Origin of the sequence: Phyllobacterium sp. CCNWLW109 (genome assembly GCF_037203905.1) — a bacterium.
Taxonomy (GTDB): domain Bacteria; phylum Pseudomonadota; class Alphaproteobacteria; order Rhizobiales; family Rhizobiaceae; genus Phyllobacterium; species Phyllobacterium ifriqiyense.
The window spans coordinates 229,217-286,887 of sequence record NZ_JBBCBK010000003.1 but is presented as its reverse complement, the minus strand read 5'-3'; the positions used below and the strand labels follow the sequence as shown (position 1 = coordinate 286,887).

At 54.4% G+C, this 57,671-nt stretch carries 44 protein-coding genes (2 of these 44 running past the window's edge); 27 read left to right on the top strand and 17 right to left on the bottom strand.

Annotated features, from left to right (window positions below):
* Both V9K92_RS11880 and V9K92_RS11875 read left to right on the top strand, forming a co-directional pair.
* Window positions 1–832: the 3' portion of an NAD(P)/FAD-dependent oxidoreductase gene (locus V9K92_RS11880; protein ID WP_307281838.1), read on the top strand. It extends 197 nt beyond the left edge of the window; only the last 832 of its 1,029 coding nucleotides appear in the window; its start codon lies beyond the left edge, outside the window; it ends in the stop codon at window positions 830–832.
* Complete coding sequence (locus V9K92_RS11875) at window positions 833–1,177, top strand: 2Fe-2S iron-sulfur cluster-binding protein (protein WP_307281840.1); 345 nt, start codon at window positions 833–835, stop codon at window positions 1,175–1,177.
* A 1-nt stretch (window position 1,178) separates the two neighbouring features.
* Here the strand turns inward: V9K92_RS11875 and V9K92_RS11870 are convergent, their stop codons facing one another.
* Window positions 1,179–2,117 (bottom strand): nucleoside hydrolase, encoded by a 939-nt coding sequence (locus V9K92_RS11870; RefSeq protein ID WP_337354071.1) that lies wholly within the window; start codon window positions 2,115–2,117, stop codon window positions 1,179–1,181.
* Window positions 2,118–2,250: 133 nt separating this feature from the next.
* Here V9K92_RS11870 and V9K92_RS11865 point away from each other — a divergent pair, with 133 nt between their 5' ends.
* Window positions 2,251–2,673, top strand: coding sequence for an Hsp20 family protein (locus V9K92_RS11865; RefSeq protein WP_115054633.1), 423 nt, complete (start codon window positions 2,251–2,253; stop codon window positions 2,671–2,673).
* 55 nt (window positions 2,674–2,728) lie between these two features.
* Complete coding sequence (locus tag V9K92_RS11860) at window positions 2,729–2,974, top strand: DUF1150 family protein (RefSeq protein WP_115054634.1); 246 nt, start codon at window positions 2,729–2,731, stop codon at window positions 2,972–2,974.
* Window positions 2,975–3,047: 73 nt separating this feature from the next.
* Here the strand turns inward: V9K92_RS11860 and pncB are convergent, their stop codons facing one another.
* Complete coding sequence (gene pncB, locus V9K92_RS11855) at window positions 3,048–4,355, bottom strand: nicotinate phosphoribosyltransferase (RefSeq protein WP_115054635.1); 1,308 nt, start codon at window positions 4,353–4,355, stop codon at window positions 3,048–3,050.
* 265 nt (window positions 4,356–4,620) lie between these two features.
* Between pncB and V9K92_RS11850 the strand changes: the two genes are divergently transcribed.
* The 4 genes from V9K92_RS11850 to preA all read left to right on the top strand — a co-directional run bounded on the left by V9K92_RS11850 (window position 4,621) and on the right by preA (window position 12,073).
* The gene (locus tag V9K92_RS11850) at window positions 4,621–5,790 is read left to right on the top strand and encodes an efflux RND transporter periplasmic adaptor subunit (protein ID WP_337354070.1); all 1,170 of its coding nucleotides are present in this window, start codon (window positions 4,621–4,623) and stop codon (window positions 5,788–5,790) included.
* A gap of 7 nt (window positions 5,791–5,797) precedes the next feature.
* Window positions 5,798–8,935, top strand: a complete 3,138-nt coding sequence (locus tag V9K92_RS11845; protein ID WP_115054637.1) for an efflux RND transporter permease subunit — start codon at window positions 5,798–5,800, stop codon at window positions 8,933–8,935.
* Between the two features lie 358 nt (window positions 8,936–9,293).
* Window positions 9,294–10,751: an NAD(P)-dependent oxidoreductase gene (locus tag V9K92_RS11840; protein WP_337354069.1), complete on the top strand. Its 1,458-nt coding sequence runs from the start codon at window positions 9,294–9,296 to the stop codon at window positions 10,749–10,751.
* An 11-nt stretch (window positions 10,752–10,762) separates the two neighbouring features.
* The gene (preA, locus tag V9K92_RS11835; RefSeq protein ID WP_115054639.1) at window positions 10,763–12,073 is read left to right on the top strand and encodes an NAD-dependent dihydropyrimidine dehydrogenase subunit PreA; all 1,311 of its coding nucleotides are present in this window, start codon (window positions 10,763–10,765) and stop codon (window positions 12,071–12,073) included.
* Between the two features lie 205 nt (window positions 12,074–12,278).
* Here the strand turns inward: preA and rutR are convergent, their stop codons facing one another.
* Window positions 12,279–12,932 (bottom strand): HTH-type transcriptional regulator RutR, encoded by a 654-nt coding sequence (gene rutR, locus V9K92_RS11830; protein WP_115054640.1) that lies wholly within the window; start codon window positions 12,930–12,932, stop codon window positions 12,279–12,281.
* 223 nt (window positions 12,933–13,155) lie between these two features.
* Between rutR and V9K92_RS11825 the strand changes: the two genes are divergently transcribed.
* From V9K92_RS11825 to V9K92_RS11795, 7 genes are read left to right on the top strand one after another with little or no spacing between them, the layout of a single operon-like run.
* Window positions 13,156–14,481, top strand: a complete 1,326-nt coding sequence (locus V9K92_RS11825; protein ID WP_115054641.1) for an aminotransferase class III-fold pyridoxal phosphate-dependent enzyme — start codon at window positions 13,156–13,158, stop codon at window positions 14,479–14,481.
* A 10-nt stretch (window positions 14,482–14,491) separates the two neighbouring features.
* Window positions 14,492–15,739, top strand: coding sequence for a Zn-dependent hydrolase (locus V9K92_RS11820; RefSeq protein WP_336440233.1), 1,248 nt, complete (start codon window positions 14,492–14,494; stop codon window positions 15,737–15,739).
* 57 nt (window positions 15,740–15,796) lie between these two features.
* Complete coding sequence (hydA, locus tag V9K92_RS11815) at window positions 15,797–17,263, top strand: dihydropyrimidinase (protein ID WP_307281862.1); 1,467 nt, start codon at window positions 15,797–15,799, stop codon at window positions 17,261–17,263.
* Window positions 17,263–18,102 (top strand): ABC transporter ATP-binding protein, encoded by an 840-nt coding sequence (locus V9K92_RS11810; protein ID WP_115054811.1) that lies wholly within the window; start codon window positions 17,263–17,265, stop codon window positions 18,100–18,102. Before hydA ends, V9K92_RS11810 begins: the two co-directional genes overlap by 1 nt.
* Complete coding sequence (locus V9K92_RS11805; protein WP_337354068.1) at window positions 18,102–18,998, top strand: ABC transporter permease; 897 nt, start codon at window positions 18,102–18,104, stop codon at window positions 18,996–18,998. Before V9K92_RS11810 ends, V9K92_RS11805 begins: the two co-directional genes overlap by 1 nt.
* Window positions 18,995–20,101 carry an ABC transporter permease gene (locus V9K92_RS11800; RefSeq protein ID WP_337354067.1) on the top strand — a complete coding sequence of 369 codons (1,107 nt, stop codon included), beginning with the start codon at window positions 18,995–18,997 and terminating at the stop codon, window positions 20,099–20,101. Before V9K92_RS11805 ends, V9K92_RS11800 begins: the two co-directional genes overlap by 4 nt.
* 34 nt (window positions 20,102–20,135) lie before the next feature.
* Window positions 20,136–21,125 (top strand): ABC transporter substrate-binding protein, encoded by a 990-nt coding sequence (locus V9K92_RS11795; RefSeq protein ID WP_115054644.1) that lies wholly within the window; start codon window positions 20,136–20,138, stop codon window positions 21,123–21,125.
* An 84-nt stretch (window positions 21,126–21,209) separates the two neighbouring features.
* On the opposite strand, the gene ilvD is transcribed toward V9K92_RS11795, so the two are convergent.
* Window positions 21,210–23,063: a dihydroxy-acid dehydratase gene (gene ilvD / locus V9K92_RS11790; protein ID WP_115054645.1), complete on the bottom strand. Its 1,854-nt coding sequence runs from the start codon at window positions 23,061–23,063 to the stop codon at window positions 21,210–21,212.
* A 186-nt stretch (window positions 23,064–23,249) separates the two neighbouring features.
* Window positions 23,250–23,486, bottom strand: a complete 237-nt coding sequence (locus tag V9K92_RS11785; RefSeq protein WP_008127661.1) for an Lrp/AsnC ligand binding domain-containing protein — start codon at window positions 23,484–23,486, stop codon at window positions 23,250–23,252.
* Window positions 23,487–23,832: 346 nt separating this feature from the next.
* On the opposite strand from V9K92_RS11785, the gene V9K92_RS11780 reads away from it, so the two are divergent.
* Both V9K92_RS11780 and V9K92_RS11775 read left to right on the top strand, forming a co-directional pair.
* Window positions 23,833–25,761 (top strand): autotransporter assembly complex protein TamA, encoded by a 1,929-nt coding sequence (locus tag V9K92_RS11780; RefSeq protein ID WP_337354066.1) that lies wholly within the window; start codon window positions 23,833–23,835, stop codon window positions 25,759–25,761.
* Window positions 25,758–30,377, top strand: a complete 4,620-nt coding sequence (locus V9K92_RS11775) for a translocation/assembly module TamB domain-containing protein (RefSeq protein WP_337354065.1) — start codon at window positions 25,758–25,760, stop codon at window positions 30,375–30,377. The genes V9K92_RS11780 and V9K92_RS11775 overlap by 4 nt, the downstream gene beginning before the upstream one ends.
* 95 nt (window positions 30,378–30,472) lie before the next feature.
* Here the strand turns inward: V9K92_RS11775 and V9K92_RS11770 are convergent, their stop codons facing one another.
* From V9K92_RS11770 to denD, 10 genes are all read right to left on the bottom strand, one after another.
* Window positions 30,473–31,810, bottom strand: coding sequence for an MFS transporter (locus V9K92_RS11770; RefSeq protein WP_115054648.1), 1,338 nt, complete (start codon window positions 31,808–31,810; stop codon window positions 30,473–30,475).
* Between the two features lie 176 nt (window positions 31,811–31,986).
* On the bottom strand, window positions 31,987–32,826 hold the full coding sequence (locus V9K92_RS11765; RefSeq protein ID WP_115054649.1) for a fumarylacetoacetate hydrolase family protein: 840 nt from the start codon (window positions 32,824–32,826) through the stop codon (window positions 31,987–31,989).
* Window positions 32,827–32,859: 33 nt separating this feature from the next.
* Complete coding sequence (locus V9K92_RS11760; RefSeq protein ID WP_337354064.1) at window positions 32,860–33,612, bottom strand: SDR family NAD(P)-dependent oxidoreductase; 753 nt, start codon at window positions 33,610–33,612, stop codon at window positions 32,860–32,862.
* Window positions 33,613–33,660: 48 nt separating this feature from the next.
* The gene (locus tag V9K92_RS11755; protein WP_337354063.1) at window positions 33,661–35,463 is read right to left on the bottom strand and encodes an IlvD/Edd family dehydratase; all 1,803 of its coding nucleotides are present in this window, start codon (window positions 35,461–35,463) and stop codon (window positions 33,661–33,663) included.
* A 20-nt stretch (window positions 35,464–35,483) separates the two neighbouring features.
* Window positions 35,484–36,383: a carbohydrate ABC transporter permease gene (locus V9K92_RS11750; RefSeq protein WP_115054652.1), complete on the bottom strand. Its 900-nt coding sequence runs from the start codon at window positions 36,381–36,383 to the stop codon at window positions 35,484–35,486.
* Between the two features lie 17 nt (window positions 36,384–36,400).
* A complete protein-coding gene (locus V9K92_RS11745) occupies window positions 36,401–37,288 on the bottom strand; it encodes a carbohydrate ABC transporter permease (RefSeq protein WP_435530120.1) in 888 nt (295 codons plus the stop codon).
* Window positions 37,289–37,459: 171 nt separating this feature from the next.
* Window positions 37,460–38,776 carry an ABC transporter substrate-binding protein gene (locus V9K92_RS11740; protein ID WP_337354061.1) on the bottom strand — a complete coding sequence of 439 codons (1,317 nt, stop codon included), beginning with the start codon at window positions 38,774–38,776 and terminating at the stop codon, window positions 37,460–37,462.
* Between the two features lie 122 nt (window positions 38,777–38,898).
* The gene (locus V9K92_RS11735) at window positions 38,899–39,963 is read right to left on the bottom strand and encodes an ABC transporter ATP-binding protein (RefSeq protein ID WP_307281900.1); all 1,065 of its coding nucleotides are present in this window, start codon (window positions 39,961–39,963) and stop codon (window positions 38,899–38,901) included.
* A 60-nt stretch (window positions 39,964–40,023) separates the two neighbouring features.
* Entirely contained in the window at window positions 40,024–40,797 is a 774-nt protein-coding gene (locus V9K92_RS11730) for an SDR family oxidoreductase (RefSeq protein WP_115054656.1), read from the bottom strand.
* On the bottom strand, window positions 40,794–41,783 hold the full coding sequence (denD, locus tag V9K92_RS11725) for a D-erythronate dehydrogenase (protein WP_115054657.1): 990 nt from the start codon (window positions 41,781–41,783) through the stop codon (window positions 40,794–40,796). The genes V9K92_RS11730 and denD overlap by 4 nt, the downstream gene beginning before the upstream one ends.
* A 208-nt stretch (window positions 41,784–41,991) precedes the next feature.
* Here denD and V9K92_RS11720 point away from each other — a divergent pair, with 208 nt between their 5' ends.
* The 9 genes from V9K92_RS11720 to V9K92_RS11680 all read left to right on the top strand — a co-directional run bounded on the left by V9K92_RS11720 (window position 41,992) and on the right by V9K92_RS11680 (window position 51,989).
* A complete protein-coding gene (locus V9K92_RS11720; protein WP_337354060.1) occupies window positions 41,992–43,017 on the top strand; it encodes a LacI family DNA-binding transcriptional regulator in 1,026 nt (341 codons plus the stop codon).
* 260 nt (window positions 43,018–43,277) lie between these two features.
* Entirely contained in the window at window positions 43,278–44,042 is a 765-nt protein-coding gene (locus V9K92_RS11715; protein WP_115054813.1) for a DeoR/GlpR family DNA-binding transcription regulator, read from the top strand.
* Between the two features lie 113 nt (window positions 44,043–44,155).
* Window positions 44,156–45,697, top strand: a complete 1,542-nt coding sequence (gene glpD / locus V9K92_RS11710; RefSeq protein WP_337354059.1) for a glycerol-3-phosphate dehydrogenase — start codon at window positions 44,156–44,158, stop codon at window positions 45,695–45,697.
* Window positions 45,698–45,846: 149 nt separating this feature from the next.
* Complete coding sequence (locus V9K92_RS11705; protein WP_115054659.1) at window positions 45,847–46,929, top strand: ABC transporter ATP-binding protein; 1,083 nt, start codon at window positions 45,847–45,849, stop codon at window positions 46,927–46,929.
* 3 nt (window positions 46,930–46,932) lie between these two features.
* On the top strand, window positions 46,933–48,000 hold the full coding sequence (locus tag V9K92_RS11700; protein WP_307281913.1) for an ABC transporter ATP-binding protein: 1,068 nt from the start codon (window positions 46,933–46,935) through the stop codon (window positions 47,998–48,000).
* Between the two features lie 2 nt (window positions 48,001–48,002).
* Window positions 48,003–48,869, top strand: a complete 867-nt coding sequence (locus tag V9K92_RS11695) for a carbohydrate ABC transporter permease (RefSeq protein WP_115054661.1) — start codon at window positions 48,003–48,005, stop codon at window positions 48,867–48,869.
* A gap of 79 nt (window positions 48,870–48,948) precedes the next feature.
* A complete protein-coding gene (locus tag V9K92_RS11690) occupies window positions 48,949–49,767 on the top strand; it encodes a carbohydrate ABC transporter permease (protein WP_115054815.1) in 819 nt (272 codons plus the stop codon).
* The gene (locus V9K92_RS11685; protein WP_115054662.1) at window positions 49,767–50,174 is read left to right on the top strand and encodes a DUF2160 family membrane protein; all 408 of its coding nucleotides are present in this window, start codon (window positions 49,767–49,769) and stop codon (window positions 50,172–50,174) included. The genes V9K92_RS11690 and V9K92_RS11685 overlap by 1 nt, the downstream gene beginning before the upstream one ends.
* Before the next feature lie 90 nt (window positions 50,175–50,264).
* Complete coding sequence (locus tag V9K92_RS11680; protein WP_115054663.1) at window positions 50,265–51,989, top strand: ABC transporter substrate-binding protein; 1,725 nt, start codon at window positions 50,265–50,267, stop codon at window positions 51,987–51,989.
* A 122-nt stretch (window positions 51,990–52,111) separates the two neighbouring features.
* On the opposite strand, the gene V9K92_RS11675 is transcribed toward V9K92_RS11680, so the two are convergent.
* Both V9K92_RS11675 and V9K92_RS11670 read right to left on the bottom strand, forming a co-directional pair.
* Complete coding sequence (locus tag V9K92_RS11675) at window positions 52,112–55,858, bottom strand: autotransporter outer membrane beta-barrel domain-containing protein (protein WP_337354058.1); 3,747 nt, start codon at window positions 55,856–55,858, stop codon at window positions 52,112–52,114.
* 247 nt (window positions 55,859–56,105) lie between these two features.
* Window positions 56,106–57,269, bottom strand: coding sequence for a dihydrodipicolinate synthase family protein (locus tag V9K92_RS11670; RefSeq protein WP_337354057.1), 1,164 nt, complete (start codon window positions 57,267–57,269; stop codon window positions 56,106–56,108).
* Window positions 57,270–57,527: 258 nt separating this feature from the next.
* Here V9K92_RS11670 and V9K92_RS11665 point away from each other — a divergent pair, with 258 nt between their 5' ends.
* Window positions 57,528–57,671, top strand: the start of a protein-coding gene (locus V9K92_RS11665; protein WP_337354056.1) for a LacI family DNA-binding transcriptional regulator. The gene runs 894 nt beyond the window's last position; the window shows 144 of its 1,038 coding nt (coding positions 1–144); its start codon is at window positions 57,528–57,530; the stop codon falls past the right edge of the window.

Sequence of the window (57,671 nt, the reverse complement as noted above, 5' to 3'; positions counted from 1 at the left end):
GGATCTGACCGATAATCTGCTGAAGCAAATTGCGCCGTTCGATCCGCAGTTCCATTTTTCGACGATGGTGACCGCGCTCACACGTTTGGAGGATGGCCGGTTCCGTGTGGAAACCGATGCGGATGAAGTTTTCCTGACCAAGGTCATTGTCATCGCAGCCGGTGGCGGTTCGTTCCAGCCCAAGCGTCCTCCTGTGCCAGAAATCGAACATTATGAAGGCGTCAGCGTTCACTATGCCGTTCGCAAGATCGAGGCTTTCCGCGGCCATGACGTTGTCATTGTTGGCGGTGGCGATTCTGCGCTTGATTGGACATTAAATCTTGAGCCCGTTGCCAAGTCCGTCACGCTGGTGCATCGCCGCCCGGAATTCCGTGCCGCTCCCGACAGTGTCAACAAGATGTGGGCGCTTGAAAAAGAAGGCCGTGTAAAATTCCGCATGGGGCAACTTGGTAGCCTTGAGGGCGCGGATGGCCAGATATCAAAGGTGCTGCTGAAGGGCGGCGAAGCCGGCGAAGAAATTATCGAGGCCAGCCGTTTGCTGCCATTTTTTGGCCTGACAATGAAGCTAGGTCCAATCGCAGATTGGGGTTTGAACCTCGACCAAAACCTGATTGCGGTCGATACGGAGAAGTTCGAGACATCGGAGCCCGGTATTTTCGCGATTGGCGACATCAATACCTATCCGGGAAAGCTGAAGCTTATCCTGTCAGGTTTCCATGAGGCGGCTTTGATGTCCCATGCAGCAAAACGGATCGTGGCCCCTGGCGAACGTATCGTTTTCCAGTATACGACGTCCTCAACATCCCTCCAGAAGAAACTGAAAGCAGCTTGAGTGTCTGATTCTCTTTACATCCACGTCACCGATCAGAAGGGCGAACGTCATACGCTGGAGGCCTTGGAGGGCTTCCGTGTCATGGAAGTCATTCGGGATTGGGGCCTCGACATCAAGGCGGAATGCGGCGGCGCTGCTGCTTGCGGCACCTGCCATTGCTATGTCGAGGAGGAATGGACTGAGAAGCTTTTTGCCCCGCTGGATGAAGAAATCGATCAGCTCGACGTGACATTTCACGTCGAGGAGAACTCCCGCCTCTCATGCCAGCTGATCATGACGGAAGAACTGAATGGCCTGGAGATTACTCTCGCTCCAGGCACTCAGAAGGACAGCGTTGCAGCCTGATTTATGGCAGCGTTGCTATGCGGGTGGTCAAAAGCTCGAAGAAGCCATCAGAATCCACCTTCCGAATGTAAAAAGCATTCTTCGGGCGGTCAGTAATCCCCCACCAGTCAACCACCGTCATGCCGAACGTCAATTCGTTAGCTGCATCCACTTCGACATTGCAGTGACGCCCCGTATAGAGCTCCGGCTTGAGCAAATAGGCGATCACATTGGGATCATGCAAAGGTCCGCCATCGCTGCCATATTTTTCTTCGTCGAAACGTTCAAAAAACTCAAGCAGGGCGACTGATGCGTCGCCGCATCTGGTGCCCAAAGCGCGGAACCGATCGATGCGTTTGGCAGTGGTCAGGGCCTGGTGTGTCACATCCAACGGCAGAATTACAATTGGAACGCCTGACTGCAACACGATTTGCGCAGCCTGTGGGTCGACATAGATATTGAACTCGGCAGTCGGCGTTATGTTGCCACCCTCAAAAAAGCCACCGCCCATCAGGACGATTTCCTTGATCCTCGGTGCAAGTTCTGGCGCGCGCAACAGAACATGGGCGATATTGGTAAGTGGTCCAAGCACGCAAAGCGTGACAGTTCCCGCCGGTTCACTGAGTAAAGTCTCGATAATGAAATCGACCGCATGCTGATCCTGCAAAGGCATGGACGGTTCAGGCAGGTCGGGACCATCGAGGCCGGTCTTGCCGTGAACATGTTCGGCCGTGATCAAGGGGCGCATCAACGGACGATCCGCACCGGCAAAGACACGCGTATCGGAGCGCCCGGCCAATTCGGAGATTTTACGCGCATTCACTTCGGTCAAGGCAAGCGGCACATTGCCGGCAACGGCTGTAATACCCAGCACATCCAGTTCCGGGCTGGCAAAAGCCAAAAGAATCGCGAGAGCGTCGTCCTGCCCCGGATCTGTATCGATTATGATTTTACGTGCCATTTGTCGGTTTCTCTCATCTATATGCCGCACTCTCTTGAAGTCTCAAGGTCGATAGACCATATCTGAGTACAGGAGCGAAATGCTGTTGAATTACGGGTTTTGCTTTAGGTCGCTTTACTAAAGGACTGCTTGGATGACACGAATGACACCTTTTTCAAGCCCATTGCTGCTTGGATTCGATTCGATGGAAAAGACGTTGGAGCGTATCGCCAAATCCGGCGACGGCTACCCGCCATATAATATCGAGCGTATCCGTTGCAATAACGATCGTGAGCAGTTGCGTATTATTCTCGCCGTGGCGGGATTTTCCAGCGACGATCTCGAAGTTACCACTGAAGATAACCAGCTGATTATTCGCGGTCGCCAGACCGATGAAGAAACGCGCGAATATTTGCATCGCGGCATCGCGGCCCGCCAGTTCCAGCGCATATTTGTTCTTGCCGATGGAATGCGGGTCAGCAATGCCACTTTGAAGAATGGGCTACTGTCGATCGACCTCGACCGGCCGGAACCTGAACGATTGGTCAAGCGCATCAATATTGCGGTCGAAGACTGATCAGGGCTCTAACAGGACAGGGCTCACCAGAGACTGTCCAAATAAGGAGGCTATAATGCAAACGAATCCTTTTACCGAACTTGAATTCTCCCGTCTCGGCGCCGGTCAGGTAGCTTATCTGCGCAAGGTAAAGACCGATGATCTCGCCACCAGCTTTCCGGCTCTTCCGCCGATGGCGCCTGGTGTTGAGCTTTGGGCGCTCTTTGCAGCCAATGGAGATCCTATTGTGCTTTCCGATGAACGCGAAAACGTTCTTGTCGGCGCGCAGGAGCATGAATTGCGCACGGTGATGCTGCAGTAATTGTAAAAGCAAGCTCAGGAAAAGTGGGCGCCGGTTTCCTAGCCCAGCTTGCAAAGCCAATCGATCGCGTGGGTCAGACTTTTACGGTCTGCTCCACGCGATCTTCCGCGCCAAAAATCTCCAGATATCGTTTTATTTCCGCAGGCTCGCCAGTGGCTTTCTTGGGATTATCCGAAAGCTTTACAGCCGGGCGGCCATTGGCGTAGCTGACTTTGCACACCAGCGAAATCGCATTTAACTGGTCGTTGAACCGTGGCGCACAATCTTCGAAATCATTGGTGAGATTGGTGCCCCAGCCGAAGCTCATACGCACTTTCCCATCGAAGTGGCGATAGGTTTCCTCAATCGTATCGACGTCAAGCCCATCGGAAAACACCAGCAATTTTTCGCGCGGGTCCTTACCCTTGGCTTTCCACCAAGCAAGGATTTTCTCGCCGCCTTCAATGGGCGGCGCGCTATCGGGTCGAAAGCCCGTCCAGTCTGCAACCCAATCCGGCGCATCGCGCAGAAACGCCGCTGTACCGAAGGCGTCGGGAAGTACTATCAAAAGATTACCGCCATAATAGCGGTTCCAGTCCTGAAGCACCTTATAGGGCGATGCCAGGAGTTCTTCTTTGGTTTTACTCAGTGCTGCCAGAACCATCGGTAGTTCGTGAGCGTTTGTTCCAAGCGCTTCCAGATCATTATCCATCGCCATCAACACATTACTCGTGCCGGTAAATGAAGCGCCAATGCCTTCCTTCAATGCTTCAACACACCAGCGCTGCCACAGAAATGAGTGGCGGCGTCGGGTGCCGAAATCGGAAATTCTGATGTCGGGGAGAGCTTGCAAGCGCTCGACCTTAGTCCACATTTTGGCCTTCGCACGGGCATAAAGCACATCAAGCTCAAACCGCCCCAAACGCTTCATCGCTGCGCGGGAGCGCAATTCGTTGATGATTGTAAGCGCGGGAATTTCCCACATGGTGGTGTACATCCACGGCCCGTGAAAATTGAGTTCATATTGGCCATCGCGCTTGATCAGCTCATATTCGGGTAGTTGGAAATTTGCCAGCCAACTTAGGAAATCCGGCTCGAATATCTGGCGCTTGCCGTAGAACGTGTTACCGCCGAGCCAGATCATCTCTTTCTTTGTGAAACGCACTTCCCGCGCGTGATCAAGCTGTTCGCGTAATTCCTGCTCGTCAATCTCGTCACTCAGCCGCACTTTAGTGGTGCGGTTGATGAGCGTGAAGGTGGCATCCACTTTGGGATAAACGCCCCAAATCATCTGAAGCATCAGGAGTTTGTAAAAATCCGTGTCGAGCAGGCTGCGGACGATGGGGTCCAATTTCCACGTATGGTTGAAAACACGCCGCGCTATATCGGTTTTGGTCGCCATCGAATGCTATCCTTACGAATATGTCGCCCGCCATGTTGCACGGCAGACCCCACTCATCAAGAAGAGCGACGGAGAAACTTCATTTCACGGGCAAAGTTGATTTGGACCGTTCAATTAAATCTTTGTAATCTCACCGATTTGTCATTAACGGCGACATCAAAGCGCTTTATTCTCTGCAACAGATAGAGTTGCTCTCTGCGGATCGCAGACGCACTTGACGAAAGTATTCGCTGGCTCCTTACCGGAACCGGCCTTGGAGTGTTGGATGAAGGCCTGGAAACAAATTCTGATTGCCATATTGGTTCTGGTTGGTGCTGGAGCTGGCTGGTTGTATTTTTCCCCAGGTTCCAATGAGCTGTTAAAGAAGGCCGGAGTTGTTCCGCCCTCCAATGTAACCGCCGAAACCGCAGCAGGCTCCGGCAGGCGGGGTGGCGGACAGAGTTTGCCGCTTGTCGTTGTGAAAACGGCAACTGAAGCCAAGATCAATGACCGGCTTTCAGCAATCGGTACCGGAAAAGCCAAAAGCTCCGTTTCAGTTACACCATTTGCAGCCGGCAGAATGACGGAATTGCTTGTCCAGTCCGGGTCAAAAGTCATGGCCGGTGACGTCATCGCCAAGCTTGATTCAGAAGCTGAGACGATTATTGCGGAAAAGGCTAGAAGTGCGCTCAAAGATGCGCAAAACAAGCTGAAGCGCGCTGAAAACCTCAGTACAACCAATACGGTGTCAGCCGTTCAGGTCTCTGATGCCGAACTTGCGGTGGAGAACGCGGCATTGGATTTGCGCGAGGCAGAACTGGCCTTGGACCGGCGCGATATCAAGGCGCCCATCAGCGGCATAATCGGTATTCTACCTGTCAATGCGGGCAATTATATTACCGTTTCTACGCAGGTCGCTACGATTGACGACCGCTCAGAAGTTCTTGTCGACTTCTGGGTTCCGGAGCGTTTTGCGCCGTTGATTGCCGTTGGCGCTCCCGTATCTGCGAACTCAATTGCGCGCACCGGCGAAACATTTCAAGGCTCGGTAAGCGCGATCGACAGCAGGGTTGATCCCGCCAGCCGTACTCTGCACGTGCAGGCACGCATCACCAATCCGAAAGATACGCTACGCGAAGGCATGGCTTTCCAGATATCCATTGCATTCCCGGGCGACATTTATGCTGCGGTGGACCCACTCTCGATCCAGTGGGGCACTGACGGTGCCTATGTCTGGAAGATTGCAGACGACAAAGCTAGCCGCGTTCCGGTTCGTATTGTCCAGCGCAATGCCGCCAATGTTCTGGTTGATGCGAATATTAAGCTGGGCGACGCGATTGTTACCGAAGGTGTCCAGTCGGTCCGCGAAGGTGGCACCGTTCACATTAAAGGGCAACCTGCGCCCAAACAAAACAGCGAAGAAGGTCCTCTCGCCTCCGCCGGCAAAGCTGGCTGAGGATGTCATGACAAAACAGAACGACAATCTCGATACAAGTTTTACCGCCCTTTTCATCCGCCGTCCCGTCATGGCGCTGGTGCTCAATGCCTTGATCGTGGTGGCTGGTTTGGCCGCCTATTATGGCGTTGACGTCCGCGAGCTTCCCGATGTGGACAGGCCGGTGGTCACCGTCTCCACAATATTTGAATCGGCTGCCGCCGAAACAGTTGACCGGGAACTGACCTCTGCAATCGAAGGCGCCGTGTCACGTGTCTCCGGTGTTAAATCCATCTCCTCGAGTTCTTCGTTTGGTAGCAGCCGCGTCACCGTCGAATTCAATGATGGCGTTGATCTGAACGTTGCCGCTGCCGACATGCGCGACGCCATCAGCCGTATCACCAACACGCTGCCCGAACAGGCCGATCCTCCGCAGATCGTCAAGGCGGATGCGAATTCCGATGCAGTTATGCGGCTTGCTGTTACGTCCGATACGATGGCGGTTGAGGATATGACAGTGCTGGTCGAAGATCAGATCGAAGATGTACTGGCCTCTGTCCCCGGCGTTGCCGATGTGCAAATCAACGGCGATCGCAACAAGATTTTCCGGATCGATATCGATCAGGGCAAGCTTGCAAGCCTTGGCATGAACGTCGCCGACATCCGCAATGCGCTGACGACCATGGCGTTTGATACTCCGGCAGGCCAGCTGAACAGCAATGACCAAAGCATTGTTGTGCGGGCGACCGCACCCGTTACCACGCCTGAAGAGTTCGAAAACATCATCATCAAAGGCCGCACGAAAATACGTGACGTTGCCACGGTGACACTTGGCCCCGACATTGGCACGTCAAGTTTGCGTGCCAATGGCAAGACCGGTATCGGCCTTGGTATTATCCGCCAGGCACAGTCCAATACGCTGGATATTTCGACAGGTGTCCGCGCTGCAGTCGCTCAGCTTCAGCAGACCTTGCCGGAAGGTGTTGATATTCGCGTTACCAGCGATGATGCAGATTTCATCAACGGCGCTGTCCATGAGGTGGAAATAGCGCTGGGCGTTTCGGTTATCATCATTATCGCCATCATCTACCTGTTCCTGTGGGACATCAGGGCGACTTTGATTCCGGCGGTCAGCATGCCGGTTGCACTGATCGGCACAATATCGGCGATCTATCTGGCAGGTTTTTCCATCAATATTCTTACGCTTTTGGCTCTGGTTCTGGCGACAGGTCTTGTGGTGGATGATGCGATTGTCGTGCTGGAAAATATTGTCCGCCGCCGTAATCAGGGCATGGGCCCACGCGCCGCTGCTGTTCTTGGCACGCAGGAAGTGTTCTTCGCGGTCATCGCGACAACGGTCACATTGGCGGCGGTGTTTGTGCCATTGTCGTTCCTTCCCGGCCAGACAGGCGGTCTGTTTCGCGAATTCGGCTTTGTTCTGGCCATCTGCGTGCTTCTCTCGGCGGTCGTGGCGCTTACGCTGTGTCCCATGCTCGCATCCCGTCTGCTGAGCGCGAGCGAGGCAAGTCATCATGAAGTTGCCCATGCACCGGGTGTGGTTGGCCGTATGGGCAATCGCTTTGGCGGCTGGTACAAATGGTTGCTGCATGCCTGTCTTGCTGCGCCCTGGATCGTGGTCATCGTGTCGATCCTTTTTGCCGGTGCCGCCTTTGGTGCATTCTCCCTGCTCAAACAGGAGCTGACGCCGACAGAAGATCGTGCGGCGACCTTCCTGCGCATAACGGCGCCCCAAGGTGTCAGTCTCGAATATCTCAATGATGAGATGCGCCAGATCGAAACATTGATCCAGCCTTTGCGTGATTCGGGAGAAATCGAGAATACGTTCTCCATTGCCGGGCAGAATGGCAACACCAATCGCGGCTTCATGGTGCTCAGCCTTGCCAAATGGAATGAGCGTACAAGGACGCAGCAAGAGATCGTGGCCGATGTTTCCAAGCGTGTGCGCGCAGTGCCGGGCATTCAGGTTTTTGCCTCGCAACCCAATTCGCTCGGTATTCGCGGCGCAGGCAACGGTCTCCAGTTTGCTGTCGTGGGCACCAGCTACGCCGAATTGGGCACGACTGCCGCCAAGATCGTTTCCGAACTGGAAAAAGATCCAAGATTTGACAGGCCGCGTCTGACTAATGAACCAACCCAGCCGCAATTGGCTGTTACGATAGACCGCGAACGGGCCTCGGATCTGGGCATAGACATCACAGGTCTGGCACAAGCATTGCAGTCGGTACTGGACGGCTACAAGATCGGTTCCGTATACATCGAGGATCGCAGCTTCGACGTCAAACTCGTCTCCACCACTGATCCGATCAATGATCCAACCGATCTGGAAAATGTGTTCTTGCGAACCCAGGATGGCCGCTTTGTACCGATGTCGACGATTGCGCGACTGACGGAAGTCGCTGTGCCGCCCGCACTGACCCGTGAACAGCAAATGCGATCCGTAGCCATCACGGCAAGTCTGTCGCCTTCTTTCGCCCTTGGCGATGCCTATGCGCAGGCGCAGGCAATTGCCGAGCCATTGCTGCCAGCTGGATATCGTCTCATTCCTCTGGCCGAAGCTGCCACACTTGGCGAAAATTCCTCAAGCATGATCATCACATTTGGCTTCGCCATCCTGATCATCCTTCTGGTGCTCGCCGCCCAGTTCGAAAGCTTCATCAGCGCTGTGATCGTTATGGCCACAGTTCCGCTTGGGCTTGCCTGCGCGGTGTTTGCCATGGTGATCACCGGGACCAGCATGAACGTCTATAGTCAGATCGGCCTGGTGCTGCTTGTCGGTATCATGGCAAAGAATGGTATTCTTATCGTCGAGTTTGCCAACCATCTGCGTGATCAGGGCCGCAATGTCCGGCAAGCCATTGAGGAAGCGGCAACGATCCGCCTTCGCCCCGTTGTCATGACAATGCTCTGCGCGATTCTTGGCGGTGTCCCGCTGGTTCTCGCCAGTGGTGCCGGCGCGGAAGCCCGTATTGCGCTCGGTTGGGTCATCGTCGGTGGTCTTGGTCTGGCTACAGCCTCAACGCTGTTTCTCACACCAGTCGCTTATCTTCTTCTGGCGGGATTCTCCAAGCCAAAGGCCGAGGAAGAGGCAAGGCTCCAGCGTGAATTGCTGCAGGTCAGTACAAAAGCACAACTCCCTGCCGAGTAAATATTTCGTCCAGTGCCCACAAACTTTAACTCTGACTGCAGGATGGCGTTGTGCGTGGTTCGACGGGCTCACCATGAGGAATGTGTTGCTCGCAAGATAGTCGCTAGCTCGCCGAGCCTGGCTCCTTAACATATATTATCTTCCTCATGGTGAGCTTGTCGAACCACGCACAGTAGGAGTGTAGTGAGACCGACAACACCCTCATAAGAATATGATTCTTGACCATTTGATAAAAAATTTGACCTTTTGTAAAAATATGCCATTCTTTCCATAACGGAGCCGGACGAACCGGCTCATCTGCAAATGGCTGTGATCCACGGGAACCGGACGCTGCCACAGATATGGGAGATGCCATTTCATGGGATCGATGGATTCAGGAATCCGTGACGTCAGGGCTGGCCGGCTCGCGGGCAGTGAGTATAGCGAGGTCTTTTCCGATCTGCATCCGCCGCTTTCGCGGCATGAGGCTTTCGTTGAGTCTGACCGTTGCTACTTCTGCTACGATGCGCCTTGCATGAATGCCTGTCCTACGGGGATAGACATTCCGCTTTTCATTCGCGAGATCGCCGCGGGAAATCCCACCGGATCGGCCAAGACCATCCTGAGCGAGAATATTCTTGGTGGTATGTGCGCCCGCGTATGTCCGACAGAGACCCTTTGCGAGCAGGCCTGTGTGCGTGAAGCGGCCGAAGGAAAGCCTGTAAAGATCGGCCTGCTGCAGCGTTACGCAACAGACTACCTGATGGAAAACGGCCAGCACCCTTTCACCCGCGCGGCTCCTACCGGCAAGTCTGTGGCAGTGGTCGGCGCAGGTCCGGCAGGGCTTTCTGCCGCTCATCGTCTGGCCATGCATGGCCATGATGTGACGATTTTCGAGGCCCGCTCAAAGGCTGGCGGCCTCAATGAATATGGTATCGCCGCCTATAAGAGCGTCGATGATTTCGCCCAGAAAGAACTGGATTTTATTCTGGAGATTGGCGGTATCACCATTCAGAACGACAAGGCACTTGGCAGGGATATCAGCCTTGATGCGTTGCGTGCCGGTTTTGATGCTGTTTTCCTTGGAGTGGGTTTGCCGGGTGTCAATGAGCTTGGCCTTGATGGCGAGGATGCGGCAGGCTGCATCGACGCTGTGGACTACATTTCCGTTCTGCGTCAGAGCAACGACCTTTCGGAAATCGCCGTTGGACGGGATGTCGTCGTCATCGGTGGTGGCATGACTGCTATCGATGTTGCAGTCCAGACGAAGCTGCTCGGCGCGGAGAACGTCATCATTGCCTACAGACGCGGTCCGGAAAGCATGAATGCCAGCGAGTTCGAACAGGAACTTGCATTGAAGAATGGCGTGATTATCCGCCATTGGCTGCAGCCGCGCGCATTGACACGCAATGAACGTGGCGAGGTTTGCGGCATCACCCTCGACTACACAACCATGAATGATGGCAGGCTGGAAACAACCGGCGAAAGCGTCACATTGGCCAGCGATCAGATTTTCAAGGCGATCGGCCAAATGCCCGCGGAAAAAATTCTTGCCGAAGCAGGTATGGCGCTTTCACGTGGCCGTATCAGTGTCGATGAGGAGCGCCGTACATCAATTCCAGGAATTTGGGCGGGCGGCGACTGTATTGCCGGCGGTCAGGATCTGACTGTAGCGGGCGTGCAGGATGGCAAGCTTGCAGCTGAGTCGATTCATCGCGCTTTATCGATGCAGCCGGAAAAAGTCAGTGGGTTTGCCGAGGCAGTCATTGCCGGTAATTCCGAACCCGCGACCGCATCTGCGCAACACACTGCCAATCCAGGCCACATTAGCGGCTAAAGGAAACCATCATGGCTGATCTTTCATCGAATTTCCTTGGTATCAAATCTCCAAATCCATTCTGGCTGGCCTCTGCGCCACCGACGGACAAAGCATATAATGTCGAGCGCGCCTTTAAAGCAGGATGGGGCGGCGTTGTCTGGAAAACCCTTGGAGAAGAGGGACCTCCCGTCGTTAACGTCAATGGCCCCCGCTATGGTGCGATCCATGGGCCGGACCGGCGCTTGCTTGGCCTCAACAATATCGAGCTCATCACGGATCGCCCGCTTGAGGTCAATTTGCGTGAGATGACCGAGGTCAAGAAAAAGTGGCCGGATCGTGCATTGATTGCATCGATCATGGTGCCTTGTGAGGAAGAGGCTTGGAAGGCCATCCTTCCACGTGTCGAAGAAACCGGATGCGATGGGATTGAGTTGAATTTCGGCTGTCCGCACGGCATGTCCGAGCGTGGCATGGGCGCTGCGGTTGGGCAGGTACCGGAATATATCGAGATGGTGGTGCGCTGGTGCAAGCAATATACGCGCATGCCCGTCATCACCAAGCTTACGCCAAATATCACCGACGTGCGTAAGCCAGCCCGTGCTGCCAAATCCGGCGGAACGGATGCCGTCTCGCTGATCAACACGATCAACTCCATTGTTTCAGTTGACCTTGATACGTTTGCGCCCAACCCTTCCATTGATGGACGCGGTTCGCATGGAGGCTATTGCGGCCCGGCGGTCAAGCCGATAGCGCTCAACATGGTTGCGGAAATTGCCCGTGATGCGGAGACGCGTGGCCTGCCTATTTCGGGGATTGGCGGCATCACCACATGGCGCGATGCGGCAGAATTCATCGCGCTCGGTTGTGGCAATGTGCAGGTCTGTACCGCTGCCATGACCTATGGCTTCAAGGTTGTGCAGGAGATGATTTCGGGCCTGTCCGATTGGATGGATTCACGCGGCTTCCGCTCCATCGAAGATTTCCGCGGTATGGCTGTGCCCAATGTCACCGATTGGCAATATCTGAATCTGAACTACATCACCAAGGCGCAGATCGATCAGGATCTGTGCATCAAATGCGGACGCTGCCACATTGCCTGCGAAGACACATCGCATCAGGCGATTACATCCATGGTCGATGGTGTGAGGCACTTCGAAGTCATTGATGAAGAGTGTGTTGGATGTAATCTGTGTGTGAATGTCTGCCCTGTAGAGAACTGCATCGATATGGTGCCTATGCTCTCGGGAGTCGATCCGCGCACCAAAACACCGGTTCAGCCAGACTATGCCAACTGGACGACGCACCCTAACAATCCAATGGCAAAGGTTGCGGCGGAGTGATGGGTTAGCCGTAGTTCTATTTAAACTTATGGCAACCCAGTTTGTGCGTGGTTCGACAAGCTCACCACGAAGAAAGTCGTAATTGACAAGGGAGCCCAGCTCTGTTGCGATGAAGGCTGGCTTTGCAGCACCTACAACTTTCCTCATGGTAAGCTTGTCGAACCACGCAGGAGAGCAATGCAATCGAACGCGGCACCATCTTATTTCAATCGCGCGGGCGGATGCCGTTGAGAATTATGCTCAGAACTGCCTGCGCGGTTTGTTCGCGAAAGCCTGGACGGCCAACTTGGCTACCCATAATAGCGCGAACCTGTACGTCAAAATCCGCATAATGCTGGGTGGTTGCCCAAATCATGAAAATCAGATGATAGGGGTCAACCGGAGCAAGTTTGCCTTCGCCAACCCAGCGCCGAATGACGACGGCCTTTTCGTCAACCAGCGGTTTCAAATGCTTGGCCAGAAAGTCACTGATCGCCGGTGCGCCATGCAGCACTTCATTGGCGAACAGACGCGATGCTTCCGGATGGCTTTCGGACATTTTGATTTTGAGCGTGATGTATTTGCGCAATTGCTCGATCGGGTCGCCCGCCGGATCAATATCAGCGAGCGGGGCAAGCCACTCCGTCAGCGTTTCTTCCAGCAGCGTCACATAGATATTTTGCTTGCGTGGAAAATAATAAAGCAGATTGGGTTTTGACATGCCGGCCTTGTCGGCAATCTGGTCGATAGTCGTGCCGCGGAACCCATAAGTGGAAAAAACATCAAGCGCCGCATCAAGGATCAAACGGCGGTTTATTTCCTGGATACGGGTTGTTCGTTCCGGGCCGCCATTCGTTTTCTGCTTCGCAGCTTTCGCCATTTGCTGATTGCTCCACCCACCCGCGACAAAATGGCAATTCCGCTTGTCCCGGCAACGGGTTGAAATGCCTATAAAGCGCTTGACCACCTAACTATGCTCTTCTAGCCTGCATTTTGACCAACTAGTCAAGTTTTTGGCAATTGGTTTTTGAATCCCCTTAAAGGTTCAATCATTCGGGAACACAAAACAAGCGGTAATATCCGCAATCAGGAGGCTTCGTCACATGTCTAAAACGGCAATGGGGACAAACAATCTCGACGCGTTCTGGATGCCTTTTACGGCAAACAAGCAGTTCAAGCAAAATCCCCGCCTTCTCGTCAGTGCTAAAGACATGCACTATAAGTCTCATGATGGACGCGAGATCCTCGATGGAACTGCCGGTCTCTGGTGCTGCAATGCGGGCCATGGCCGCCCCAAGATCGTCGAAGCCGTTCAAAAGCAAGTTGCAGAGCTTGATTATGCGCCTGCATTCCAGATGGGGCATCCCAAGGCCTTTGAACTAGCCGCGCGCCTGGCTGCCATGCTGCCATCGCCGCTTGACCATGTGTTTTTCACCAATTCCGGTTCTGAATCGGTTGATACGGCGCTGAAGATCGCGCTAGCCTATCATCGCGCTAAAGGCAATGGCACCAAGGTCAAGCTGATTGGCCGCGAGCGCGGCTATCATGGCGTTGGCTTTGGCGGTATTTCCGTTGGTGGTATCTCCGGAAACCGTAAGACTTTCGGCAATGCGCTGAGCGGCATTGACCATATTCGCCATACGCATGATCTGGCGCGAAATGCCTATACGCGCGGCGAGCCTGAATATGGCGTTGAATTTGCCGATGATCTGGAAAAGGTCATTGCGCTGCACGACGCGTCAAATATTGCGGCCGTCATTGTAGAGCCGGTGGCGGGTTCGACTGGCGTTCTCATTCCGCCAAAGGGCTATCTCAAGCGCCTGCGCGAGATTTGCACCAAGCACGATATTCTCCTGATTTTCGATGAAGTAATCACCGGCTTCGGCCGTCTTGGTGCACCATTTGCGGTAGATTATTTCGGCGTGGTGCCTGATTTGGTGACAACCGCCAAGGGTATCACCAGTGGCGTTATTCCGATGGGCGCGGTTTTCGCTTCGTCGGACATCTACCAGGCCTTCATGAATGGTCCGGAAAATCTGATAGAGCTTTTCCATGGCTACACCTATTCCGGCCATCCGGTCGCCTGCGCAGCGGCTCTAGCAACGCTCGACACCTATGAGGAAGAAGGCTTGTTGACCCGCGCATCGGAACTGTCCGATTATTGGGAAAATGCTCTGCATGCGCTGAAGGGACTGCCGAATGTCATAGACATTCGCAATCTCGGGTTGATCGGCGCCATCGAACTTCAACCCATCGACGGCGCCCCGACAAAACGGGCATTCCAGGCTTTCCTCAATGCATACGAAAAGGGCGTGCTGATCCGCACGACTGGCGACATCATCGCCTTGTCTCCGCCTCTGACAATCAGCAAAGGACAGATCGATCATCTGTTCGATACGCTCGCCGATGTGTTGAAAAACTTGGCATAGGAGCGGGCAAATGTCGCTGACGGGAAATCTTCGGATCAATGGCGACCGCCTTTGGGATAGCCTGATGGAGATGGCGAAAATCGGGCCGGGCCTGCGCGGTGGCAATAATCGCCAGACCCTGACCGATGAGGATGGCGAGGGTCGCAGGCTGTTTCAATCCTGGTGTGAGAAAGCCGGCATGACCATGGGCGTAGACACCATGGGCAACATGTTTTTCACGCGTGAAGGAACTGACCCGGATGCGCTGCCGGTCTATGTCGGCAGCCACCTCGATACACAGCCGACGGGCGGAAAATATGATGGTGTGTTGGGGGTTCTTGGCGGACTGGAACTGATCCGCACGCTCAACGATCTTAATATCAAGACCAAGCATCCTATTGTTGTTGTCAACTGGACCAATGAGGAAGGTACGCGCTTTGCCCCGGCCATGCTGGCTTCCGGTGTATTCGCCGGTATTCATGATGAGCAATGGGCCTATGTTCGCGAAGATGCCAAGGGCAAGAAGTTTGGCGACGAACTGGAGCGAATCGGCTGGAAGGGTGACGAGAAAGTCGGCGCCCGTAAGATCCATGCGCTGTTCGAACTGCATATTGAGCAGGGACCCATTCTGGAAGCTGAGGGCAAGGATATCGGCGTTGTCACCCATGGTCAGGGCCTGTGGTGGTTGCAGATCACATTGACGGGCAAGGAAAGCCACACAGGCTCAACCCCAATGCCTATGCGCAAAAATGCGGGCCTCGGCATGGCGCGCATTACCGAACTGGTTCACGCCGTCGCTATGGCCCACCAGCCAAATGCGGTTGGGGCAATCGGCCATGTCGATGTTTATCCCAATTCCCGCAATGTCATTCCGGGCAAAGTCGTGTTCACGGTTGATATCCGCTCGCCAGACCTTTCGACGCTTTCCGCAATGAAAGCGGAAATTGAGGCGAAGGCACCAAAGATTGCCAAGGAGCTTGGCCTCGGCATCGAGATTGAAGAAGCCGGGCATTTTGATCCCGTTACCTTCGACGAAGGCTGCGTCACTGCCGTGCGCAATGCTGCGGAGCGGCTTGGCTACAGTCACCGCAATATTGTTTCCGGCGCCGGACATGATGCCTGCTGGATCAACCGCGTTGCGCCGACGGCGATGGTAATGTGCCCTTGCGTGGATGGCCTCAGCCACAATGAGGATGAAGAGATTTCGAAAGAATGGGCTGCTGCCGGTACGGATGTCCTGTTGCATGCGGTTCTGGAGACGGCGGAGATTCAAGCCTGACCTAGCAACCACATATGCAACATGTTCGGCAAAAGACCAAAAAGGGGAACGAACACAATGCTTGCGAAACTGATCAAAGGCGGAACAATTATTGCCGCTGACCGCACTTATAAAGCGGATGTGCTGATTGATGGCGACAAGATCGCTGCCATCGGCTCAGATCTTTCCGGCCAGGACGCCAATTGCGAAATTATTGATGCAACCGGTTGCTTTCTCATGCCCGGCGGTATCGACCCGCATACGCATCTTGAAATGCCTTTCATGGGCACCCACTCCAGCGATGATTTTGACACCGGCACCGCCGCGGCGCTGGCAGGTGGAACAACGATGGTTGTCGATTTTGTGCTCCCCGGCGAAGACGGGTTGCTTGCCGCCTTGCAGGACTGGTTCCAGAAGGCTGGCAAAGCGCGCACCGACTATTCCTTCCACATGGCGATAACCGGATGGAACAAGCAGATCTTCGACGAAATGCCCAAAGTCGTTGAACGCGGCATCAATACGTTCAAGCACTTCATGGCCTATAAGGGCGCATTGATGGTGGACGACGATGAAATGTTCGCCTCCTTTCTGCGCTGTGCCGAGATCGGCGCCATGCCGCTTGTCCACGCGGAAAATGGCGATGTGGTTGCCCATCTCCAGCAGAAGCTCCTCGCCGAAGGCAATACCGGACCGGAGGCTCACGGCTATTCGCGCCCGCCCGAAATAGAAGGTGAGGCGGCTAACCGCGCCATCATGATCGCCGATCAGGCAGGCGTGCCGCTCTATATCGTGCATGTTTCCTGCGAACAGTCCCATGAAGCCATTCGCCGCGCGCGTGCCAAGGGTATGCGCGTCTATGGCGAACCTCTGATTCAACACCTTGTTCTGGATGAGAGTGAATATAAAAATGAGGACTGGGACTATGCCGCGCGCCGGGTCATGTCGCCGCCTTTCCGTGACAAGATCAACCAAAATGGATTGTGGGCTGGCCTTGCATCGGGAAGTCTTCAGGTCGTGGCGACAGACCATTGCGCCTTTACCACCGAGCAGAAGCGTTTTGGTGTCGGCGACTTTACCAAAATCCCAAATGGCACTGGTGGTCTGGAAGATCGCATGCCCGTGCTTTGGACCAAAGGCGTGCGTACCGGCCGCCTGACGCCAAATGAGTTTGTCGCGGTAACGTCGACCAATATCGCCCAAATTCTTAATATCTACCCGCGCAAGGGAGCGATCTTGCCGGGTTCTGATGCGGATATTGTTATCTGGGACCCCAATGCAACCAAGGTCATTTCTGCAAAGTCGCAGAAGTCGGCCATCGACTATAATGTCTTTGAGGGCATTGAAGTGACGGGCCTGCCGCGCATCACTATTTCGCGTGGAGAGATTGCCTATAGGGATGGCGAAGTGCTTGCGCCGACGGGCAGCGGACGCTTTGTCGAGCGTGAGGCCAACCCCTCTGCCAGCCGCGCACTTTCCACTTGGAAGGAACTAACCGCACCGCGTAGAGTGGATCGCGATCCGAAGAACATTCCGGCAGGCGTATGATGACAGTCGTCGCGCTCCGACCCAAGGCGAAAATAATGGCTGATGCGGCGCCAAAAAATGTAATTGATGTCAAAGACCTTTCGCTGGTCTTCCAGACCAATGATGGCCCCGTCAATGCTTTGTCGAACATCGACCTTGCAGTTAACAGCGGCGAGTTCGTTTCCTTTATCGGGCCTTCCGGTTGCGGAAAGACCACCTTGTTGCGCGTGATTGCCGATCTGGAGCAGCCTACCTCGGGTAGCATATCGGTCAATGGAATGACGCCATCGCAGGCGCGCGAAAAACGTGCCTATGGATATGTTTTTCAAGCGGCCGCGCTTTATCCATGGCGCACCATTGGCGGCAATATTTCCCTGCCACTGGAAGTGATGGGCATACCCAAGGAGGAGCGCAAGGCGCGGATCGCCAAGAATCTCGAGCTGGTTAATCTGGCAGGTTTTGACAAGAAGTTTCCATGGCAATTATCAGGCGGTATGCAGCAACGCGCATCCATTGCCCGCGCCCTGTCTTTTGATCCCGATATGCTTTTAATGGATGAGCCCTTCGGTGCGCTGGATGAAATTGTCCGCGATCACCTCAACGAACAATTACTGAAGCTTTGGGCCAAAACGCAAAAGACAGTCATCTTTGTAACCCACTCGATTCCCGAGGCAGTTTTTCTCTCGACAAAGATCGTTGTGATGAGTCCGCGTCCGGGCCGGATACACGAAATCATCGATTGCAATCTCGGCTCTGAGCGGACGTTGGATATTCGCGAAACACCGGAATTTCTGGAAATCGCTCACCGCGTACGTGAAGGCTTGCGGCACGGTCATTCCTATGATGAGGCTCATCTGTGATGAAGGAGCGTCAAGGCCTTGCAGCCGTGCTCCACGACAGGGTGATCCCGGTCGGAACCATCCTTTTGGTTATCATCGCACTCTGGTATGTTTTTGCCATCATTCTCAACGCGCCATTCGAACGCGACCAGGCAGCGCGTGCCAATACCACCATTTCCACGAGCCAGTTAGTTGCCAATACGATGGCGCAGGAGCGGCCGGTTTTGCCTGCGCCGCATCAGGTCGCTGCTGAAATTCGCAAGACAGTTTTCGATATTGCACCAACGTCAAAGCGTAGCCTGATCTATCATGGCGGTGTCACTCTATCGTCCACGCTGCTCGGTTTCGCATTCGGCACTTTGCTTGGTATTCTTCTGGCGATCGCTATTGTGCATTCGCGCACGCTCGACAAAAGCCTGATGCCTTGGATCATCACCTCGCAAACCGTGCCGATCCTCGCCATTGCCCCGATGATTATTGTTGTCCTCAACGCGGTCAATATTACCGGGCTTTTGCCCAAAGCGATGATCTCAACCTATCTTTCATTCTTCCCCGTGGCTGTCGGTATGGTCAAAGGTCTTCGCTCACCCGAAATCATGCACCTTGATTTGATGCGCACCTATAACGCGTCAAAGGCTCAGATATTTTGGAAACTGCGCTGGCCCGCCTCCATGCCTTATCTTTTTACCTCAATGAAAATTGCCGTTGCCATCAGTCTGGTTGGTGCCATTGTCGGTGAATTGCCCACTGGAGCTGTGGCAGGTATCGGGGCACGCCTGCTTGCTGGCTCCTATTACGGTCAGACCGTGCAAATTTGGGCTGCCCTTATCGCTGCCGCACTAATGGCGGCCGTTCTTGTCAGCCTCATAGGGATTATCTCGACGCTTGTTAACCGGCGAATGGGAGTGCGCCCATGAGGTTTTCGCGCTCTCCTTTGGCCATTGCTGCCTTTGTTTTGTCCGCTGCGGCTCTTGTGGTCTCGACGGGCGCGGGTGTTCAAAATACCCTGTCCTATGCGACGCCGATAATCCTCTTTGTCGCTGCCGCGGTGGCGCTGTTCGCTTCTGCATCCACCTCGTCTACCATTGCGCTGCTGCTATTGGTGCATGTCTCGGCCTATTGTCTGATATCGTTGCTCAGCTTGATGGGTCCGGCAGGGGCGCTGCTTGGTTATTGGTGCATGGTTGTGGCGGCATGGCTGTTGGCTTGGCTGACAGTGCAGCGGCTTGCAAGCTGGCGTGCTGCTTCACCGGATATGCAGCGTCTGATCAATCTGGCATTGCCGGTGCTGTTCGGTGCTTGGCTGCTTATCCTTTGGGAAGTCGTGGTGCGCGGCTTCGGTGTTCCTGCAATCCTTCTGCCGCCACCATCAATGATTGCCGCGCGTATCGCGGCTTCCGTGCCGACGCTCTGGGCGGACTTCCAACAAACCTATCTGAAGGCCGCGGTTGCCGGTTATGTCATGGGCTGCGGCTCGGGTTTCCTGGCCGCGATTGTCGTTGATCGCGTGCCCTTTCTGCGCAAGGGGCTTTTACCCATTGGCAATCTGGTGGCAGCACTGCCCGTCGTTGGCATTGCTCCGATCATGGTCATGTGGTTCGGTTCCTACTGGCAGTCCAAAGCCGCTGTTGTTGTTATCATGACGTTCTTCCCGATGCTGGTGAACACAGTTGCCGGGCTTGCTGCCTCGGGCGCCATGGAACGTGATCTCATGCGCACCTATGGTTCAACCTATGGTCAGACATTGCTCAAGCTGCGTCTACCCGCTGCCATGCCGTTCATCTTCAATGCACTTAAAATCAACTCGACTTTGGCGCTCATCGGCGCAATTGTTGCCGAGTTTTTCGGCTCCCCCATTGTCGGCATGGGTTTTCGCATTTCCGCAGAAGTTGGCCGCATGAATGTCGATATGGTCTGGGCGGAAATCTTCGTTGCCGCCCTTGCTGGTTCACTTTCCTATGGACTGATTACCCTTATCGAAAGGGCTGTCACTTTCTGGCATCCTTCCTACCGATCCTGAACATTTAAAAACAAGAACAGAGGAGAACTGAAACATGAAGAAGACCATTGCACTCTCGTTGGGACTCGCCATCAGCACCCTGATGGCCGGCTCGGCGCTGGCCGCCGATAAACTGACGCTTCAGCTCAAATGGGTCACGCAAGGGCAGTTTGCTGGCTATTATGTGGCTAAAGATAAGGGCTTCTATAAAGAGGCCAATCTGGATGTCGAGATCAAGCCAGGCGGCCCAGATGTTGCGCCGCCGCAGGTCATTGCTGGTGGTGGCGCAGATGTCGTGGTGGACTGGATGCCTTCCGCGCTTGCCACGCGTGAAAAGGGTCTTCCTCTTGTCAATATTGCCCAGCCGTTCAAGCGCTCCGGCATGATGCTGACCTGCCGCAAGGAAACGGGCATTACCAAGCCTGAAGACTTCAAGGGCAAGACGCTGGGTGTCTGGTTCGGCGGAAATGAATATCCGTTCCTGTCATGGATGAACCATCTTGGCCTGAAGACCGATGGCGGGCCGGAAGGCGTCACAGTTCTCAAACAAGGCTTCAATGTTGATCCCCTGATCCAGAAACAGGCCGATTGCATTTCCACTATGACCTATAATGAATATTGGCAGGTAATTGATGCGGGCATTCCGGAAGATCAGCTCGTCACTTTCAAGTACGAGGATGAAAAAGTAGCAACGCTGGAAGACGGTCTTTATGTGCTCCAGAAGAGTCTCGACGATCCGGCAATGGTCGAAAAGCTGGCCCGCTTCGTCAAGGCTTCAATGAAGGGCTGGGAATATGCACGGGCCAATCCGGATGAAGCTGCTGAAATTGTGCTTGAGAATGATGCCAGCGGGGCCCAGACAGAGAAGCACCAGAAGCGCATGGTTGCTGAAATCAATAAGCTGACGGAAGGTTCAGACGGCGTGCTTGATACGGCAGCTGCCGACCGGACTGTGGAAACCTTGCTTGGTGGTGGTTCAGACCCGGTTATTACCAAGAAGCCGGAAGGTGCCTGGACAACAAAAGTTACTGATGCAGCGAAGTAAAAGTCAAAAATGCAGCCCTTGGTAAAAGGGCTGCATTTTTGTTGTGCGTGGTTCGAACCACGCACGATATTACTGCCAATCATCTCACTCCCAATGGTCGGGAATCTGCCTTACAGCACCGCGTGCAGCGCTTGTTGCCATTGCGCCATAAGCACGCAGTGCAGTTGTGACCTTGCGCTTGCGCTTTTCTTCAGGCTTCCAGGCGGCTGAGCCCTTGGCTTCCATATGCGCACGGCGATCGGCAATGACCGCATCATCGACGGCAAGGTGAATCTTGCGGTTCGGGATGTCGATGTCGATTACATCGCCTTCCTGCACCAGACCGATCAATCCGCCCTCGGCTGCTTCCGGAGAAACGTGGCCAATGGAAAGTCCTGACGAACCGCCGGAGAAACGCCCGTCAGTGATCAAGGCACAAGCTTTGCCGAGGCCCTTGGATTTCAGATAGCTGGTTGGGTAGAGCATTTCCTGCATGCCGGGGCCGCCGCGAGGACCTTCATAACGGATCAGCACAATATCGCCCGGCTTTACGCCGCCGTTCAAAATACCAAGAACGGCGGTATCCTGACTTTCAAAAATGCGCGCAGGACCGGAGAACTTCAGAATTGACTCATCAACGCCTGCCGTTTTGACGATACAGCCATCTTCGGCAAGATTGCCGTAAAGCACAGCCAAACCGCCATCCTTGGAATAGGCATGTTCCGCATTGCGGATAACGCCCTTTTCGCGATCCAGGTCAACATCGGCAAAGCGGCGATCCTGGCTGAATGCAACCTGGGTAGGAACACCGCCCGGCGCTGCCTTGAAGAAATCATGGACAGACTGGTTCTTGCTGCGCATCACATCCCAGCGATCAAGCGCTGCGCCCAGATTTGCTGCATGAACGGAGTAAACTGAGGTATCAAGCAAACCTGCCCGATCAAGCTCGCCAAGAATGCCCATGACGCCACCCGCATGATGTACGTCTTCCATATGCACATTGGCAACAGCAGGAGCCACCTTGCACAGTACGGGAACGCGACGGGAAAGCCGGTCAATATCGCTCATGGTGAAATCGACTTCGCCTTCATGCGCCGCCGCAAGCAGGTGGAGAACAGTATTGGTCGAACCGCCCATCGCGATATCGAGCGTCATCGCGTTCTCAAAGGCGGCAAAGGATGCGATAGCGCGTGGCAGCGCTGTTTCATCATCCTGTTCGTAGTAGCGACGGGCCAGATCAACAATGAGGTGCCCGGCCTCGACAAACAGGCGACGGCGATCCGCATGGGTAGCCAGCGTTGAACCATTGCCCGGTAGGGACAAGCCCAGCGCTTCGGTCAGACAGTTCATCGAATTGGCGGTGAACATGCCAGAGCAGGAACCGCAAGTCGGGCAGGCAGAGCGCTCAATAGCCGTTACTTCCGCATCGGAAATGCGATCATCAGCAGCGGCAACCATGGCATCAACCAGATCGAGCTTCTTTTCCTTGTCATCCCAGGTAACCTTGCCAGCTTCCATCGGGCCGCCGGAAACGAAGACAACAGGAATGTTCAGCCGCAAGGCCGCCATCAGCATGCCTGGCGTGATCTTGTCGCAATTGGAAATGCAGACCATAGCGTCGGCGCAATGGGCATTGACCATATACTCAACGCTATCGGCGATGATCTCGCGCGATGGCAGCGAATAGAGCATGCCATCATGTCCCATGGCGATGCCGTCATCGACTGCAATCGTATTGAATTCCTTGGCAACACCGCCCGCGCTTTCGATTTCACGCGCCACCAACTGGCCAAGATCTTTCAGATGCACGTGGCCAGGCACGAACTGAGTGAACGAGTTTACGACGGCAATAATTGGCTTGCCGAAATCCTCGTCCTTCATACCGGTGGCGCGCCAAAGGCCGCGGGCACCGGCCATGTTGCGGCCATGTGTGGTTGTACGTGAACGATAGGGCGGCATTTTCAAACTATCCTGATAGTGAATTGCAAAAGAAACAATCTATAGAAGAACAGCTTCTTAGGCAAAGAATGGAATTTTGTTACCCGAATGCGGTGTTTTTATTGCAAACATTACATAGGGGACATTATTATCGCATGAAACGAGACTTAATGTCTCGGTTATCCGCTTAAAATTGCTGCCCGAGGGTCAAAATGCCGTGAAAGTCATGGTCGTCAGCGAGCGCGCAATACCTTGGATGTCGAGCACATTGTCATTAATGAACTTGCCGACATCCTGGTCTTCGGGAATGTATATCTTCGCCAGCAGATCGAAATTGCCGCTGGTCGAATAGAGTTCCGAGACGATCTCGCGCTCAAAAAGGGCAGCCGCAACTTCATAGGTTTTGCCAGGGAAGCATTGCAACTGCAGGAATACGGGTTTCATTCATATGCTCCGGAGGGACTGATTGGTTGCGGCTAATCTATTTGGGTTGCAGGGATAGCGCAATCACAGGTTTTCACGCGGAGCTTTCCAGCCGATTTAATAAACAATACAGCCGCCAATAAAAAGTGACCGCGTCGGGTTCCCTCGTAAACGCCTGTTTTGTGGCGATATGGTCACAACGACAGTTTCGGATGGGTTGTGTAATGCCTTTGCGGGTTGGCCTGTATTAACCACCATGTTATCGTTTTCTTAAGCTAGAGAGGCGAATTTTAACGATCACGGGATATGGGGTAATCATTCCTGTTGGTTTGTGTCATTTTGTTTGAGTTAGGGATTATACTGGTTGATGGACTTCAAGCGCCCACAGGCCAGTTTGTTTGCCGCCGCATTGCTGGCTTGCTCAGCCCTTGTATCGCCCGCGCACGCGTTCGAAATCTTCGGCATTCATTTGTGGGGCGAGAAAAAAGACGATGACGCGGATTCCGTCATTGCCGATCCGCAAAAATATACCGTAGAAATCGCCAACGAAGAAAACGAAGAGACTAAAAAGCTCGTCGAAGGTGCTTCCAGCCTTGTTGCTGATAAGGAAAAGCCTGCCTCCGGTGCCGCAGGGCTTCTAGCCAAAGCCAGAGGCGATTATCGCCGTATTCTTGGCGCGCTTTACGCCGATGGTCGTTATGGCGGCAATATCAGCATTAAAGTTGATGGGCGTGAGGCGAGTGATCTTCCTCCCGACACGGTTTTGCCAGATCCCGCAACCGTGTCAATTTCGGTCGATCCGGGACCGCAGTTTCTTTTCTCTACCGCACGCATCAAGAATGTCGCTCCGCCGCCGGTCGACAAGAAGGATATTGTCGACCTGCCTGAAAATCAGGGGTTCGCGGTGGGCGATATTGCCCGCTCCACGTCAATCGTAAAGGCAGAGCGCCTTGCTGTTGATGCATGGCGCGAGCAGGGCCATCCCAAGGCGAAGATCGTTTCGCGCAACGTCACCGCCGATCACGACAACAGCAAAGTTGATGCGATTATCGATGTTGATCCCGGTCGCCGCGCATCGTTCGGCCAGACGCAGGTCACCGGTACTGAGCGCATGGATCCTGAGTTTGTCGCCTTCATCACGGGTCTGGAGCCCGGACGCGAATATGATCCTGACGAGATCGAGCGCGCCAAAAAGCGTCTGTCTCGACTTGAGGTGTTCCGCTCGGCCCGTATCGAAGAAGCAGACGCCATTACAAGCGATGGGCTTCTGCCGATTACAGTTGCCGTGCAGGAGCAGAAGCTGCGCCGCTTCGGTATTGGTGGCAGTTATTCGACGTTGGATGGCGCCGGTTTTGAGACCTATTGGCAGCACCGCAATCTTTTTGGCCGGGCCGAGCGTCTGCGGTTCGATGCTAAAATCGGTGGCATTGGCGGGCAATCCTACGACCCACAGGACTATAATTACATGCTGGGTGTCAGTTTCACCAAGCCTGGTGTCTGGACGCCGGATACGGACTTCATTTCCTCGCTGATTGGCGAGCGCAAGGTTCTGGATGCCTATACGCAGACTTCAGTCACTGCTGAAGCTGGCTTAACCCATATATTTTCGGACGAGCTTTCCGGCAAACTCACTGCGAGTGTCTCGAAGTCAAAATTTGAAGATGATTTCTTCGGAAGCCGTGATTTCCTGACAGTGGGTGTCCTTGGCGGGCTGACCTATGACAGCCGCGACAGCAAGGTTGATCCAAAGAATGGCTATTATCTTGAGGGGCTTTTGTCGCCATTCTACGAAGTAGAATATGGCAACTTCGCCACCAAATTTACGGCGGAAGGGCGCACCTATTACGGTTTCGGTGCCGATGATCGTTTCGTCCTCGCCGGGCGTCTGAAGCTTGGGTCGATTGTTGGCGCTGAAATCGGCGAGCTGCCACCGGATCAACTGTTCTTTGCTGGTGGGGGTGGTTCAGTTCGCGGCTATGCCTATCGCAATATTGGCGTGAATGTCAGCCGCGATGGCGATAATTATGTGATCGGCGGACGCTCGCTTGTCGAAAGCTCGGTGGAAGCACGCGTGCGCCTTACCGATACGATCGGCGCGGTCGGCTTTGTCGATGCGGGCTATGTCGGCGAAGAATCTTTCCCTGATTTTGCAGAGCAGCTACGGCTCGGCGTTGGCGCGGGCATAAGGTACAATACCGGCCTTGGTCCGATCCGGCTTGATGTTGCCGTTCCGCTTGACCGGACCGATGACGATCCAAGTTTTGCTTTCTACGTTGGCATAGGACAGGCGTTTTGATCCGGATACTTGCAACCCTTCTCTTGCTCCTTATCGTCGGCCCGTCCGTGGCGCAGTCGCCTGCGCCTGCCAGCGCCGAGGCAGAGAAGTCATATTTTCTCAGCTTTGTTGAAAACCAGCTATCGACACCAAATCGTCAGATTGTGATCTCTGAAATTCAGGGCGTGCTTTCCTCCGAAGCAAATATTGGCAGCATCACGGTTGCGGATCGCCAAGGTATCTGGCTGAAGATCACCAATGCCCGCATCGTCTGGAGCCGCCTTGCGCTGCTGCGTGGACGTCTGGATATCAATACGCTGGCGGCAGACTCCATCGATGTCATGCGCAAGCCGCTACCGGACGAAGGCTTGCCTTCGCCGGAAGCGAAAGGTTTCAGCCTGCCGGAACTGCCGCTTGCGGTTATTCTTCAGGAGTTGAAGATCGGTCGCGTAGCGTTTGGGGATACAGTTTTTGGCCTGAAATCAGAGATTTCCGTTGCGGGAAATCTGACGCTTGACGGCGGCTCGCTCGATTCCAATTTGCAGATAAAGCGTCTGGATGGTCCGGGCGGCGATTTCACGATCAAAGCCGCTTATGCCAATGAGAGCCAGCAGCTTGATCTCGACCTTTTGCTGAACGAACCGGCGAATGGCATTATGGCCAACCTTCTTAATATTGAAGGACGCCCGCCTGTTGTCATGGCGTTGAAGGGCTCCGGCCCATTAAGCGATCTGGCTTTGCAGTTGACCCTCGACGCAGCGGGCAAGCGCGTTCTTACCGGCAATACCAAGATTGATCGCCAGGCTGACGGGCTTGGTTTCAAGACGACGCTGGACGGCGAAGTTGCAGCCCTTATCCCGCCGATATTTCGTGATTTCTTCGGTAATGACACTGCTTTGGTGGTCAATGGCGTGGTACGTGATGCCGGTGGATTTGCGCTTGACCGTCTCAGTATCAAAAGCAATGCGCTGCTGGTTGATGCCACAGGTGAGACCACGAATGACGGGTTCCTGCGCCGATTGAAGGTCGACGCAACGATAGCCGACCCAACGGGCAAGAAGGTTATCCTGCCTGTTGCCGGCGGTCAGACCACTGTGGATAAGGCGGTCTTCGCCGTCGATTTCGGCACGAATGCAAATGCAAATGATGCCTGGTCAAGCACTTTGGAAGTCACCAACCTGACAACGGAAATGTTTGCCGCCAAATCGGCCAACCTTGTCGCTAAAGGCTTGGCTCAAAATATTGATGACCCTGCGGCCCGTTCGCTGACCTATGATTTAAACGGCGACATTTCCGGTATCACCGCAAAACGGGCAGATATAGCTGAAGCCCTCGGTGATCTTGTCCAGCTTAAGATCAATGGCGACTGGAAGGCTGGTACCCCTGTCAATCTTAAGCAGGCCTTGATCGCGGCCAATGGATTGAGTGCTTCTCTGGCAGGCACGATCAGCGAATTCGCCTATCGCGGCGATATTCTTGTTAAAGCTTCAAGCATCTCGCCCTTCTCGGCGCTTGCCGGCCGGGAATTGGCCGGTTCGCTGGACCTGAAAGCCAACGGTCTTGTTGAGGCGTTGACAGGCGGTTTTGATCTGATGCTGGACGGCAATGCTACGGGTATGAAGCTTGGCATCGATGCAGCCGATAAAGTGCTGGCGGGCGAAACACGGATCACCGGCGGCCTCGCCCGTGGCGAAAACGGACTGAGTGCCAAGAATTTCAAGATCGAAAATCCGCAGACGCTTGTCACCGCCAATGGAACATTTGCCAGCGGTGCCGCCAATTTCGACTTTGGCCTCGACCTTACCGATCTGGCACTTCTTTCGGAGAAGGCGGGCGGGGCATTGAAGGTAAAGGGCAGCGCGCGCGGTCAGGACAAGATCATCGCCCTTGCCTTTAATGCGGGTGTGCCGCAGGGCACATTATCGGGACGCAAGCTGACCGAAGGCGATATTTCGTTCAATGGAACGCTGCTTGAAGACAATATTGACGGCAAGCTTTCAGGCTTGGCTTTTCTCGATGGCATCCGCGCGGATCTTTCCACCGAGATCGCGTTACGCAAAGATGAGAAACGCCTCAGCAATTTGTTGTTTATCGCGGGTGGAACGCGTCTGCGCGGTGATGTTACGCAAGACAAAAAAGGATTGCTGCAAAGCAATCTGACGCTGAGTTCCGCCGATGTGTCCACCGCCGCTGCGCTCTTCCTAGTCGAAGCGACAGGCAAGGCCGATGCGACGATTGCGCTATCGCATGATGACGATAAGCAGAACCTCGATGTCAAAGGACAGATTGATAGTCTCAAGGCTAATAATGTTGCCATTGGCAAAGCAGAAATTGCGCTTGTGGCACAGGATATTTTCAATGTTCCAGCCGCCAACGGCACGGTAAGCGCAACCAATATTTCGGCCTCCGGAATTGATATTACAAGCCTTGACGCCCAGGCGAGCCAGAGCGGTAAGGCTACGAATTTCACTCTTGATGCAGCGCTGAAAAACGGCGCGAAAACATCCCTTGGCGGCGCTCTTGAACCCACAGATAAAGGCTATCTGCTGTCGCTGGCAAAGGCGGAACTGATACGTGACAAGCTTGCTGCCCGCCTCGTACAGCCCGCAGCAATCAATGTTGCTGGTAGTGATGTCTCATTTGGTGACATCATCCTTGATATCGGCAATGGCAAGGTGACCGTCAGTGGTGAAGTTGCCCAAACGCTCAGTCTTGCGGTTGCGATTGAGAAACTGCCGCTAGATATCGCCAATACGATCAAACCTGATCTTGGGCTCGGCGGAGAAATCAATGGCACCGCCAAGATCGGTGGTACGCGCGAGAAGCCGGACGTCAATTTCGACATGCAAGCGCGCGGCATAACGGCAGCAGCACTGAAGAAAGCGGGTCTTGAAGCGCTTAACCTTGATGCCAAAGGCACATCAACGACTGACCAGTTAAATGTCGATGCTCATTTGACCGGGGCAAATGGACTGGACGCTTCGGCACGCGGATCGGTGCCTTTGGCACAAGGCCAGCTTGGCGTCGATCTCGATCTGAAGAGTTTCCCGCTGACGACTCTCAACGGCATTGTCAAAGATCAGAACCTCGCGGGCGCTGTTTCCGGCCGTGGTCGTGTTACGGGCACATTGCAAAAGCCAAATGCGGAGTTTGACCTGAAGGGTTCGAGCATTTCCGCCAAGCCCTTGCAGGAAGCCGGGCTAGCCCCTCTGCAACTGACGGCAGCAGGCCGCTTCGCCAATGAGCGCCTTTCACTTTCTTCCGCCAAGATTGATGGGCCGCAGGGCTTTACAGTATCGGCCAGTGGTGAAGTTCCAGTGTCCGGTAACGGCCTTGGTATCAATGTCACCGGCAATATTCCGCTGTCTCTGGCTAACCGCTTCCTCGCAGATCGCGGAACACAGGCCAAGGGCAATATTGATGTCACGGCCAATGTAACCGGCAGCTTTGCCCAACCACAGATTCGTGGCATGTTCTCGGCCAATGGTGCGGAAATCATGGATCCGGAATCGAATCTGCGCTTGCAGCGGATTACCCTGCTTGGCAGCATGGAGGGCACGACTGTCACAATCCGCACGCTGACGGCCGGGATTTCAACAGGTGGTACCGTCAGCGCGACAGGTACGATCTCAACGGATGCTGCTGCGAATTTCCCCGCTAATATTGATATCAAGCTCGACAAGGCGCGCTATGCCGACGGCAATCTTGTTGTCGCCACTGTGACGGGCGCGCTGGGCATCAATGGTCCTCTGACCCGTGATCCCGTCATTGCTGGCAATATCAATATTGATCGCGCCGAAATCACTGTTCCGGAAACCTTTGGCGGTCCGTCGGCGGTTATCGACGTAAAGCATAAAGATGCTTCGAAGAAGGTTCAACAAACACTTAAGCGTGCCAAGGCTGATCAGCGCGAGGTCGCAACACCGACATCGCGTCCAAGTGTGGTGCGGCTCGATATCAATGTTACAGCACCCAACAAGATCTTCGTGCGTGGTCGCGGCCTTGATGCGGAGATCGGCGGTTCCGTGCGATTGACCGGTCCTGCCACAAATGTTCAGCCTGTAGGCGGTTTTGATCTCATCCGTGGCCGTCTTGGCATTCTTGGCCAGCGCATCACCTTCACGGAAGGTCAGGTCACGCTGGTTGGCGATCTTGATCCTGAAATCAACTTCGTTGCCACTACCCAAAGCAGCGACATAACCGTCAGTGTGACTGTAAAGGGCCGCGTATCCGATTTGCAGATTGTCTTCTCATCCCAGCCGGAACTGCCACAGGATGAAGTCATGGCGCGCTTGATCTTCAACCGCTCAATCAGCGAATTGACGCCGTTGCAAATTGCGCGTCTGGCAACTGCCGCTGCGGAACTGGCAGGTGGTTCAAACTCGTCGCTCATCGACAGCCTGCGCAAGAGCACGGGCCTTGATGACCTTGATGTCGTCACTGACAGCGAAGGCAATGCCGGTGTGCGTGCGGGGCGTTATATCAGGGATAATATTTATCTGGGGGTCGAGGCAGGTGCCGGTGGTAACACCAAGGGTACAATCAACCTCGACATTACGCCCAATCTGAAAGCCAAGGGTGCCGTTGGCAGCGATGGCGATTCCGGCGCTGGTCTGTTCTTCGAAAAAGACTACTAAGTGCATTTCCAGCAAAGGTGCGAAGCGGCTTCGCATTTGGGCAATGCATAAAAACCTATGAAAAAGGGCGGTGCAAAGCACCGCCCTTAATGTTTTTAGCCGCGTGCTGGCAGAACTGGCAGTGGCTCCGCACGGCCTACGACAAATGCGTAGTTGAACGCGCCGATGACGGCGACGCCGGCAGCCAGAGCGAATGACGGAATATAGTTTCCATTAAACACATCAAGCAGATAGCCAAACAGGAACGGGCTGATAATGCCTGCAATGTTTGAGGCAAAGTTCTGGATGCCGCCAATTGATGCCACATGATGCGAGCTTGGCGCAACGTCTGCTGGCAGCGACCAGATTGCCGTGGCCGCAACAGCCAGACTGCTGTAGGAAATCGCAAGGAAGATCAGCGCCATATAGAGCGATGTCACCATTGCAGCGGGTAGAATGGCCGCGCCACCAAGCAGACCGCCAACCATGATGATCTTGCGGATTGTCGTCACGTCGGCACCATTGCGAATAGCGCGATCGGCCCAGATGCCTGCCGCCCATGCCGCAGCAACAGCGGTAAGGCCTGGGATCATCCCGAATGTGCCAAGCTCGGCCAGATTGAGGCCGCGCGCATTCTTCAGATAATCGGGGAACCAGGTCAGGAAGAAATAGATGACGAAGTTCAGGCAGAAGAAGCCGATCATCATGCCCCAAACGGTGCGATAACGGAAAAGGTCGCGCCACCGGATTTTTACCGCTTCCGCATCGTCATTCTCTTCCGTGCGCCCACCATTATCGGTGATGTATTGACGCTCCAGATCGTTTGCGCCCGGATGGTCGGCAGGGTCGCGATACATCATGTACCAGAAGAACGCCCATACAAGGCCGAGCGCGCCGAGGATGATGAATGAATAGTGCCAAGTCGCGAGCGCGATAATGCCGGTCACGATAGGCAATGCGAGAACAGTGCCAACGCGTGAGCCGGAGTCGATGACTGCGGTAGCGAAAGCGCGCTCGCTTTTTGGAAACCAGCGCGATGCGGCCTTGGTTGCGCTTGGGTAGGCCGGGGCCTCACCCGCTCCCAAAGCAAAACGCATGCCGAAGAAGCCCCAGAAAGTCGTGGCGAGCGGTGTCAGCGCCGTGAATACAGACCACCAGACGGCAGCAAGAGAGAAGGACCGGCGCGCGCCGACCTTATCGGTAAACCAGCCAGCGATCAGCATCATGCCGTCATAGGCCCAGAAGAACGCGCCGAAGATCAATCCCTTCTCGGCATTACTGAGGTTGAGGCCAAGTTCAGCATCGATATAGGGTAGCGCCACACTCATATTGGCGCGGTCGAGATAATTCATTGTCAGACCAAGAAAGCACATCGCGAGAATGATGTAGCGAACCTTGCTGGCACCCGCTGGAGCTTTCCGTGGGGGATGGGCAGCTTTTGTAGCTGAGGACATTTTGTACTCCTTTGCCGCCAAAAGGCGGAGACAATTGTGCGTGGTTCGACGAGGCTCACCATGAGGACTGGGATTGGGCTGCAAAAACACTTGCAACGTCGAAGATTGATCTTGCAATCCTCAATTTCCCTCATGGTGAGCTTGTCGAACCACGCAGAACTGATGTGCAGGTTAAATTAAGCTTGTACGACCTGCTGGCGCTGTTCGCCCAGACCCTCAATACCGAGCGTTATGATATCGCCTTCCTTGAGGAACACATTCGGCTTTTGGCCAAGGCCAACGCCGGGAGGTGTGCCGGTCGAGATGATGTCGCCCGGATGCAGGCTCATGAATTGCGACAGGTAGGAAACCAGATACTTCACGCCATAGACCATCGTCGCCGATGTGCCGTCCTGATAGCGATGGCCATTGACTTCCAGCCACATCTTCAGGTCTTGCGGGTCCTTGATTTCATCCTTGGTCACAAGCCAGGGGCCTGTCGGGCCAAATGTGTCGCAGCTCTTACCCTTGGTCCACTGTCCTTGACGCTCTGCCTGAAATGCGCGCTCGGAAACATCATTGATCAGGCAATAGCCCGCAACATAGTCCATTGCCTCATCTTCGCTGACATATTTGGCATGTTTGCCGATTACAACGCCAAGCTCGACTTCCCAGTCTGTCTTCAGCGAGGTGCGGGGAATTTCCACATTATCGTTCGGGCCGACAATCGCCGATGTGGCCTTCATGAAAATGATTGGCTCCGGCGGCACGGTCGCGCCGGTTTCGGCGGCATGGTCGGAATAGTTCAGGCCGATGCAGATAAATTTGCCGGTTCCAGAAACGCAGGCGCCATAGCGGTCTACTTCAACGAGTGGCAGTGAAGCGGGATCGATCGCAGCGAGTTTCTTCAAGCCCTCGGGTGAAATTGCTTCACCGGCAATATCCTTCACGTGGCCGGAAAGATCGCGGACATTGCCGTCCTTGTCGACAAGACCGGGTTTTTCCTGGCCGAGCGGGCCATAACGCAAGAGTTTCATTGGTCAACCTTCTCTTCACTGGTGGGTAGTGGCCTAGTATGTAGCACGGCCACCGGAAATGTCGAATACTGCTCCGGTCGTGAATGAACATTCTTCACTGGCAATCCACGTAATCAGCGCGGCAAGCTCTTCAACTTTGCCAAAACGCTGCATCGGAATCTTCGAAAGCATGTAATCAATGAACTCCGGCTTCAATTGCTGGAGGATGGGCGTATCAACGGTAGCTGGTGTTATCACGTTGACGGTAATTCCATCACCGGCGAGTTCCTTGCCCAGCGATTTTGTCAGGCCGATGACCGCAGCCTTTGATGCGCTATAGGCCGAGGCATTGGGGTTGCCCTCCTTGCCCGCAATGGAAGCAACATTGACGATCCGGCCATAGCCGTTCTTCTGCATGACCGGCACGACAAATCGATTGCAATAAAACAATCCGTGCAGATTGATTTCAAAGACCTGTTTCCACTGATCAATGGGGTAGTCGGCAACCTTGGCATTGGGTCCGGCTATTCCCGCCGAGCAGACAAGCACGTCGATCTTGCCAAAGGCAGATACGGTTTCCTGCGTGGCCTTCTCGACCTGGTCAGGATCGGACACATCGAGACTAACGCCGTGGGAGGAGGCTCCAAGCGCTGCCTCTGCCTCCTCGATCTTTGCTGCATCGACGTCCCACAGAGTGACCGTGCCGCCCTCCGACACGATCCGCTCTGCTGTTCTGAAACCTATGCCGGAGGCACCGCCGGTTATAACCGCGTGCCTCCCCTCATAGCGCCGTATGGAATTCGCCATGCTTCCTCCCGATATATGGCTTTTGCATCTGTCAGGGCGTCCGGCGATTTAGTGATTATCGCGTGGAAGCCCCTTGGTCTGAGCAATGCGCTGGTAGTCAACGGCAGGTTTCAAAACCATGCCTTCATCAAGCTGACCGACCATGCCGCGCTGGATTTCCTGCCACGGCGTCTGGCTTGCCGGATATTTATAGCCGCCCGCAGCGATCAGATCGTCCTTGCGCTTTTGCAATTCCTCATCGTCGATCAGGATGTTTGCAGTGCCCTTGTTGAGATCAATGCGCAGATGATCGCCGGAGCGAACCAGAGCAAGTCCGCCATTGACCGCCGCTTCCGGCGAGGCGTTGAGGATGGATGGGGAACCGGATGTGCCGGATTGACGGCCATCGCCAAGACAAGGCAGCGCATGGATACCCTGCTTCAGCAAATAGGCTGGCGGCTGCATATTGACCACCTCTGCCGCACCTGGATAGCCGATCGGCCCAGTGCCGCGCATGATCAGAATGCTGTTCTCGCTAAGGCCAAGCGCCGGATCGTCGATGCGGTGATGATAGTCTTCCGGTCCATCAAAAACTTCGGCAATGCCTTCAAAGGCCTCCAGGTCATCCGGATTGGATAGATAGCGCTGGCGGAATTCCTCGGAAATGACGCTGGTCTTCATAATGGCGCTGTCAAAGAGATTGCCCTTGAGGTTGATGAACCCGGCCTTCTTTTTCAACGGCGCATCATAGGTCTTGATCACATCCGTGTTGAGGTTTTCTGCATGCTCGCAATTGGTGCCGATGCTTTGGCCGTTGACCGTCACAGCGCCCGGATGCGGAAGTTTCCCGGCCTTCATCAGTTCGGCAACCACGGCAGGCACGCCGCCCGCGCGATGATAGTCCTCACCCAGATATTCACCGGCTGGTTGCAAATTAACCAGAAGCGGCACGTCATGGCCGATTTCCTGCCAATCATCATTGTTCAGCGGTATATTGAGATGGCGTGCAATGGCATTCAGATGGATCGGTGCATTTGTCGATCCGCCAATCGCGGAATTGACAACGATGGCATTTTCAAAGGCGGCCCGTGTCATGATATCGGATGGCTTCAGATCTTCGCGTACCATGTCGACGATGCGTTTGCCGGTGTCATAGGCAATCTGGCCGCGTTCGCGATAAGGCGCGGGGATGGCTGCGCCGCCCGGCAATTCCATACCAAGTGCTTCGGCTAGCGAATTCATGGTGGTAGCAGTGCCCATCGTATTGCAGTACCCGACCGACGGCGCCGATGATGCGACGATATCCATGAACTGGTCATAGTTGATTTCGCCGGAGGTGAGCTTCTCGCGTGACTTCCAGACGATGGTGCCGGAGCCGGTGCGCTCGCCGCGATGCCAGCCATTCAGCATGGGTCCGACTGACAGCGCTATAGCTGGAATGTTCACCGTGGCGGCGCCCATCAACATGGCTGGCGTGGTCTTGTCGCAACCGATGGTGAGAACAACGCCATCAAGCGGATAACCGAAAAGAACCTCAACAAGGCCAAGATAGGCAAGGTTGCGGTCGAGTGCTGCGCCGGGGCGCTTGCCGGTTTCCTGGATTGGATGAACCGGAAACTCGAAAGGAATACCACCAGCAGCAATGATACCGTCACGCACGCGCTTGGCCAGCTCAATATGATGCCGGTTGCAAGGTGAAATATCCGAACCGGTCTGTGCGATGCCGATGATCGGCTTGCCCGACTGCAATTCACCGCGGGTCAGGCCGTAATTCAGATAGCGCTCTAGATAAAGCGCGGTCATCCCCGGATTGTCAGGATTGTCGAACCATTCCTGAGAACGCAGTTTTTTCGGGGCTTTGTTGCTGGTCATTTAAGTAACTCCTGGGGGACTTATTCCTTGACCGCACCGGTCATGGAAGAAACGTAATAATCGACAAAAAATGAGTAGAGGATGACAACGGGCAGCGACCCGAACAGTGCGCCCGCCATCAGTGAACCCCACTCGAAAACATCGCCTCGCACCAACTCCGTCAGCACACCGACCGGGACAGTCTTGTTCTCAGAGGATTGGATGAAGGTCAGCGCATAAATGAACTCATTCCAAGACAAAGTGAAGGCAAAAATACCGGCAGATATCAGTCCAGGCACTGCCAGCGGCAATATGACCCTGACCAGGATCTGCCAGCGCGACGCGCCATCCACCAAAGCGCTTTCCTCAAGCTCGAATGGTATGGACCGGAAATAGCCCATGAGCAGCCATGTGCAGAAGGGGATGAGGAAGGTCGGATAGGTGAAGATCAATGCGAATTTGGTATCGTAAATGCCAAATTTGAACACGATCACCGCCAACGGGATGAACAGGATCGACGGTGGCACCAGATAGGCAAGGAAGATCAAAAGACCTACCGGGCGAGAGCCGGAAAAGCGCACGCGCTCAATCGCATAGGCGGCGAAAACAGATGCGGCAAGCGACAGCACGGTCGCGCAGACCGATACGACAATCGTGTTCCATAGCCAGCCTGGATAGGAGGTTTCGAACAGCAGATATTTAATATGGTCGAGCGTTGGCTTCACCACCCAGAACGGGCTGTAATTATTATAGTCCGTCAACTGGTCGTTGGGCTTAACCGCGGTGATTGCCATCCAATAGAATGGAAACAGCAATACGATGATGAAGACCAGCAGAGGAAGGTAAAGCACGACAATGCGCCGTGGCAACCGGTTGAGATAGCTCATGCCCTGCGCTTCGTCGTTCAGCGGCTGGGCGTTTGTTTGCTCGGAAATGCTCATGATTGTCTCCCTCCCGTTCAATCTTGTCCGCCCTGTTGCCATTTGCGGCGCTGAAGGCCGAAAAATGAGAACAGGATCGAAGCCAGAAGGAATGGAATCATCGCAACAGCAATCGCCGCGCCTTCGCCAAGCTGTCCGCCAGGTATGCCGCGCTGGAATGACAAGGTTGCCATCAGATGCGTTGCATTGACCGGGCCACCCTTGGTCAGCACGTAGATCAGCTGGAAATCGGTGAAGGTGAAAAGCACCGAGAACGTCATCACCACAGCGATGATGGGTGTGAGCATTGGCAAGGTTATAAAGCGGAAACGCTGCCAACCTGTCGCGCCGTCCAGCGATGCTGCTTCATGCAGCGATTGCGGAATTGTTTGCAGGCCGGCAAGCAGCGAGATCGCCACAAAAGGAATGCCGCGCCAGACATTGGCGGCAATCACCGAGGCACGCGCGTTGTTGGGATCACCAAGGAAATTGATAGGACCGTCGATCCAGCCAAGCTGCATCAGCGACCAGGAAATAATCGAAAACTGCGCATCATAAATCCACCAGAAGGCGAGGGCGGACAATACCGTCGGAACCACCCAGGGCAAGAGAATAATGGCGCGGAAGAATGATTTGAACGGCAGATGTTCGTTGAGGATCATCGCCAGCCAGAGGCCGAAACCGAATTTCAATATGGACGCGATAAAAGTATAGAGAACGGTGTTGTAAACGGCCATCCAGAAGACCGAGTCATTGGCAAGCGCCTGATAGTTTTCGATGCCGATAAAGATGCCGTCGCGACCGATCTTTGCGTCGGTAAAGCCGAGCCATACGCCCAGTCCGAGTGGATAGGTTAAAAAGCAGATGAGGAACACTGCCGCAGGCAGCATGAAGAACAGGCCGACCGCAGTATTGCTGCGGGCCATTGTGCCAAAGGCAGAGTTTCGTTTTGCAGTCGGCGTCATTGTCATCGGATATCTCCGGTTGCGTCGGCTTCGAAAGCAATTCCAGGAAAAGCAATAGCCGGTTTTCCGTCAGGAATTGCGATACAAGAACGCCTTCCGCCGCGTTGGACGGCGGAAGGCTTTTATGGCTGCTTAAGTGGCGTAGTAGCGATTTGCGCGCTTCTCCGCCTGTGCAATGGCATCCTCTGCGGTCATCTGACCGGTCACGGCTGTCGCATACATATCGACGAGCACATAATCGGCCATCACGCCCGCCGATGCTGTTCCCAGCGGTCCGGCAAAACCGTTCGGGCGAAGCGTTTCGGAAGCCCGCGCATAGGCTTCGTGGATCGGAACGGACTTCCACACCGGATTGCTTCCATATTCCTTCAAGGGTTGGCAGCAATAGGCGCTGGCACCCTCGATCCAGGCATTCATATTCTCGGCCTGATACATGAATTGCAGGTAGGCCTTTGCAGCTTCCGGGAACTTTGTGTGCTTGAAGATCGAAATCGTTGAAGTCTGATGCAGCTCGATCGACTTGCCGACCGGACCGATTGGCAGGTTTGTCGAGCGCATGTCTTCAAGGATATCCGCCATGGATGGATCTTTCTTGGCGGCATAATAGACCGACACGCCATTTGCCGTCAGCGATACCTGCCGTGCAAGGAAGGCGCGGTTATTATTGACATCCTGCCAGCTTTCCGTGCCTGGAATGAAGGTCTTGTAGAGTTCCTGCGCATATTTGACCGATGCGAGCGTTTCAGGGCTGTTGAGGACAACTTTACCGCTTTCATCGACGATCATGCCGCCATGGCTCCAAAGCAACCAATGAGCGTAATTATTGCCGTCGCCCACTGCCTTGCCGTGCGGAAAGCCAGCCGGTGTGCCTTTTGCCTGCAAGGCCTTGCACAATTCAAGGAAGCCTGCAGTGTCCTTCGGAAACTCCTGGAAGCCCGCGGCTTTCATATGACTGTCGCGGTAAACGACCGCGTTGCCGATGGCGCAAAGCGGAAGCGCAATGAACTTGCCGTCGCGTTTGGCATAGCCTTCAAGGCCGGCATACCAGCCGCCATGCGCGCCACCCAGATATTCGCCAAGCTCAGTCACATCGACCAGCTTGTCCGGATATTGCTGCGGATCATCGAACCAGCTCATCACCATATCCGGGCCGGAGCCGACATTGGCGGCAACGGCAGCTTTCGGACGAACGTCCTCCCAGCTTTCCTTGTCGACCCGTACCTGCACGCCAGTCGCCTCAGTGAATTTCTTGGTGTTGGCAAGCCATGCGGCTTCTTCGGCTGGAACAAATGGAACCCAGCGCAGCAGGCGCAATGTAGCGCCTTCCTCCGGTTTGTAGGTTGGTGCTGCGGCTTGAGCAAAGGCAGGCGTAAGCCCGAAACGGTTGAGCCCTGCGGCAGCGACTAGTCCGGCTGATGCGCCGAGAAGATGTCTTCTGTTAATGGTCATTCTTGCTCCTCCTTGGTTGTAAAAGGCCTTCAAAATGCTCCCACATTCTGGGCCACGGGCTATGTCGGTGCTTTATGACGAAGACCTGCTACCGACCGGCAGGCACCGCTTATGCTAGAGCTCTAGACCAGGCGCTTGCCGGTCTCTGCATCGAACAGATAGGTCGCTTCCGCATGTATGGAGAGGCCGACTGTCTCGCCCGGCTTTGCATTTATGCGTTGATGGAAAACGCCGGTGACGAGATCGCCGCCAACCCGCATGATCATTTGCGTTTCCGAACCCGTTGGCTCAATCACCACCACTTCGGCAGGTATGCCGCCATCGACGATTGTCATGTGTTCGGGCCGTAAACCATAAATCAATGCGCGTCCCTTGGCGCTCTCCGGCGCTTTGGCAACGGGCAATTCGACACCATTATCGGTCTTGAATTTCAGCGTGCTGTTTGGATCGAGCTTGCCTTTGATCATGTTCATGGCAGGCGAGCCGATGAAGCTGGCAACAAAAAGATTTGCCGGCTGATCATAAAGTTCGAGCGGCGCGCCGATCTGCTCGACCAGACCGTCATGCATGACGACGATCTTGTCGGCCATGGTCATGGCTTCGATCTGGTCATGCGTGACATAGACCGTGGTGGTTTTCAGCCGTTGGTGCAGTTCCTTGATTTCAGCGCGCATGGCGACGCGCAGCTTGGCATCCAGATTGGACAAGGGCTCGTCAAACAGGAAAACCTGCGGATCGCGCACAATTGCGCGGCCCATGGCAACGCGTTGGCGCTGGCCTCCGGAAAGCTGGCGCGGAAAACGGTCCAGCAGCGGGGTGAGGCCGAGAATTTCCGCCGCAGGCTTTACGCGTTTTTCAATTTCCGCCTTTGATGCGCGTTTCAGCGTCAGCGAAAAAGCCATGTTATCGGCAACAGTCATGTGCGGATAAAGCGCATAGTTCTGGAAGACCATGGCAATGTCGCGCTCCTTTGGAGCGAGACCATTGACAACTTGGCCGCCGATCTTGATTTCTCCTGCCGAGATATTCTCCAGCCCGGCCAGCATTCGCAGCAAGGTGGACTTACCGCAGCCCGATGGTCCAACAAGGATGACGAATTCGCCATCTTCAATCTTGATATCCACACCCTTGATGACCGGGTGGGTACCGAATGATTTTCGTACGTCGGCGAATTCAACCGATGCCATGCGCTCTCCTCCAGAAATTATGTTTGGACATCACTTCTCCCAAAGCGCTGCCCCTCTGCTTTACCCGCGTCCGACCAGCGGCATTTTAGTTGCCATGATCGTCATTGTCAGTACGTTCGCGTCCAGTGGCAGGCTTGCCATATAGACAACAGCATCGCCAATGTGGTGCGCCGGTATGGTTGGCTCACTGGCGATCTCGCCATTTGCCTGCATCACGCCGCCTGCCATTTTCGATGTCATCTCAGTCGTGGCATTGCCAATATCGATCTGCCCACAAGCAATATCGAACGGTCTGCCATCCAGCGCAGTCGATTTGGTCATGCCGGTCACGGCATGTTTCGTCGCCGTATAGGGCGCTGTATTGGGGCGCGGAGTCTGGGCCGAAATCGAGCCATTATTGATAATGCGGCCGCCTCGGGGCGATTGTGCTTTCATCAGCTTCATCGCCTGCTGGGTGCAAAGAAATACACCTGTCAGATTGGCGCCGACGATTGAGGTCCAGTGCTCGAAAGTCAGCTCTTCCATGGCAATGTTCGGGACATTGATACCCGCATTATTGACCAGAAGGTCCAGCCGCCCATACTCGCTCTTGATCGCCTCGAAAAGCGCTGCGACAGAGTGGGGATCGCTGACATCCGCGGTGATCGGCTTGACCGTGCCGCCAGTATCTTTGGCCAAAGCATTGGCCGCATCGTCAAGCACGTCTTGGCGCCTGCCGGAAATGACCACCGTATAGCCGACCCCAAGAAGCGCAGTTGTGATGGCTTTGCCGACGCCTGTGCCGCCACCTGTCACCAGCGCAATTTTTCCCTTGCCCGAATCGATCACGCTCATGCTGGAATCTTTCCGCCGAGTTCGTCGTCAATATGCGCTTTGATAATGTCGTCAAAGGCGGTCTCTGCCTTGAAACCAAGCTTGCTGGCTCGCGACGTATCAAAATCCGTTGCCCAGCCGGACACGATTTTCTGGATTGTGGCATCGGGCTCACGGCGGATGAGTTTGACTGCCTTGTCACCGGCCACGCGCTGAAGAGCGGCAATTTCTTCGCCAACAAGCGCCGAAAGGCCGGGCATGGAAAGATTGCGCCTTGGACCGACCTGTTCAAGGTCTAGCGTTGCGGCGTGGATAAAGAAGCCGACCGCCGAACGCGGGCTGGCAAACCAGTGCCGCACATTCTCATCGACGGGAAGAATTGCTTCCTGTCCCGATAACGGCTCGCGCAGAATATTGGAGAAAAATCCCGATGCCGCTTTATTCGGCTTGCCAGGGCGAATGCAGATTGTGGGCAGGCGAATGCCGATCCCGTCAAAAAAACCTCTGCGGCTGTAGTCTGAAAGCAAAAGCTCCGAAATTGCTTTTTGCGTGCCATAGCTCGTGAGTGGTGTCGTAAAAAACTCGTCGCCGATCTTGTCGGGGAAAGGCGCGCCGAAAACCGCAATGGAGGAGGCAAATATAACACGCGGCTTGTAAGGCGCTTTTTGGCCCTCACTGCGGATGGCTTCGAAAAGCCAGCGCGTGCCATCGAGATTGATCTTGTAGCCCTTCTCGAAATCGGCTTCCGCTTCGCCTGAAACGATTGCTGCCAGATGGAAGATCATGTCCGGACGGGCGGCAACGAGCCTGTCTGCCACACCGGGATCGGACAAATCAGCGGCAATTGTCTGCGCAATACCGGCAAAGGTTGCCGGTGCTACGGGTTCGAAAACATCAACCAGTGTCAGCTTGTCTATGTCGGATCCAAGCGCGCCCGGTTCGGCAGCGATCTTGTCCAGAAGCTTGCGGCCAACCATTCCGGCTGCGCCGATCACCAAAACATGCATATGCGGTATTCCTCCCTCAAGCCCCTCCCGGGCTTAAAACAATTCCAGCAGAATGGACCCGGTTTTCGTCCGGAATTGTGAAAACAAGCCAGCGACTGAACATTTGTATGTTAGCGCTGTCATAAAGTTATGCACACTGACTAGCGTTCATCAAGCGTTTTATGGTAGCGCTGTCATTATTCTTGGAAAATGCTCTGGATTCGAGCCTATGACCCGCAAGAGAAATGCCAATCGAAACGCCGGTGCACCGACTTTGGCGGATGTGGCGCGGCTGGCTGGCATGAGTGAGATCACGGTTTCGCGCGTCGTTCGCAATCAAGGTCCCATTGCGGATGCGACGCGAACACGCGTTTTGGCCGCCATTTCCCAGCTTGGCTATATTCCCAATCGCGCTGCGGGGAGCCTCGCTTCCGCCGCTTCGACCTTGATAACTGTGCTCTTGCCATCATTGTCGAACATTGTCTTTCCCGATGTCCTGCGCGGAATCCACACTGCTATCACCGAAACAGGGTTTCAGTCGGTCATTGGTGTTACCGATTATGATCCCCTGATTGAAGAGCGTATTCTTCTGTCATTTCTTGCCTGGCAACCAGCCGCTGTGATTCTGGCCGGCTTGCATCACACGCCCACAGCGCGAAAACACCTCGAGCAGGGCCGGTTCCGCGTTGCGGAGCTTATGGACATTGATGGCGATCCTGTGGATATAGCTGTCGGCATGTCACATCGGCAGGCTGGCTATGAAACCGGGCGGCACCTTATCGAGCGCGGATACCGAAGATTTGGCTATGCCGGTCATATGTTGATTTCCGATGACCGTGCAAAGGCGCGCTATCAGGGGCTGTGTGAAGCCTTAAGGGAGGCTGGTCTTTCGCTGGTCGGCGAAATGCGTGTCCCTGGCGGCGGCTCGACAATAGCCGGGCGGGAGCTTCTGGAAAAACTGCTTGCAGCCCATCCCGATTTGGATGTCGTGATTTTCCCTAATGACGACATGGCTATGGGCGGTATTTTCTACTGCATCCATGCGGGAATTGTCATCAAAGAGAGGCTCGGCATATTCGGCTTCAATGGGCTGGATATCGGGCAGGCAATGCCTCTGCCGCTCTCAACTATTCTCTCCAAGCGATTTCTGATTGGCAAAACTGCGGCGGAAAAGCTGCTTGAAAGCCGCGAGCGTCCCCCGGAAAAAACCATTATCAATACTGGTTTTGACATTATCGAGGGCGCTACTGCTTAGGTGCAGCAGCTTCGTGCGTGGTTCGACAAGCTCACCATGAGGGAAGGTAATGGGCTGCATGATTAACGGCCAGCGGTGCAAATCTTGACTCCTGCAATCCTCAACTTCCCTCATGGTGAGCTTGTCGAACCACGCACACCAATCATGCAGGCAGTAATTCCCACCCACCTTTAAAATGCCTTTCGCTTTACTCACGATTGACATAAAGCAATTTTCGTTTTCGTATAGACACTACAAAAACGAAAATGAAAGCTGGTTCCATGTTCCTCGCTCCCAGACATGCCGAAATTCTGGAGATGGCCAAGGAGCATGGCCGTGTGCTTGTCGATGATCTGGCGATGCATTTCAACGTCACGCCGCAAACCATTCGCAAAGACCTTAACGACCTCTGTGATCAGCGCCTGCTCAACCGTATTCATGGCGGCGCTTTATTTCCTTCAGGCGTGCAAAATCTGGAATATGAGGCGCGGCGCTTGATAGCAGCGGGCGAGAAGGAAGCCATAGGTAAAGCTGCCGCTGAGTTGATCCCCGACAATGCATCGCTGTTTGTGAATATCGGCACGACGACAGAGGCTGTTGGGCAGGCATTGCTGGACCGTAAAGGTCTGATGATAATCACCAATAATATAAATGTTGCCAACAGGTTACGAATTTACCCCGATATTGAGGTGGTCATTGCCGGCGGTGTCGTGCGTGGCTCCGATGGCGGTATAGTCGGCGAGGCAGCGGTCGATTTCATCCGCCAGTTCAAGGTGGATTTCGCTGTTATAGGAACCTCGGCAATCGACAGTGATGGCGCCTTGCTTGATTTTGATTTTCGCGAGGTCAAAGTCGCGCAGGCGATCATGGCCAATGCGCGCCACGTGATCCTTGTCTCGGACTCGACCAAGTTCGAGCGCACTGCACCCGTTCGCATCGGCCACTTGTCGCAGGTCAACACCTTCATTACCGACCGCTGCGAAAGTGAGGCAATACGCCGGATATGCAGCGATGCAGACGTCAGATTGATCGAAACATCTGTCTGAAACCGGCTCTTGTGCGCTCTTCCATTGCGCGCTATAGTTCATTTTAGTTTCGTATTGCTTTCGCAATTATAGCTTTTTCATTTCGCATATGCGAAGAGATGGTGCGTTGCGAAATGAGGGTGGGGAAATTGAAGGGTCAGGTTTACGATATCTTCGTTATAGGCGGCGGCATTAATGGCTGCGGCATTGCGCGTGACGCTGTGGGCCGCGGCTATTCGGTTTTCCTTGCCGAGATGAACGACCTTGCCAGCGGCACCTCCTCCGGTTCGACAAAGCTTATCCACGGTGGTTTGCGTTATCTCGAACATTATGAATTCCGCCTTGTGCGCGAATCGTTGATGGAGCGTGAAGTTCTCTGGGCCTGCGCGCCGCATATTATCTGGCCCATGCGTTTCGTGCTTCCGCATCATAAAGGCCTGCGTCCGGCATGGCTGCTGCGGCTTGGTCTTTTCCTTTATGATCACATTGGCGGACGCAAGAAGCTTCCGGTAACCCGTACTCTGGATATGACGCGCGATCCGGCCGCAAAGCCGCTGAAGTCGCTTTATACCAAGGCTTTCGAATATTCCGATTGCTGGGTTAATGATGCGCGCTTCGTGGCGCTCAACGCCCGCGATGCCGCCGATCGAGGTGCGGTCATCCGCACGCGGACAAAAGTTGTAAGTGCGATGCGCGGTGCCGATCATTGGACGCTGACATTGCAGGATACTTTGACCGGCGCCAAGGAAGATGTGCAGGCAAAGCTCGTCGTCAATGCTGCCGGACCTTGGGTTGATGAAGTTCTGACCGGCGTAGTGGGCAGCAATGATGCGCATAATGTACGCCTGGTGCAGGGCAGCCATATCGTCGTAAAGAAAAAGTTCGACGATCCACGGGCCTATTTTTTCCAGAATACAGATGGGCGTATTATCTTCGCCATTCCCTATGAGCAGGATTTCACGCTGATTGGTACAACCGATCAGGATTATCACGGCAATCCGGCGGACGTGAAAATCAGCGATACCGAAATTGATTATCTTTGTGCGGCGGCCAGCGAATATTTTGTCGAGCCGGTGAAGCGCGAAGATGTGGTCTGGACCTATTCGGGCGTGCGTCCGCTTTATGATGATGGTGCGTCCAAGGCGCAGGAAGCAACGCGCGATTACGTATTGAAAACTGACGCTCCGGAAGGCCGGGCGCCGATCCTGAACATTTTTGGTGGCAAGATCACCACATATCGGCGCCTGTCCGAGCATATGCTTGAAAAGATTGAAGACCAGCTTGGCAAGCGTGGTAAGCCATGGACGGCAACCGGTACGCTGCCCGGCGGGAATTTCGCAGTAAACGCATTCGACAGTGAATTGCAGATATTGAAGTCTGACTATCCGTTTCTGACAGCTGCCCATGCACATCGGCTTTTCCGGCTTTATGGCACCAAGGCACGTGTGCTGCTTGGAAATGCAAAATCGCTCGGCGATTTGGGTAAGCATTTTGGATCGGATCTTTACGAGGCGGAAATACGCTATCAAATTGAGCATGAATGGGCGCTTACCGCGCAGGATGTGCTGTGGCGCAGGACCAAAAGAGGCTTGCATCTGAGCGCTGATGAAGCGGCTGCTCTCGATCAATTCATGGAAGGTGCAGTCGACAGGCGGCGCGCCATGGCTGCAGAATAAATATACTGCTGAGGCGCGGTAAACGCGCATTGGCTCAAGAGCAATTCCAGGAAGGTGGGAACCGGTTTTCCGTCCGGAATTGCGTAAAGGCAAAGAGTTAGAGCGCTTCCCGTTTCTGTTTGGGTGGAAGTGCTTCGGGAGGAGAAGTAATGCTGGAATTGCGAAATGTATCCAAAATGGTGAGCGGCAAGCTCCACCTCAGCGATATATCGCTGACTTTGGAACATGCGACGCTGAATGTGTTGCTTGGACCCACTCTGTCCGGCAAAACCAGCCTCATGCGCATCATGGCAGGTCTCGACGTGCCAACTTCCGGCTCTGTCTGGTTCGATGGTCAGGATGTGACGGGCGTTCCGGTTCAAAAGCGCTCGGTTGCCATGGTCTATCAGCAGTTTATCAATTATCCGGCCTTTACGGTCTATGAGAACATTGCTTCGCCAATGCGTGTTGCCGGTGCTGACAAGGCAACTATTGATCGCGAAGTGCGCAAGGCCGCTGAAATCCTCAAGCTTACGCCCTATCTCGACCGCACGCCGCTTAGCCTGTCCGGCGGCCAGCAGCAGCGCACCGCGCTTGCGCGGGCCATCGTCAAAAACGCCAAGCTGGTGCTGCTCGATGAGCCTTTGGCCAATCTTGACTATAAGCTGCGCGAAGAGCTGCGTCAGGAATTGCCACGCATCTTTGCCGAATCCGGCACGATCTTTGTTTATGCGACCACTGAGCCGCATGAAGCCTTGCTGCTCGGCGGCAGCACGGCAACCCTCTCCGAGGGGCGGGTAACGCAGTTTGGTTCCACAATTGATGTGTTCCGCAAACCGGATGATCTTATCACGGCGCAGACCTTCGCCGACCCGCCGCTGAACACAATTGCCTTGGCAAAGTTCGGCAAGGCATTCCAGCTGGAAGGCGGCGTTACCCTGCCGATCCCGTCGCATCTGACCGATATCGCTGACGGCACCTATACGATCGGCTTCCAGCCGCACCACATCAATACGGTTCGCGGCAGTGCCGATGAAATCGGATTGAAGGCCCGCGTGACAGCCACTGAAATTACCGGTTCGGAAAGCTTCGTCCATCTGTCCTTCGCCGATGCGCGCTGGACAATGCTCGCTCACGGCATCCACATTTACACGCCCGATGAAGAAATCGACATTTTCATCGACCCGCGCAACCTGATGATCTTCGATGGCAGCGGCAATTCCATTCGCCGCCAGCAGAAATTGGCGGCATAGATAATGGCACGTATCGATCTCAACCATATCCGCCACGCCTACGGTCCTAATCCGAAGTCGGATAAGGACTATGCGCTGCGCGAGGTCCACCACAGCTGGGAAGATGGCGGTGCCTATGCGCTGCTGGGACCTTCCGGTTGCGGCAAGACCACGCTGCTCAACATCATTTCAGGCCTGATCCATCCGTCCCATGGACAATTGCTGTTCAACGGTCAGGATGTCACCAATCTTTCGACGCAGGAACGCAACATCGCACAGGTGTTCCAGTTCCCGGTCATCTACGACACCATGACGGTTTACGATAATCTTGCCTTCCCCCTGCGCAATCGCGGCGTTGCGGAATCCGAGATCGACGTCAAGGTGCGCGAGACGCTGGAGATGATCGATCTTGCGAGCTGGTCCGGCAAGAAAGCCCGTGGTCTGACGGCGGATCAGAAGCAGAAGATATCGCTCGGTCGCGGCCTTGTCCGGTCTGATGTGAACGCTATCCTTTTCGATGAGCCGCTGACCGTGATTGACCCCCATATGAAATGGGTTCTTCGCTCACAGCTGAAGCAGCTGCATCAGCGTTTTGGCTATACAATGGTTTATGTCACACATGATCAGACGGAAGCGCTGACTTTCGCCCAGAAAGTCGTCGTCATGTATGATGGCGAGATCGTGCAGATCGGTACGCCAGAAGAATTGTTCGAGCGGCCAAAGCATACCTTCGTTGGTTATTTCATCGGCTCGCCAGGCATGAATGTCATGCCGGTCAAGCTTGCAGGCGGAATGGCGCAAATTGGTGCGCACGCAATACAACTTCCTACACCTGTTACCCCCGCCGATGCGAAGAAAATCGAGCTTGGTATCCGCCCGGAATATATCCGCATCGGTCGTTCCGGCATGCCGGTAAAAATTGCCAAAGTGGAAGATATTGGACGACACAAGATCGTGCGTACCCGACTTGAAAATCAGGACATTGCCGTCATCGTTGGCGAAGGCGAGGATATCCCTGCCGATCCGCACATCACCTTCGACCCGAAGGGCATAAATATCTATGCCGATAGCTGGCGCGTGGGAGGGTTATAATCATGGAAAAAACCTGGAACAATAAAGCCTGGTTTATGGTCCTGCCGGTTTTGCTGCTCGTGGCTTTCTCGGCAGTTATCCCGCTGATGACCGTGGTCAATTATTCAGTGCAGGATACGTTCGGCAATAACCAGTTCTTCTGGGCCGGCACAGAATGGTTCACGGAAATGCTCACTTCCGAGCGCTTCCATTCGGCTCTTGGTCGCAACCTCTTCTTCTCGTTCATTATCCTTCTCATCGAGATTCCGCTGGGGATCGTCATTGCGCTGAATATGCCGCGCAAGGGCTGGGGTGTTCCGGTTTGTCTCGTGCTGATGGCTTTGCCGTTGCTTATTCCGTGGAATGTGGTTGGTACGATCTGGCAGGTGTTCGGGCGTGTTGATATCGGCTTGCTCGGCCATACGCTGGAACGCCTCGGGATCAACTATAATTATGTGCAGAATCCGCTGCATGCTTGGTTCACGGTCATCATTATGGATGTCTGGCACTGGACCAGCTTGGTCGTGCTGCTGTGCTATGCCGGGCTGGTTTCGATCCCCGATGCCTTTTATCAGGCGGCAAAGATTGATGGTGCATCGCGCTGGGCAGTGTTTCGCTACATTCAGTTGCCAAAGATGAACCGTGTGCTTTTGATCGCCGTTCTGCTGCGCTTCATGGACAGTTTCATGATCTATACCGAACCCTTCGTCGTCACAGGTGGTGGTCCCGGCAACTCGACCACTTTCCTGTCCATTGATCTGGTCAAGATGGCGGTTGGCCAGTTCGATCTTGGACCGGCGGCAGCCATGTCGCTCATCTACTTCCTTATTATCCTCCTGATGTCATGGGTGTTCTACACCGTCATGACCAATTATGATGCGGAGCGCTGAGATGTCAGAATCTGTCGCCCGTACCGCAGTTAGTGTCAGCCCTGAACAGGCCAGAATGGATAAGGCTCTTGCCCGCCGCATGCGCAAGCGCGGGGATGAATCGAAATTCTGGTGGTTGATCCCGACGCTTTACATCTTTTTCCTGATGCTGCCGATCTATTGGCTCATCAATATGAGCTTCAAAACCAATCAGGAGATTTTGGGAAACTTTTCCCTTTGGCCGCAAAGTCCGACCTTGCGGAACTATGCGGTCATCTTCACGGATCCCTCATGGTATAAGGGTTATATCAACTCGATCATTTATGTGGGCATGAACACAGTGATTTCGGTGCTGGTCGCCTTGCCTGCGGCCTACGCCTTCTCGCGTTATCGCTTCCTCGGCGACAAGCATTTGTTCTTCTGGCTTTTGACCAATCGCATGGCACCGCCAGCTGTTTTTGCGCTGCCATTCTTCCAGCTTTATTCGGCCTTCGGCTTGATCGATACGCATATCGCCGTTGCTCTGGCGCATTGTCTGTTCAACGTGCCGCTGGCTGTGTGGATTCTGGAAGGCTTCATGTCGGGCGTGCCAAAGGAAATCGACGAGACCGCCTATATTGACGGCTATTCCTTTCCGCGCTTCTTCGTGAAGATATTCATTCCGCTGATCGCAAGCGGCATCGGCGTTGCTGCCTTCTTCTGCTTCATGTTCTCATGGGTGGAATTGCTTATTGCCCGCACGTTGACGACGACTGCGGCAAAACCAATCGCTGCTATCATGACGCGCACGGTTTCTGCGTCGGGCATGGATTGGGGCGTGCTGGCTGCGGCCGGCGTCTTGACCATCATTCCCGGCGCCATCGTGATCTACTTCGTCCGCAACTATATCGCCAAGGGCTTTGCCCTGGGGAGGGTGTAATGGAAAACACACGGCGTTGGCCTCTGGCGCTTCTCGCTGTTCTTGCGGTCTATGCAATCTTAGCGGGCCTGCTTGTCACAGCTGTGCCGTTGAAAAGCGGTGCGCGGGATTGGTTCGGAGCACTTGCAGGTGGCGGCTGGATGGCCTGGACATTTCCGACAGCGCTGTTTTTCCTGACCATCTTTGCGCTCATATCGCTGATGGCGGTCTGGGAATATGCCTCGCCGGGCGGCAATCCGCGCATCGGCATATTGCGCTTTGAAACCACGCGCGGCGACAGGCTTTTCGTGTCGCTGCTCGGCAGTGCTTTTATCCACCTCGCCTGGCTCGGTCTCGTTGGCCCGAATATCTGGTGGGCTCTAGCAATCTCTGTGGTCTACGCCATTGGCGTATTCCGCTTTGTCTAAAGCATCGGACTGAAATCCGATGCCCTAAATTGAAGGTCTGGCATCGCCAGTCATTCAACACCTGCAAATCGCAACTCTGGGAGGACTGAAATGCGAACGCGAATTCTAACGACAACAACAGCACTTGCGCTGCTATTGGGGGCGGGAAGTGCCTATGCGGGCATGGACGAAGCCAAAGCTTTTCTCGACAAGGAAATCGGCGATATGTCGACCCTTGATCGGGCGGCGCAGGAAAAGGAAATGCAGTGGTTTATCGATGCTGCAAAGCCTTTCGCAGGCATGGATATCAAGGTGGTTTCGGAAACGATTACCACCCATGAATATGAGTCCAAAACTCTAGCTAAAGCATTCACTGATATTACCGGCATCAAGATCACCCATGATCTCATCGGTGAAGGCGATGTCGTTGAGAAGCTGCAGACACAAATGCAGTCCGGCGAAAACGTCTATGATGCTTACGTCAATGATAGCGATCTGATCGGCACGCATTGGCGCTACCAGCAGGCGCGCAGCCTGACCGACTGGATGGCCAATGAAGGCAAGGACGTTACCAATCCTGGTCTTGATCTGGCTGACTTTATCGGCACCAAGTTCACGACTGCTCCTGATGGCAAGCTGTATCAGTTGCCGGACCAGCAGTTCGCGAACCTTTATTGGTTCCGCTATGACTGGTTCAACGACGAAAAGAACAAGGCCGACTTCAAGGCGAAGTATGGTTATGACCTCGGTGTGCCGGTCAATTGGTCAGCCTATGAAGACATTGCCGAATTCTTCACCGGTCGCGAGATCGACGGCAAGAAAGTCTATGGTCACATGGACTATGGCAAGAAGGACCCATCGCTCGGTTGGCGCTTCACCGATGCCTGGCTCTCCATGGCAGGCAATGGTGACAAGGGTCTTCCAAACGGTTTGCCCGTCGATGAATGGGGCATCAAGGTCAACGAAAAGTCACAGCCGGTCGGCTCCTGCGTTGCGCGCGGCGGTGATACCAACGGCCCGGCTTCCGTCTATTCCATCCAGAAATATCTTGACTGGATGAAGGCCTATGCACCGCCGGAAGCGCAGGGCATGACCTTCTCGGAATCCGGTCCCGTTCCTGCACAGGGCAATGTTGCCCAGCAGATATTCTGGTACACGGCCTTCACTGCCGACATGGTCAAAAAGGGCCTGCCGGTCATGAATGATGATGGCACGCCGAAATGGCGCATGGCTCCTTCGCCACATGGCGTTTACTGGAAAGACGGCATGAAGCTTGGTTATCAGGATGTGGGTTCCTGGACCTTGCTGAAGTCGACACCGGATGATCGCGCCAAGGCAGCTTGGCTCTACGCCCAGTTCGTCACATCAAAGACTGTGGACGTCAAGAAGAGCCATGTAGGTCTGACCTTGATCCGCGAAAGCTCCATCCAGCATGAAAGCTTCACCAAGCGCGCTCCGGAGCTTGGTGGTCTGATCGAGTTCTATCGTTCGCCTGCCCGTGTTCAGTGGTCGCCAACCGGCACCAACGTTCCTGACTATCCAAAGCTGGCTCAGCTATGGTGGCAGGCAATCGGCGATGCATCCTCCGGTGCCAAGACTGCACAGGAAGCGATGGACTCACTTTGCGCCGAGCAGGAAAAGGTCATGGAACGTCTGGAACGCGCTGGCATTCAGGGCGATATTGGACCGAAAATGGCTGAAGAACATGATCTTGCCTACTGGAATGCCGATGCGGTCAAGAATGGCCACCTCGCACCACAGTTGAAGATCGAAAACGAAAAAGAAAAGCCCCAGACCATCAATTATGACGAACTGGTCAAGAGCTGGAACAAGTAAGCTTGAGGCATTGAGGGGAGGGGGCGGCGCTTCGGCGCCGCCCTTTTTCTTTGGTATATTGCGATTGCCCTAGAATAGAAGCAACAAGGATGGCATCATCTGCCGCCCCCTTGTTATCGCTCCTAAAACCGCACGCTCAGATCGGCCTTGATGGCATTGTCATGGGACTGGCTGGAGAACTGGCCGGTATAGCTGACACCGATGCTGGTGGCCTTGCCAATGCCGAAGTCCAATCCCGCCTCGATGAGAGCGGCATCCTTGGCAATGCCGGTGCCTTCAACCGTAAAGCCCTGCCCGCCGTTGAAGGCAAGGCTTGCCTGCGGCGTCACATCGCCAAAGCCATGGTTCCAGCCCAGCATGGCGCGCGCCGTCAGGGTCGTGCTTTCACCCAACGCCAACTGGCGCGAGGCACGCAGACCCAGCGTTGTCACCGTCAGATCGGTGCTTGATGCTGCACCGGTCAGATTGCTGGTTGCGCCATCTTCGCCAAAGCCATCGGTTTTGACATGGACATGGCGTGCCGCCGCAAAGGGTTCGAGCGCCGCATAGGGCGTATCGAGCTGATAGCCGAGTTCCCCGAAGACCTGCATGGAACGCGCATCATAGGAAGCCTCATGCTCCTCATTCAGCCCGCCGAACGCGGCGCTCCGCTTGGTCTCGATCTCATGCTGGCCAAGATTGACGCCAAAGCGAAGCCCGAGCGCATCAAGCTTGGTGCCGCCATAGACACCCACCTGATAGTACTCCACCGATGCCTTGCCATTGCCATGCAGCGATGTGCTGCCATAACCGGCCAGAACACCAAGCCGCCAATCTTCGGCAATCACGCCATCCATGCCAGTGATGAACCCGCCCGTGTTGCGACTATAGCCGGCAGCATTGCCATTGCCATCCGCATGCGCCCATGCGCCATAGGCCTCACCCCAAAGCGCCGTGGATGCAGCGGCAGGTTCAACTGCAGCAAAGGCATTGCTCTGCTTTGCCTTGGTCTCAGCACCATAGGCCAATGGTGTGGTAACGGCCTGCGCCTTGCCTGCCACCCCGCCAAAGCCATTGCGCAAGCGCGAAGTCGCCGCATCGGAAATGAAGTGATTGTCCTGCGCCAGAACACCGGAAAGCGTGGCATGAACCTCGCCGGAGAGGGCATCGAAATTCAGCGGATTGTCGCTGGTGGATTTCAAAACTTCCTCCAGCGGCCTGTTATTATCCATGCCGAGGGATTGAACGCCTGCCCAAAGGTTTTTCTGGTTGGATGTTGCAACACCTGCGGCGAGGAAATCCGCAGACAAAAAGGTTTCCAACTTTGCTTTTTGAAGGTCTGTTTCCAAAACCTGCTTTTTGACTTCAAGTTGGACCAATTGCTCTTCGGCGACGAAGCGAGACGCCTCTGCCTCTGGCGTTGCCAATGGCTTGGCATCCGCATCAGCAGCAATGCCAGCGCTCTCAACCTCAAGCTCTGCCAGCTGTTTCTCCAGATCTTGAGTTTTTGCGCTCTTTACAGTCGGCGCGAGTTCAAAACCGAGTACCACCTGGGTCGCGGCATAGTTCAATTTCGGGTTAATGTAATTATAGCGCGACAAGACGCCGTCAAACTGGCCCGTAACACCGTTGGCTGCAACGAGGATGTTATAGCTTTTTGAGAGCAAGCTCTTGCCCATATCCTCAGTTAGAACTGCTAAATCATTTTCAAGCCGTATGTCGACCACACCGCCAAGAAGTTTTGCCGAACCTTGAACCGACAATTGATCCGCTTGAGAAAAATCATGTTTGATTTCGACGTCAAAAATGCTGCTCTTGTTAAAAGTGACATCCTTGCCAAGATGAAGCGTGCCAACCGAATTGCCCGGCGAAACCGTTGCGCCGGACTTTACAGTCAGATCACCTATTGTTCCGACACCGGAAATGCGGGAGCCACTGTCCAGCGTCACATCTTGCGCTGTGCCATCTACAGACAGACGCCCCAATCTTTTGACAGTGGTGTTGGAGGTAATTGCCGCTCCTGCCGCGATATTTAATTCGCCGCTATCAACAATTGTCTCGCCCTTATAGGTGTTCTTCGCAAGCAGTGCGAGACGACCTGCACCCGTCTTTGTAAAGGGGCCAGATTGAAGAATAGGGCCGGAAAGGGTGAGGGCCTTTTCATTTTCGATTGTTCCGCCCTTGTCGGAGAGAAGAACAGACTTTGTCAGTTCCATCTCCTTTATCGTTTTCAAAGTGCCGCCGTCTAAATTGAGTTGCCCCTTGTCGTCGCCAAGACCTCGTTTCGAAGAAATTGCAAGCGTACCCCCGGAGACTGCCCAAGGCATAACAGCGTCTGTTTCACCCTCAAGTGTCCAGGTTCCGCTATCAATTTTCGAAAATGCGCCGAAACCGCGATACTGCGCTGCGCGGCCAATTTTGGAGACATCGAAGCTTGCTGCTTGCGTACCGCCTAGTTTCAAACTGATCGATTTTTTGGCTATTACGTTACCAATAATATTTGATTTGGCATGTAGAATAAGTACGCCGTCCTCGGCCTTTTCGGAAAACTGTATGGCCTCGCCTTGTTGGTTGTCCGGGCCAAAACCGCCGGTGATAGTGCCATTATTGATGATCGTACTACCAGAACCCTTGCCAACATTGACCCCAAGGCTGTCTGTCCCCCTGATCGCTTCGGGCATGTCCGGTGTTTTCACAAGCGAGCGTATTTTACCGCCGTCACCACCACTTATGGTTCCGTTATTAATAAGAGTTCCTATAAGAGATACGCCTATACCACCTCTTCCCTGAGTGTTGGCATCGCCGTCACCACCCCGGATAGTACCATTATTGGTAACTTGACTTCCGGACATCGTTTCCATGCCAGCGCCGCCATCGCCAGAGGCCATGCTTGAATCACCTTGCGCGCCAATGCCCCCCAGAATGTCTTGATCATTAACTATAATACTGTCCCTGCGGCCAAGGACACCTGTTCCACCATTACCCCCGAGGCCATATTTTGGTTTTCCGGCACCACTACCGCCAATGCCACCTTGAATCTTTCCTTTATTAAGCAGATCACCAACGCTGGCACCGATGCCACCTTTGCCGCCTTGCCCATGAGCACCGATGCCATTGTTGCCATAGCCCGCATCACCGCCTAAGCCGCCTGTGCCGCCGATAATTGTGCCGCTATTTTCCAGCTTTTTTGCATAAATGCCGACGCCACCGTCTCCGCCTTTTCCGCCGTCTCCGCCATTGTGTTCCTCTGCAGAGGAATATTGTTTTTCGCCCGGAATATTAGAGGGATCATTGGTAGGAGCGGTTGATGTAATAGCATCACCATCGACTTCCATACCTTCGCCGCCTGAGCCACCTTTTCCACCAGTTCCGCCGGTTGCGGTCCCGTGAAAAGTCAATTCGTCCCTCTTCACGAAAATGCCTAGTCCGCCTACTCCGCCGTAACCGCCTGAGCCACCTCTCATTTCAAGGTGTTTTCCGGAGTGGCCAGCTTCCTCTTTCGTGTGGATATGGTGTTTTTTGCCACCTTGCCCACCTATGCCACCATTACCCCCGATAACATTGCCATTATAGGTCGGATCGTTTGATTGCAAAATGGTTATGCCAACACCGCCCACACCGCCTGATCCTCCGGTTCCGCCAAGCTCCTCTTTGTCATCATGGCTATCATCTCCTACATGACCGTTGTCTCCTTGTTTACCGACCACACTTACGACTGGGGCAGGGTCTGCCTGGGCGAGAGGATTGAGGCAAAAGCAAGCGATCCCGGCAATTGATGCTAATTTTGCGGCCTTCCAAAACTTGAGATGGCCTGTTCTCTTCGACGGAACGTAAGAACTATGGGACGAAAGCGGTGAGCGGTTTGAATTGCTCAAAAAGTCGATCTTCATAATGAACTCCGGAAATATGCAAAATTTAAAATAAACTTGGGACGGATGGTTAAACGTACTCCAGCACGTGCCTTTACTGCGCAAATGGATCAGCGCGTCGACCTCCTTTGGATTGGAAAGAGCTGACGAAAATTGACGATGCTTGGGCAGAGAATCCGCCGTGCCGTCTATAGGAAAAGCGTTTAGTTATTAAATAACATTACAAAAATCAATGCCCTTTTTGGCTTAGATGGTCGTTATCCCATTTTTACAATCCGTAGACCTGCATCAGGCTCGTCATGCGGGCCACTGCTAAATCAGGCTTGTCCAGAACGTTTGCCTGATCGGCGAGACGGAAAATATCCGCATAGTGACCAATGCCGCGTGCCGATTGCATACCTGCGGGCATGATGAAATGTGGCTGGTGGCCGTTGAGCCAGGCGAGGAATACAACGCCGGCTTTGTAATATTGTGTGGGGGCTTCGAAAATCTTGCGCGAGAGCGGAACAGTAGGCTCAATGATTGAACGGAATGCCTGTGTTTCACCTTTGGCGAGATGAGCTAGCGCTTTGGAGGCCGAGGGGGCTACCGCATCAAAAATGCCGAGCAAAGCATGGCTGTAGCGTTCCCCATCACCTTCTATCAGTTCCGCATAGTTGAAGTCATCGCCGGTGAAGCAGAGAACGCCTTCCGGCAGGCGTTTGCGCAGTTCGATCTCGCTGGCATTGTCGAGGAGGGAAATCTTGATGCCTTCGACCTTGTCTCTATTGTCATTGATAATCGCGAGCACTGTCTCCAGCGCCTTGTCGAAAGAGGAGGAACCCCAATAACCGGCAAGTTGTGGATCAAACATGTCACCCAGCCAATGCAGCACGACTTTCTCACGCGTCTGCGCGAGAATATTTCCATAGACAGCGCGATAGTCTTCCGCTGAGCGAGCTATGCGGGCCAGCGCTCTGCTGGCCATCATTACTGCGCGTCCACCTTCAGCCTCAATAAAATCAATCTGGGTTTCGTAGGCGTCGATGACGTCCTGAAGCGTCTTGGCGTTTTCGGGTGCAAGCTGATCTGTACCGGCACCGCAGGCAAGATCAGCACCCGGAACAGTGCGCGACTCTGCCAGTGACCGGCGGATCAATTCGCGTGCAACTGGCCAATCGACCCCCATGCCGCGCTGCGCTGTATCCATCGCCTCTGCAATCTTGAAACCAAGTGACCAGAGGTGGTGACGAAACGCCAAGGTTGCATCCCAATCAATGGCTGGCGAACCCCAAGGTGTCGAATCCCGAAGCGGATCAGAGACAATATGCGCAGCTGCGTATGCAATGCGATTGAAGACTGGCGGGCTGGCTGGAAAGGCAATTGGGGTGCCTATCAGCTTGTAATCGCAGATTGCACTATCCTGATCTGGCAACTTCAAGGTGTGGGTCATTGCTTGGCTCCCATCGAACAAGTCACAAATATTTTGGAACGATCCAAAATACAAGCAATAAATGGAAATTGGATGAAGGTCGGCGTGTAATGGGAGAGTATAGCCAAAAAGCTCCGGATTTTTGCCGAAGAATGCACGAAAATTCCCCAAAAATTTCTACCATAAATGGAATAATTGGCGTGTTAGGTTGTGTTAAATATTCACTTGACCTTTTTGGAACGTTCCAATTATATACCGCATGGGTTGGAGGATATGCTTTTGAACCGGACCAGAACAAGCATCGTGGATATTGCGCGCGCCGCTGGTGTGTCGAAATCCACTGTGTCGTTGGTTCTCCAGAAAAGCCCTCTCGTCAGCGAGGCTACCCGTGAAAAGGTCAATGCTCACATCAAGGAGCTTGGC

Excerpts from the sequence above, each read along its gene's own strand:
- V9K92_RS11695 (WP_115054661.1), top strand. The coding sequence starts at position 48,003 with ATGGAAAAAACCTGGAACAATAAAGCCTGGTTTATGGTCCTGCCGGTT.
- pncB (WP_115054635.1), bottom strand. The coding sequence starts at position 4,355 with ATGGCGACCAAAACCGATATAGCGCGGCGTGTTTTCAACCATACGTGG.
- V9K92_RS11680 (WP_115054663.1), top strand. The coding sequence starts at position 50,265 with ATGCGAACGCGAATTCTAACGACAACAACAGCACTTGCGCTGCTATTG.
- V9K92_RS11745 (WP_435530120.1), bottom strand. The coding sequence starts at position 37,288 with ATGGCCCGCAGCAATACTGCGGTCGGCCTGTTCTTCATGCTGCCTGCG.
- V9K92_RS11705 (WP_115054659.1), top strand. The coding sequence starts at position 45,847 with ATGCTGGAATTGCGAAATGTATCCAAAATGGTGAGCGGCAAGCTCCAC.
- hydA (WP_307281862.1), top strand. The coding sequence starts at position 15,797 with ATGCTTGCGAAACTGATCAAAGGCGGAACAATTATTGCCGCTGACCGC.
- V9K92_RS11715 (WP_115054813.1), top strand. The coding sequence starts at position 43,278 with ATGTTCCTCGCTCCCAGACATGCCGAAATTCTGGAGATGGCCAAGGAG.
- ilvD (WP_115054645.1), bottom strand. The coding sequence starts at position 23,063 with ATGCCGCCCTATCGTTCACGTACAACCACACATGGCCGCAACATGGCC.
- V9K92_RS11750 (WP_115054652.1), bottom strand. The coding sequence starts at position 36,383 with ATGAGCATTTCCGAGCAAACAAACGCCCAGCCGCTGAACGACGAAGCG.
- V9K92_RS11810 (WP_115054811.1), top strand. The coding sequence starts at position 17,263 with ATGACAGTCGTCGCGCTCCGACCCAAGGCGAAAATAATGGCTGATGCG.
- V9K92_RS11780 (WP_337354066.1), top strand. The coding sequence starts at position 23,833 with ATGGACTTCAAGCGCCCACAGGCCAGTTTGTTTGCCGCCGCATTGCTG.
- V9K92_RS11765 (WP_115054649.1), bottom strand. The coding sequence starts at position 32,826 with ATGAAACTCTTGCGTTATGGCCCGCTCGGCCAGGAAAAACCCGGTCTT.
- V9K92_RS11735 (WP_307281900.1), bottom strand. The coding sequence starts at position 39,963 with ATGGCATCGGTTGAATTCGCCGACGTACGAAAATCATTCGGTACCCAC.
- V9K92_RS11740 (WP_337354061.1), bottom strand. The coding sequence starts at position 38,776 with ATGACCATTAACAGAAGACATCTTCTCGGCGCATCAGCCGGACTAGTC.
- V9K92_RS11870 (WP_337354071.1), bottom strand. The coding sequence starts at position 2,117 with ATGGCACGTAAAATCATAATCGATACAGATCCGGGGCAGGACGACGCT.
- V9K92_RS11865 (WP_115054633.1), top strand. The coding sequence starts at position 2,251 with ATGACACGAATGACACCTTTTTCAAGCCCATTGCTGCTTGGATTCGAT.
- denD (WP_115054657.1), bottom strand. The coding sequence starts at position 41,783 with ATGCATGTTTTGGTGATCGGCGCAGCCGGAATGGTTGGCCGCAAGCTT.
- V9K92_RS11770 (WP_115054648.1), bottom strand. The coding sequence starts at position 31,810 with ATGTCCTCAGCTACAAAAGCTGCCCATCCCCCACGGAAAGCTCCAGCG.
- V9K92_RS11685 (WP_115054662.1), top strand. The coding sequence starts at position 49,767 with ATGGAAAACACACGGCGTTGGCCTCTGGCGCTTCTCGCTGTTCTTGCG.
- V9K92_RS11730 (WP_115054656.1), bottom strand. The coding sequence starts at position 40,797 with ATGAGCGTGATCGATTCGGGCAAGGGAAAAATTGCGCTGGTGACAGGT.
- preA (WP_115054639.1), top strand. The coding sequence starts at position 10,763 with ATGGCTGATCTTTCATCGAATTTCCTTGGTATCAAATCTCCAAATCCA.
- V9K92_RS11860 (WP_115054634.1), top strand. The coding sequence starts at position 2,729 with ATGCAAACGAATCCTTTTACCGAACTTGAATTCTCCCGTCTCGGCGCC.
- V9K92_RS11825 (WP_115054641.1), top strand. The coding sequence starts at position 13,156 with ATGTCTAAAACGGCAATGGGGACAAACAATCTCGACGCGTTCTGGATG.
- V9K92_RS11670 (WP_337354057.1), bottom strand. The coding sequence starts at position 57,269 with ATGACCCACACCTTGAAGTTGCCAGATCAGGATAGTGCAATCTGCGAT.
- glpD (WP_337354059.1), top strand. The coding sequence starts at position 44,156 with ATGAGGGTGGGGAAATTGAAGGGTCAGGTTTACGATATCTTCGTTATA.
- rutR (WP_115054640.1), bottom strand. The coding sequence starts at position 12,932 with ATGGCGAAAGCTGCGAAGCAGAAAACGAATGGCGGCCCGGAACGAACA.
- V9K92_RS11845 (WP_115054637.1), top strand. The coding sequence starts at position 5,798 with ATGACAAAACAGAACGACAATCTCGATACAAGTTTTACCGCCCTTTTC.
- V9K92_RS11760 (WP_337354064.1), bottom strand. The coding sequence starts at position 33,612 with ATGGCGAATTCCATACGGCGCTATGAGGGGAGGCACGCGGTTATAACC.
- V9K92_RS11720 (WP_337354060.1), top strand. The coding sequence starts at position 41,992 with ATGACCCGCAAGAGAAATGCCAATCGAAACGCCGGTGCACCGACTTTG.
- V9K92_RS11690 (WP_115054815.1), top strand. The coding sequence starts at position 48,949 with ATGCGCAAGCGCGGGGATGAATCGAAATTCTGGTGGTTGATCCCGACG.
- V9K92_RS11800 (WP_337354067.1), top strand. The coding sequence starts at position 18,995 with ATGAGGTTTTCGCGCTCTCCTTTGGCCATTGCTGCCTTTGTTTTGTCC.
- V9K92_RS11795 (WP_115054644.1), top strand. The coding sequence starts at position 20,136 with ATGAAGAAGACCATTGCACTCTCGTTGGGACTCGCCATCAGCACCCTG.
- V9K92_RS11820 (WP_336440233.1), top strand. The coding sequence starts at position 14,492 with ATGTCGCTGACGGGAAATCTTCGGATCAATGGCGACCGCCTTTGGGAT.
- V9K92_RS11675 (WP_337354058.1), bottom strand. The coding sequence starts at position 55,858 with ATGAAGATCGACTTTTTGAGCAATTCAAACCGCTCACCGCTTTCGTCC.
- V9K92_RS11785 (WP_008127661.1), bottom strand. The coding sequence starts at position 23,486 with ATGAAACCCGTATTCCTGCAGTTGCAATGCTTCCCTGGCAAAACCTAT.
- V9K92_RS11700 (WP_307281913.1), top strand. The coding sequence starts at position 46,933 with ATGGCACGTATCGATCTCAACCATATCCGCCACGCCTACGGTCCTAAT.
- V9K92_RS11805 (WP_337354068.1), top strand. The coding sequence starts at position 18,102 with ATGAAGGAGCGTCAAGGCCTTGCAGCCGTGCTCCACGACAGGGTGATC.
- V9K92_RS11840 (WP_337354069.1), top strand. The coding sequence starts at position 9,294 with ATGGGATCGATGGATTCAGGAATCCGTGACGTCAGGGCTGGCCGGCTC.
- V9K92_RS11755 (WP_337354063.1), bottom strand. The coding sequence starts at position 35,463 with ATGACCAGCAACAAAGCCCCGAAAAAACTGCGTTCTCAGGAATGGTTC.
- V9K92_RS11850 (WP_337354070.1), top strand. The coding sequence starts at position 4,621 with ATGAAGGCCTGGAAACAAATTCTGATTGCCATATTGGTTCTGGTTGGT.